At 41.2% G+C, this 57,671-nt stretch carries 50 protein-coding genes and 1 pseudogene (1 of these 51 cut by a window edge); 32 read left to right on the top strand and 19 right to left on the bottom strand.

The annotated features are described in order from the left end of the window. From RXX31_RS02870 to RXX31_RS02835, 8 genes are all read left to right on the top strand, one after another. On the top strand, nucleotides 1-297 hold the end of the coding sequence (locus RXX31_RS02870; protein WP_317587608.1) for a hypothetical protein. Its footprint begins 471 nt before the window's first position; 297 of the gene's 768 nt are visible here — the last part of the coding sequence; its start codon lies off the left edge, out of view; the stop codon is at nucleotides 295-297. 16 nt (nucleotides 298-313) lie between these two features. Beyond that, a complete protein-coding gene (locus RXX31_RS02865; RefSeq protein WP_317587607.1) occupies nucleotides 314-829 on the top strand; it encodes a hypothetical protein in 516 nt (171 codons plus the stop codon). 191 nt (nucleotides 830-1,020) lie between these two features. After that, nucleotides 1,021-1,494 carry a hypothetical protein gene (locus RXX31_RS02860; protein WP_317587606.1) on the top strand — a complete coding sequence of 158 codons (474 nt, stop codon included), beginning with the start codon at nucleotides 1,021-1,023 and terminating at the stop codon, nucleotides 1,492-1,494. Nucleotides 1,495-1,644: 150 nt separating this feature from the next. Continuing rightward, nucleotides 1,645-1,833: a hypothetical protein gene (locus tag RXX31_RS02855; RefSeq protein ID WP_317587605.1), complete on the top strand. Its 189-nt coding sequence runs from the start codon at nucleotides 1,645-1,647 to the stop codon at nucleotides 1,831-1,833. A 122-nt stretch (nucleotides 1,834-1,955) separates the two neighbouring features. Continuing rightward, nucleotides 1,956-2,360 (top strand): translesion error-prone DNA polymerase V autoproteolytic subunit, encoded by a 405-nt coding sequence (locus RXX31_RS02850; protein ID WP_317587604.1) that lies wholly within the window; start codon nucleotides 1,956-1,958, stop codon nucleotides 2,358-2,360. Between the two features lie 3 nt (nucleotides 2,361-2,363). Then, nucleotides 2,364-3,623: a Y-family DNA polymerase gene (locus RXX31_RS02845; RefSeq protein ID WP_317587603.1), complete on the top strand. Its 1,260-nt coding sequence runs from the start codon at nucleotides 2,364-2,366 to the stop codon at nucleotides 3,621-3,623. Nucleotides 3,624-3,684: 61 nt separating this feature from the next. Next, on the top strand, nucleotides 3,685-4,632 hold the full coding sequence (locus RXX31_RS02840) for a hypothetical protein (protein ID WP_317587601.1): 948 nt from the start codon (nucleotides 3,685-3,687) through the stop codon (nucleotides 4,630-4,632). Between the two features lie 380 nt (nucleotides 4,633-5,012). Further along, nucleotides 5,013-6,992, top strand: coding sequence for an ATP-binding protein (locus RXX31_RS02835; RefSeq protein ID WP_317587599.1), 1,980 nt, complete (start codon nucleotides 5,013-5,015; stop codon nucleotides 6,990-6,992). Between the two features lie 71 nt (nucleotides 6,993-7,063). Here the strand turns inward: RXX31_RS02835 and RXX31_RS02830 are convergent, their stop codons facing one another. After that, nucleotides 7,064-7,534, bottom strand: coding sequence for a CreA family protein (locus RXX31_RS02830; protein ID WP_317587597.1), 471 nt, complete (start codon nucleotides 7,532-7,534; stop codon nucleotides 7,064-7,066). Between the two features lie 342 nt (nucleotides 7,535-7,876). On the opposite strand from RXX31_RS02830, the gene RXX31_RS02825 reads away from it, so the two are divergent. The 3 genes from RXX31_RS02825 to RXX31_RS02815 all read left to right on the top strand — a co-directional run bounded on the left by RXX31_RS02825 (nucleotide 7,877) and on the right by RXX31_RS02815 (nucleotide 14,961). Further along, nucleotides 7,877-9,712, top strand: coding sequence for a site-specific DNA-methyltransferase (locus tag RXX31_RS02825; protein ID WP_317587596.1), 1,836 nt, complete (start codon nucleotides 7,877-7,879; stop codon nucleotides 9,710-9,712). Next, entirely contained in the window at nucleotides 9,712-12,645 is a 2,934-nt protein-coding gene (locus RXX31_RS02820) for a type III restriction-modification system endonuclease (RefSeq protein WP_213968409.1), read from the top strand. The genes RXX31_RS02825 and RXX31_RS02820 overlap by 1 nt, the downstream gene beginning before the upstream one ends. Nucleotides 12,646-12,795: 150 nt before the next feature. Next, nucleotides 12,796-14,961 carry an AAA family ATPase gene (locus RXX31_RS02815; protein WP_317587595.1) on the top strand — a complete coding sequence of 722 codons (2,166 nt, stop codon included), beginning with the start codon at nucleotides 12,796-12,798 and terminating at the stop codon, nucleotides 14,959-14,961. An 87-nt stretch (nucleotides 14,962-15,048) separates the two neighbouring features. Here the strand turns inward: RXX31_RS02815 and RXX31_RS02810 are convergent, their stop codons facing one another. The 4 genes and pseudogenes from RXX31_RS02810 to RXX31_RS02795 all read right to left on the bottom strand — a co-directional run. Continuing rightward, nucleotides 15,049-16,080: a nucleotidyl transferase AbiEii/AbiGii toxin family protein gene (locus RXX31_RS02810; protein ID WP_213968408.1), complete on the bottom strand. Its 1,032-nt coding sequence runs from the start codon at nucleotides 16,078-16,080 to the stop codon at nucleotides 15,049-15,051. Between the two features lies 1 nt (nucleotide 16,081). Continuing rightward, nucleotides 16,082-16,705 (bottom strand): AbiEi antitoxin N-terminal domain-containing protein, encoded by a 624-nt coding sequence (locus RXX31_RS02805; protein WP_052719883.1) that lies wholly within the window; start codon nucleotides 16,703-16,705, stop codon nucleotides 16,082-16,084. 124 nt (nucleotides 16,706-16,829) lie between these two features. Further along, nucleotides 16,830-17,987 carry a DUF6035 family protein gene (locus tag RXX31_RS02800; RefSeq protein WP_213968407.1) on the bottom strand — a complete coding sequence of 386 codons (1,158 nt, stop codon included), beginning with the start codon at nucleotides 17,985-17,987 and terminating at the stop codon, nucleotides 16,830-16,832. 265 nt (nucleotides 17,988-18,252) lie between these two features. After that, nucleotides 18,253-18,357: pseudogene (locus RXX31_RS02795) on the bottom strand (lipoprotein); the annotation flags it as partial. Nucleotides 18,358-18,618: 261 nt separating this feature from the next. Here RXX31_RS02795 and RXX31_RS02790 point away from each other — a divergent pair. Both RXX31_RS02790 and RXX31_RS02785 read left to right on the top strand, forming a co-directional pair. After that, the gene (locus RXX31_RS02790; RefSeq protein WP_317587590.1) at nucleotides 18,619-19,128 is read left to right on the top strand and encodes a flavodoxin; all 510 of its coding nucleotides are present in this window, start codon (nucleotides 18,619-18,621) and stop codon (nucleotides 19,126-19,128) included. A 358-nt stretch (nucleotides 19,129-19,486) separates the two neighbouring features. Further along, nucleotides 19,487-20,155, top strand: coding sequence for an HAD-IA family hydrolase (locus RXX31_RS02785; protein ID WP_317587588.1), 669 nt, complete (start codon nucleotides 19,487-19,489; stop codon nucleotides 20,153-20,155). 451 nt (nucleotides 20,156-20,606) lie between these two features. Here the strand turns inward: RXX31_RS02785 and RXX31_RS02780 are convergent, their stop codons facing one another. Further along, nucleotides 20,607-22,037, bottom strand: a complete 1,431-nt coding sequence (locus RXX31_RS02780; RefSeq protein ID WP_317587586.1) for a methyl-accepting chemotaxis protein — start codon at nucleotides 22,035-22,037, stop codon at nucleotides 20,607-20,609. A 566-nt stretch (nucleotides 22,038-22,603) separates the two neighbouring features. Between RXX31_RS02780 and RXX31_RS02775 the strand changes: the two genes are divergently transcribed. Together RXX31_RS02775 and RXX31_RS02770 are read left to right on the top strand one after the other, a co-directional pair. Next, entirely contained in the window at nucleotides 22,604-23,200 is a 597-nt protein-coding gene (locus RXX31_RS02775) for an ACP phosphodiesterase (RefSeq protein WP_317587584.1), read from the top strand. A gap of 67 nt (nucleotides 23,201-23,267) precedes the next feature. Next, nucleotides 23,268-24,518: a DEAD/DEAH box helicase gene (locus RXX31_RS02770; protein ID WP_317587582.1), complete on the top strand. Its 1,251-nt coding sequence runs from the start codon at nucleotides 23,268-23,270 to the stop codon at nucleotides 24,516-24,518. A gap of 54 nt (nucleotides 24,519-24,572) precedes the next feature. Here the strand turns inward: RXX31_RS02770 and RXX31_RS02765 are convergent, their stop codons facing one another. Both RXX31_RS02765 and RXX31_RS02760 read right to left on the bottom strand, forming a co-directional pair. Then, the gene (locus RXX31_RS02765) at nucleotides 24,573-25,361 is read right to left on the bottom strand and encodes an EAL domain-containing protein (protein ID WP_317587580.1); all 789 of its coding nucleotides are present in this window, start codon (nucleotides 25,359-25,361) and stop codon (nucleotides 24,573-24,575) included. A gap of 186 nt (nucleotides 25,362-25,547) precedes the next feature. Then, the gene (locus RXX31_RS02760) at nucleotides 25,548-26,180 is read right to left on the bottom strand and encodes a hypothetical protein (protein WP_317587578.1); all 633 of its coding nucleotides are present in this window, start codon (nucleotides 26,178-26,180) and stop codon (nucleotides 25,548-25,550) included. 208 nt (nucleotides 26,181-26,388) lie between these two features. On the opposite strand from RXX31_RS02760, the gene RXX31_RS02755 reads away from it, so the two are divergent. The 3 genes from RXX31_RS02755 (at nucleotide 26,389) to RXX31_RS02745 (ending at nucleotide 27,907) form a co-directional block, all read left to right on the top strand. After that, nucleotides 26,389-26,631: a DUF2164 domain-containing protein gene (locus RXX31_RS02755; protein ID WP_317587577.1), complete on the top strand. Its 243-nt coding sequence runs from the start codon at nucleotides 26,389-26,391 to the stop codon at nucleotides 26,629-26,631. Nucleotides 26,632-26,801: 170 nt separating this feature from the next. Further along, the gene (locus RXX31_RS02750) at nucleotides 26,802-27,341 is read left to right on the top strand and encodes a cytochrome b (protein WP_317587575.1); all 540 of its coding nucleotides are present in this window, start codon (nucleotides 26,802-26,804) and stop codon (nucleotides 27,339-27,341) included. After that, complete coding sequence (locus RXX31_RS02745; RefSeq protein WP_317587573.1) at nucleotides 27,338-27,907, top strand: YceI family protein; 570 nt, start codon at nucleotides 27,338-27,340, stop codon at nucleotides 27,905-27,907. Before RXX31_RS02750 ends, RXX31_RS02745 begins: the two co-directional genes overlap by 4 nt. 87 nt (nucleotides 27,908-27,994) lie before the next feature. On the opposite strand, the gene focA is transcribed toward RXX31_RS02745, so the two are convergent. Then, on the bottom strand, nucleotides 27,995-29,446 hold the full coding sequence (gene focA, locus RXX31_RS02740) for a formate transporter FocA (protein WP_317587571.1): 1,452 nt from the start codon (nucleotides 29,444-29,446) through the stop codon (nucleotides 27,995-27,997). 257 nt (nucleotides 29,447-29,703) lie between these two features. Here focA and RXX31_RS02735 point away from each other — a divergent pair, with 257 nt between their 5' ends. Together RXX31_RS02735 and RXX31_RS02730 are read left to right on the top strand one after the other, a co-directional pair. Then, nucleotides 29,704-30,609 (top strand): LysR substrate-binding domain-containing protein, encoded by a 906-nt coding sequence (locus RXX31_RS02735; protein ID WP_317587569.1) that lies wholly within the window; start codon nucleotides 29,704-29,706, stop codon nucleotides 30,607-30,609. Between the two features lie 228 nt (nucleotides 30,610-30,837). Then, nucleotides 30,838-31,323, top strand: a complete 486-nt coding sequence (locus RXX31_RS02730; RefSeq protein WP_176292437.1) for a DUF1097 domain-containing protein — start codon at nucleotides 30,838-30,840, stop codon at nucleotides 31,321-31,323. Between the two features lie 124 nt (nucleotides 31,324-31,447). Here RXX31_RS02730 and RXX31_RS02725 read toward each other — a convergent pair whose 3' ends face one another. Next, entirely contained in the window at nucleotides 31,448-33,082 is a 1,635-nt protein-coding gene (locus RXX31_RS02725; RefSeq protein ID WP_317587565.1) for an ATP-dependent endonuclease, read from the bottom strand. Nucleotides 33,083-33,340: 258 nt separating this feature from the next. Between RXX31_RS02725 and RXX31_RS02720 the strand changes: the two genes are divergently transcribed. Continuing rightward, nucleotides 33,341-35,083: a bifunctional UDP-sugar hydrolase/5'-nucleotidase gene (locus tag RXX31_RS02720; RefSeq protein WP_317587563.1), complete on the top strand. Its 1,743-nt coding sequence runs from the start codon at nucleotides 33,341-33,343 to the stop codon at nucleotides 35,081-35,083. 594 nt (nucleotides 35,084-35,677) lie between these two features. Further along, on the top strand, nucleotides 35,678-35,869 hold the full coding sequence (locus RXX31_RS02715; protein WP_317587561.1) for a hypothetical protein: 192 nt from the start codon (nucleotides 35,678-35,680) through the stop codon (nucleotides 35,867-35,869). 158 nt (nucleotides 35,870-36,027) lie between these two features. On the opposite strand, the gene RXX31_RS02710 is transcribed toward RXX31_RS02715, so the two are convergent. The 3 genes from RXX31_RS02710 to RXX31_RS02700 all read right to left on the bottom strand — a co-directional run bounded on the left by RXX31_RS02710 (nucleotide 36,028) and on the right by RXX31_RS02700 (nucleotide 40,561). Beyond that, nucleotides 36,028-36,585: an alkylphosphonate utilization protein gene (locus RXX31_RS02710; protein WP_317587559.1), complete on the bottom strand. Its 558-nt coding sequence runs from the start codon at nucleotides 36,583-36,585 to the stop codon at nucleotides 36,028-36,030. 304 nt (nucleotides 36,586-36,889) lie between these two features. Next, a complete protein-coding gene (locus RXX31_RS02705) occupies nucleotides 36,890-39,298 on the bottom strand; it encodes a VolA/Pla-1 family phospholipase (protein ID WP_317587557.1) in 2,409 nt (802 codons plus the stop codon). Between the two features lie 21 nt (nucleotides 39,299-39,319). After that, a complete protein-coding gene (locus tag RXX31_RS02700) occupies nucleotides 39,320-40,561 on the bottom strand; it encodes a porin (protein ID WP_317587555.1) in 1,242 nt (413 codons plus the stop codon). Nucleotides 40,562-40,922: 361 nt separating this feature from the next. Here RXX31_RS02700 and RXX31_RS02695 point away from each other — a divergent pair, with 361 nt between their 5' ends. Then, nucleotides 40,923-42,005 (top strand): site-2 protease family protein, encoded by a 1,083-nt coding sequence (locus tag RXX31_RS02695; protein ID WP_317587553.1) that lies wholly within the window; start codon nucleotides 40,923-40,925, stop codon nucleotides 42,003-42,005. Nucleotides 42,006-42,087: 82 nt separating this feature from the next. Here RXX31_RS02695 and RXX31_RS02690 read toward each other — a convergent pair whose 3' ends face one another. Then, on the bottom strand, nucleotides 42,088-42,876 hold the full coding sequence (locus RXX31_RS02690; RefSeq protein WP_317587552.1) for a M48 family metallopeptidase: 789 nt from the start codon (nucleotides 42,874-42,876) through the stop codon (nucleotides 42,088-42,090). A gap of 168 nt (nucleotides 42,877-43,044) precedes the next feature. Between RXX31_RS02690 and RXX31_RS02685 the strand changes: the two genes are divergently transcribed. The 5 genes from RXX31_RS02685 (at nucleotide 43,045) to cutA (ending at nucleotide 46,098) form a co-directional block, all read left to right on the top strand. Next, a complete protein-coding gene (locus RXX31_RS02685) occupies nucleotides 43,045-43,473 on the top strand; it encodes a hotdog fold thioesterase (RefSeq protein ID WP_317587550.1) in 429 nt (142 codons plus the stop codon). Between the two features lie 12 nt (nucleotides 43,474-43,485). After that, complete coding sequence (locus tag RXX31_RS02680; RefSeq protein WP_237317901.1) at nucleotides 43,486-43,719, top strand: DUF3389 domain-containing protein; 234 nt, start codon at nucleotides 43,486-43,488, stop codon at nucleotides 43,717-43,719. A gap of 79 nt (nucleotides 43,720-43,798) precedes the next feature. Beyond that, nucleotides 43,799-45,520: an SgrR family transcriptional regulator gene (locus RXX31_RS02675; RefSeq protein ID WP_317587546.1), complete on the top strand. Its 1,722-nt coding sequence runs from the start codon at nucleotides 43,799-43,801 to the stop codon at nucleotides 45,518-45,520. Next, a complete protein-coding gene (locus tag RXX31_RS02670) occupies nucleotides 45,504-45,755 on the top strand; it encodes a hypothetical protein (RefSeq protein WP_264906880.1) in 252 nt (83 codons plus the stop codon). Before RXX31_RS02675 ends, RXX31_RS02670 begins: the two co-directional genes overlap by 17 nt. A 10-nt stretch (nucleotides 45,756-45,765) precedes the next feature. Next, nucleotides 45,766-46,098, top strand: a complete 333-nt coding sequence (cutA, locus tag RXX31_RS02665) for a divalent-cation tolerance protein CutA (RefSeq protein WP_317587545.1) — start codon at nucleotides 45,766-45,768, stop codon at nucleotides 46,096-46,098. On the opposite strand, the gene RXX31_RS02660 is transcribed toward cutA, so the two are convergent. Beyond that, entirely contained in the window at nucleotides 46,060-46,656 is a 597-nt protein-coding gene (locus tag RXX31_RS02660) for a DUF2238 domain-containing protein (protein ID WP_317587544.1), read from the bottom strand. The two genes, cutA and RXX31_RS02660, sit on opposite strands and share 39 nt — an antisense overlap. 262 nt (nucleotides 46,657-46,918) lie before the next feature. Here RXX31_RS02660 and RXX31_RS02655 point away from each other — a divergent pair, with 262 nt between their 5' ends. Continuing rightward, nucleotides 46,919-47,758 (top strand): isopenicillin N synthase family dioxygenase, encoded by an 840-nt coding sequence (locus RXX31_RS02655; protein ID WP_317587542.1) that lies wholly within the window; start codon nucleotides 46,919-46,921, stop codon nucleotides 47,756-47,758. A 71-nt stretch (nucleotides 47,759-47,829) separates the two neighbouring features. Next, nucleotides 47,830-48,444 (top strand): DNA-J related domain-containing protein, encoded by a 615-nt coding sequence (locus RXX31_RS02650; protein WP_317587541.1) that lies wholly within the window; start codon nucleotides 47,830-47,832, stop codon nucleotides 48,442-48,444. A gap of 45 nt (nucleotides 48,445-48,489) precedes the next feature. On the opposite strand, the gene RXX31_RS02645 is transcribed toward RXX31_RS02650, so the two are convergent. The 4 genes from RXX31_RS02645 to RXX31_RS02630 all read right to left on the bottom strand — a co-directional run bounded on the left by RXX31_RS02645 (nucleotide 48,490) and on the right by RXX31_RS02630 (nucleotide 54,324). After that, a complete protein-coding gene (locus RXX31_RS02645) occupies nucleotides 48,490-50,145 on the bottom strand; it encodes an ABC-ATPase domain-containing protein (RefSeq protein WP_317587540.1) in 1,656 nt (551 codons plus the stop codon). Nucleotides 50,146-50,275: 130 nt separating this feature from the next. Beyond that, nucleotides 50,276-52,198 carry a GGDEF and EAL domain-containing protein gene (locus RXX31_RS02640; protein ID WP_317587538.1) on the bottom strand — a complete coding sequence of 641 codons (1,923 nt, stop codon included), beginning with the start codon at nucleotides 52,196-52,198 and terminating at the stop codon, nucleotides 50,276-50,278. 188 nt (nucleotides 52,199-52,386) lie between these two features. Beyond that, on the bottom strand, nucleotides 52,387-53,586 hold the full coding sequence (gene fabV / locus RXX31_RS02635; RefSeq protein WP_317587536.1) for an enoyl-ACP reductase FabV: 1,200 nt from the start codon (nucleotides 53,584-53,586) through the stop codon (nucleotides 52,387-52,389). A 135-nt stretch (nucleotides 53,587-53,721) separates the two neighbouring features. Beyond that, entirely contained in the window at nucleotides 53,722-54,324 is a 603-nt protein-coding gene (locus RXX31_RS02630; RefSeq protein ID WP_317587534.1) for an arylesterase, read from the bottom strand. Here RXX31_RS02630 and RXX31_RS02625 point away from each other — a divergent pair. Then, entirely contained in the window at nucleotides 54,323-55,015 is a 693-nt protein-coding gene (locus tag RXX31_RS02625) for an ABC transporter ATP-binding protein (protein ID WP_317587533.1), read from the top strand. The genes RXX31_RS02630 and RXX31_RS02625 overlap by 2 nt on opposite strands. Next, nucleotides 55,015-57,471, top strand: a complete 2,457-nt coding sequence (locus tag RXX31_RS02620; RefSeq protein ID WP_317587532.1) for an ABC transporter permease — start codon at nucleotides 55,015-55,017, stop codon at nucleotides 57,469-57,471. Before RXX31_RS02625 ends, RXX31_RS02620 begins: the two co-directional genes overlap by 1 nt. The last annotated feature ends 200 nt before the right edge of the window (nucleotides 57,472-57,671 follow it).

Here is a 57,671-nt window from a genome sequence, read left to right as displayed (position 1 = left end):
AAAACAATAGACCGTGGCGACATCATTGAACTATCAAACAAGATTAAAAAAGAAAGTGATAAAGCTGTCTCAAAAAGACAGCGTTGTAATCGTATCCAAAAAATAAAAGCAGCATTTCAAACATTAGCCGCTCTTGGATACTTAGAGCAGTTTGCTTATCACGTTGTCAGAAAGTTCAAGCTAACATTCAAATCATTGACTAAATCATTTGAATACAAGCCATTTTCACGCAAAAAAGAGCCGTGGGAAGACGTGGACTTTGACGCGATATTCAAAGAACGTGGTATAGCAATTTAAACTTAAGGAGATAATTATGAGCGAACAAAAAAAAGATTTAAGACCTGTAATCCTTTGGATTAAAAGTTTCCCTGTATTCACGGAATCAAAGCCAGTGGCTTGTTCACAAATTTTAAAGCAGCTTTTCGAAGAGAATAGCAAGCGTTCTGAGCCGTTCACGACGACTGAAATACGAAAAGGTAGCTTCATTGCATCTACGAAAGATCTGAGAATCTTAAAAGCTACTGTAAGTGGTGAATATGACGTTTTCCATGATCTATATGGTAATCGCATTGAGACTTACCCAATTCGTGAAGACTTGCTTGAAAAAGTTCAGGAAGGGATTGTTGCAGTTAAAGCAGAGATGAAAGCGCGTAGAGCTGAAAAAGCAGAAGCGAGAAAAGCAGCTAAACAAGCCAAATCACAGATGAAAGAGCAAAAGCCAGCACAAATTGCTGTTAAGAAGAAAAAAACTCTTGGTGCGTCAAAAGATAAAAAGCCTGTTGAAGTTTTGGTGATGAAGAAGAAACGCAAAGTTTTGTCTTTAAAATAATCAGAACTTTGATGTTGTATTTTTAACTTTTCGGAAAAATTGCAAGTTTTGCAAAAAAAACTATTTGTGTATTTTTAGCCAATATTCGATTGTTAGTTAAATTATTTTTAAATGATTTAACTATTGTCTCTTGCAACTTTTGAGATTCATGTTATTTAAATATATATCATTAGGAAATAAGGAGAACTGATATGAAATTTGAATATGAAGGTAAAGAATACACTTTTGAGATAATTGACGAAAATTATGTAGCAGGTGAAGAGTATGATAGAAGCTCTACATATGTTAACTACATAACGAGAGAGCCTGAAGTTAAAACACTGCGAAACGACTTATATTGTGTTTCTTACAAAGAAAAAGAAACTGGTCTAATCGTTCATGCAAATTATGGACTTATATTAGACATTACTGATCGTGAACTTATAACCATTGGCAATGATCCATTCACTGGTTGCTTTGACAAAAATGAATATGAAATTAACGCTGATTCAACATTTGATTATAGTGACTGTACATATACTGATGATGAAGACTTTGATGAAGATGATTTTGAAGATGCATTCAGAATTGAAGCTGAAAGACACATTTATGAACAACTTCAACAAAAAATCGAAAACAAAGAAATAGCAGAAATTCAAATGGTTGTTGAACCAGAAAACATTTAAAACAAAGGGAAGCAAATGCTTCTCTTTTCTCTCTCTTTTCGTATAAGTTGACTAAAATTTTTTGACCAAAAAATATACTTGTTTTAGTGTCTTTTTAGTTTATTAATCAGTGATATAATCGCTGTCATAGTATGCAATTCATTACAAAAGATGAAATCACAAGAAGAACTGGACGAAAAACTTGTTGGCTTAGTTCACTCCTTAGAAGAACTTTCACAAGCTATCTCTCGCGCAAGTGCAGTGGATGACGTAGAAGAGTTGGCTAAGTTGCTCGAAAAGCGCACTGAGCTTGAAGCTGAGTGTAAGAAAATTGAGAGAAAACGATACGAATTGAGTTGAAAGAAAGGGAAGCATTGCTTCTCTTTTTTGTTTGTGCAATGACCGATCAGTTCTGTGGGATATTGATCTATTCATAGAGCTGAATCATACTACTGTATATACATACAGTAACGTGATTTTATATGAAAGTAATCCCACTTTTTGCTTCCGCTGGCATAACAGGCTTTGAGAGTCCAGCCGCTGAGTATAACCAGTTAGATTTGTCTCTCGATGAGTTGTTGGTCGAACGTCCTTCGAGCACGTTCCTTGGATTCGCACAAGGCGAATCGATGATTGACGTTGGCATATTCGATGGTGATTTGTTGATTGTTGACCGTTTTCCAGTTGCGAAACACAACGATGTCATAGTAGCTAACTTGAATGGTGAATTTATCTGCAAAATCATAGATATGCACAATCGTCAGCTTCTATCAGCTAACCCTAAATACGGCACAGTAACTATCACTGACGCAGACACTTTCACGATAGAAGGTGTTGTTGTCAGTTCTATCAGATTGTTCAAGAAAAGCTTTCTATTGAGCGCATAAGCCATGTTTGCCTTAGTCGATGCTAACTCTTTCTATTGCAGTGCTGAAACTGTCTTTCGACCTGATCTGAGAGACAAGCCGATCATCGTTCTTTCGAACAATGACGGTTGCATTGTTGCTGCGAATCGTAGAGCAAAAGAGCTTGGTGTGCCTAAGTTTTCTCCATACTTTAAGATTAAAGCTGAGTGTGAAGCGAAGGGTGTGATTGCTTTTAGCTCGAATTACGAACTGTATTCAGATTTGAGCGCAAAAATGATGAGTGTTATTGGTCGGTTTGCGCCTGAGCAGTTTGTTTATTCGATAGATGAGAGTTTTCTATCATTTCAAAGAACATTTCCAGCCATTCCATGCTTACGCAAGCATGGTGAAGCTCTGCGTAAAGCTGTATGGAAAGAGACACGGCTTCCAGTGTGCGTAGGCTTTGGCACAACGTTAACACTTGCAAAAATGGCAAATCATTTAGCGAAAAAGATTAGAAGTTTCAATGGTGTTTGTGTCTTGGATGATCAAGCAAAAACGTTAGAACTACTGAAAAATGTAGATGTTGGTGATGTTTGGGGCATTGGCAGACGTTTATCTAAACGAATGCAGTTCATGGGTATCAACACAGCGAATGACTTAGCTAAATATCCAGTGGGTTTGTTGCGTAAAGACTTTAACGTTGAAGTTGAACGGACTGCAAGAGAATTGAACGGTCAGATCTGTAAAGGGTGGGATCTGGTCAAAGCCAACAAACAGCAAATTTACTCAACTCGATCAGTTGGGGAACGCATAACTGATGTTGAAAGTTTACGGCAAGCACTGGTTAAACATGCTGGAATCGCTTCACGAAAATTGAGAGAACAAAATTCTCTAACGAAAGTGATGCTTTGTTTTGCTGCGTCTTCACCTTATGACGAAAAGCCAGCGTCTTTTAAGACTATCCATAGATTCAGTTTTCCGACATCTGACGTTACTCATCTATCACAAGTTGCGTCGAATGCCGCTGATGAACTGTTTCGAGAAGGTGTTCGTTTCTACAAAATTGGAGTAGGGCTTTTAGATTTGTCTGATGGGACAATGCAGCAATTGGATATGCTTAATGAGAATCCGTCTAATGATAAGCTCAACGCTGTTTTTGACAGTTTAAACAATAAATATGGCACTGATACAGTCTTCATCGCGGCACAAGGCATCAAGCAAGAGTGGAGTATGAAACGACAGTTGCTATCTAAGCAGTACACAACAAAATGGTCTGATTTACCGAAAATTAGTTGTAGATAGATTGTTCTTTGAGATCGGTCCTGATAATTTAAAATCATCGAAAATATTTTGTTGGTGTGCTATGAAATACGATATTTTTAAAACTAAATATCAAACTGTTCTGTCTGATAAAAAAACGGTCAAGATGCTAAAACAAATGATCGGGCATGTTCCGACTTTTGAAGAGTTTTTAGTTGAAGATTCATACTTAGCAAATCAGTTAGATGATGTTCTTGGAATAAATACAAATGCAGAAGAACTTTTTTATGAACAAAGTCGAAAACTTGTTTTTGTAAATAAATCTATCGTAGAAATGCTGAATCGTGCAAAGTTCACATCAAATATAAATGCAACGATTAGACCGCCCAAAGGATTTGAAACGTTTGCACTTTGCTTTGAAAAAGATACTTACGTTAAAGTAAATGGTCATAACATCAAGCTCTATCCATGCCAGATCACGGTATTGTCAGAAGAAGAAATGTATCAGAAGGTTCATGTGCCGTTTGGTGAACTGACAGGTTTGAAGATTCAGAGAAACCCTGAAATTAATATATCTATTACTGTGAGTTACAAAATTAAAGACGTAACTTACAGAAGCTGTGTTGATGTGTCTGAAATAATTTCGAAATTAGATGATGGTGTGAAAGAATCATCTGAACTATCTACAATTGTTGATCAACGATTAAATGATATTGAGCAACTAACGACAAATACTTTGATGAAAACCGCTGTTCAACTTTTGATTTTTAATTCTGCAACTGACAATAAATATTTAGTTAATGGATTTCCTCATCAAGCAAAGTTTAGAATGCCAGAACGTACTACAAGAGATTATTGGAGCGCGTCATATTTTGATTATGAACCATCGAACAAAATCTCAGAACATATTCGAAGTGCGCATTTCAGAAACTTACAGCACGATAAATTCTATCGTGGTGAATTTGAGAATGTTCAGAAAGGTAGCCGTTGGGTATTAGTTAAAGAAAGTTTTGTTGGAAAATCTAAAACGTATGTTCAGTTAGACTCGTAGATAGACATAAATAAAAGGTTTTAACCAGAATGGGGTGAAGATTTCTTCATCCTTTTTCTTTGTGCAAAGAATAAACAAAGTCAGTGTAGTAGTAGCCTGTTTGTATGAAGAATCTGTTGTCTGATTGGCTAACTTAGATACGTTGAACTTCGACTATTAGGAGTTAGGACAGTCAAATTGTTAGTGACTAATTTGTTAACAAAAAGTCAGTCTACAATGTACAAATAATTCAAGAACACTGAAGCCACTAATCTTAGTTACTTTTAGTATGAGTAATCAGCTATGAATAAGATAGGTGTATCAAAACAGACGTTGTATGGCTGAGTTTTGATTTGGATTGATGTATTGTATAGCCAATGAACCTTTTGAAGTGTGTACCGATGAGCAATCAAAACATAATTGACGTTGAAGTTGAAAATGATTTCATTAACAGAACCTTAACAGGCAAGGCAGTGCAAGCTTTGGTCGAGTTAGTCTGGAATGCTTTCGATGCAGATGCCGAAAACGTCTACCTTAAAATCAATCACAGTGAGCTGGGTATTGAGTCGATTACGATAACTGATGATGGGACAGGTATTGAGCAATCTAAATTCAAAGACTATTTTAAAAGCTTAGGTGTATCATGGAAAAAAACAGAACTCCGCTCAAAATCTGGACGTTATTTACATGGTAAGTTAGGTCAAGGGCGATTTAAATCCTTTATTGTAGGTAGATATGTTGAGTGGCAAACGACAATATCATCTAATGATAGATATGAAAAATATACAATTAGTGGACTTGCAGATAACCCAAAACAATTTAGATACACAGACTCTGAATTTTTAGATAAGGGAACAACTGGCACGATTGTCACGATACGAGAAATCCAATGTAGCTCTTCAGACCTAACAATTCCAAGAATAAAAGAAGAGTTTTCAACTGTATTCGCTAATTATCTAAATAAATACCCAAGTTTAAAGTTGCATATAGAAGATGAGATTTTAGATCCGTCTTCACTGATATCATATCAAGATAAATTTGAGTTAGAACCGATAGAATTTGATGGCGAACGGTATGATTACACACTTAATATCATCGAATGGGATTTTCATTGCAAGAATGAAATCCATTTTTGTAATGTTAGTGGCTTACCAATCTTACCTTGTAATGAAAAACCTATCGGAACCAAAGGTTTTAACTATACAGCATATTTAAGATCAGACCACATTTCAGTTTTGTCAGATAAGGGGTTGTTAGACTTTGATAGTTTAGAACCATCTTTAAACTCTGCTATTGAAAATTGTATTAGCAAACTAAATTCATATTTTCAAAAACGAAAGCTTGAAAAAAGTGTAAGTAAAATTGACAGATGGAAAAAAGAAGAAATCTATCCGTATAAAAATAGATCGTATTCACCCATCGAGCAAGCCGAAAAAGATATGTTCGATATCTTAGCTGTTAATATCAGCGACTCGATCCCAAGCTTCGAGAAAAGTGACAAAACTATTAAGAAATTTCAACTTCAATTGTTGAAGCAAGTTGTAAATACACAACCAAGTGACCTACAAGATATTTTAAAAGAAGTCCTCAAACTATCGAAAAAGAAACAAAAAGAACTATCTGAATTAATTAAAGATGTTAGCCTAAACTCTATTATAAATATGTCAAAAGTAGTTTCTGATAGAATAGCATTTATAACTGGTCTTGAAGAGATTTTATACAACAAAGAGACTAAGGCAATACTAAAAGAGAGAACACAGCTACATAAAATATTAGCAGAAAACACTTGGGTATTTGGTGATGCATTCAACATGACAGTCAACGATCAGTCGTTAACCAAAGTATTAGAAAAACACTTAAAGTCTACAAACAGCGATCTGATCATTGATAAGCCCGTAAAGAGAGTTGATGGACGTAGTGGTATTGTAGATTTGATGTTAACACGTGCTTTACCAACTAATCATAGCGATCAGGTTGAACACTTGGTTGTGGAGTTAAAAGCACCGAAAGTCAAAGTGGGGGCTGCGGAATTAAACCAAGTTAAGTCATATGCATGGGCTGTAGCTGCTGATGAAAGGTTTGAGAATCTGGATTCTCGATGGACATTCGTCGTTATCTCAAACGAATTAGATGCATTTGTTCAACAAGACTTAAAGAATGACAAGACTGGAAGTGGTATAGCTTATGACGTAGATAATATCCGTGTTTTGGTTAAAACGTGGTCCCAGATTATCGCTGAATGTAAGCACCGACTAAAATTTATGAAAGATGAACTCAATTTAAATGTATCCGCAACAGATGGGTTAAAATACATCAAAGAGCATTACTCAGAATACACTGAAGGTGTTGAAGTGAGTGAGGACGACTTAGTCATGTCATAAGTGATTTTAAATGACATATGAGTTAGTAGAACATTGAAGCCACTCGATAGAGTGGCTTCTTTCATATATGCCTAATTTACCACTTTAGTTGGCTCGACATAAGCTTTTGTTCCAAAAAGCGGCACAGTAGAAAGGCTGTGTTTAAAGCTTCCATCAGTCTCTTTCGTCGTGTAAGACAAGTAGAGTAGAGTTTGATTTTCAGGGTCGTAGATTCGACGCACTTTCATTGTTTTAAAGAAGATACTCTTCGACTTTTTAAACACCACTTCACCCGATTTGCTCTTGTCGATTTTAGCGATCATTTCAGGCGTAATCTCGCCTGTTTGACGACACGCAATAGAACTATCGCTTGGGTCTGCAAAGCTTAGATCAGCTTCGATAGACGCGATATGACAAGTTACACCTGTCACTTCTTCATCTACTAAACTCGAAATGGAAATGTCTTTTAGAGTGAACCACCCAAGACCTACATCGCCAACCTCGTTATCAGAACAACCGACCAAAGCAGTTGCCATCAATGCACTTAAAAGCACTTTTTTCATTCGTAAATCCTTGTTACTAACGGTTTTGGAAAGTGTAACACGTATCATTTGGTGTAAGTTCATTTTCACAGAATAGCTGTTTGTCAAAACTGAACTGAACTTTCAACAACAGCTATTTCGCTTGAGTTTTGTTCAGCTATGAGTGAAACCTAATACTTTGATAAATCCAATGAAAATCAGGCTCATATATAGTAGTATTAGGCGCAAAATCGATACAAATCGCTACGGTACTTCATAATGGCATCTGAGACTCTTTTCTCAAACAAAGAAACCACAAACAGCAAACAAATCGCAATTCTGAAGAAGCATTTTCCACAATGTTTTGATAAGAACGGTAGCTTCATGCAAGACCGCATGATGGAAGTTATTGAATCGAATGAAGTTGAACTCTCGAAAGAGAGTTATTCTTTGAATTGGCTCGGTAAGTCATATGCGAAACTTATGTCGAATCTACCACCTAAAAAGCTGATGGGGGTTGATGCTGAACATAATAGCCAACCAGATAACAAGTCGAGTAAACACCTTTTATTCAAAGGGGATAACTTAGAAGTACTGAAACATCTGGTGAACACCTACGGTGAAGAAGTACACATGATCTACATAGATCCTCCGTACAACACAGGTAAAGATGGTTTTGCATACAACGATGATCGTAAGTTCACAAAAGAGCAGCTAAGTGAGCTTGCAGGTATTGACCTTGATGAAGCAGAAAGGATTCTAAAGTATACGGTTAAAGGAGATAGTAGTCATAGTGCATGGTTAACCTTCATGTATCCAAGATTACACATTGCTCGTGAATTGCTACGTGATGATGGTGTGATATTCATTTCACTTGACGACAATGAGTTAGCGCAACTCCGTGTACTTTGCGATGAAGTTTTTGGTGAACAAAATTTCTTAGGTAATGTTATTTGGAAGAACGTTACTGATAACAACCCGACAAACATAGCTACTGAGCATGAATATATTGTCGCTTATGCGAAAAGCCGTAGCCATATTGCGCAAGTTTGGAAAAGTAGAATTTCTGATGTCAAAGACAATCTGATTGAGCTTGGTGAGAAATTGATCGCGGAGTATGACGATGAAAAGAAATTGCAGGCTGCATATTCAAAATGGTTTAAAGACAACAAGTTTCAACTTGGTCCGCTTGACCGATATAAGCTAATCGACAAAGGCGGTATCTACATCAATAGCCAGAGCGTACACAACCCAGGCAAAGAAGGATACCGTTACGATGTTATACATCCAGAAACGAAAAAACCTTGCAAACAACCGTTGATGGGCTACCGATTTAAAGAATCGACAATGCAAAAGCTGATAGACCAAGACAAAATTATCTATGGCAAAGACCATAATAAGATAATCGAGTTAAAGCTATATCTTTCTGAGTTTCAGGAAAAATTCTCCAGTGTATTGGAGTTAGATGGTCGTATTGGTGCAAATGAGTTGCGTTCCCTATTCCCTGAAATGAAACAAGCTTTTACTAACCCTAAATCAACCCAACTTATTGAAATGTTGATTTCGTATGTTTGTGAAGGTGAGGGTATTATCTGTGATTTCTTTGCAGGTTCTGGCACAACTGCACATGCAGTTATGAACCTGAACCATAAAGAAAACCAAAACTATAGATTCATTACTGTACAGCTCGATGAACCAGCAAAAGAAAAATCAGAAGCTCTATCAGCAGGTTATGAAACAATATTCGACGTAACCAAAGAACGACTCATACGAGCCAGTGCTCAAAACGGAAACCAAGGCTTTAAAATCTACTCACTTGTAGAAGATTTTCGTGTGCAGGATGAAGAGATCGAGTTTGCATTAGAAAACTTAACGATGTTTGATGATGTGGTTTTGAACAAAGAGCAATATGATACCTTGTTAACTACATGGCGTTTGCATGATGGTAGTGATCTCGCTGATGAAGTTATTGACGTAGAATTTGATGGTTATGTCGCTCATCTGTGTGATAACAGGCTCTATATGTTGGAATCTGGTATTACATCTGAAGGGATAAAAGCTTTAATCCTGAAACTGGATACTGATGAATCGTTTAGCCCTAACAAAGTTGTTTTTTATGGCGCTAACTTTGACAGTGGTAAGCAAAGAGAACTTAAAGATGCTCTAAAAAACCACTCAAATAAAAAATCTATTGAAATTGATGTAATGGTGCGCAACTGATGTCAAAAGGATTTTCATTTGAAAAAAATCTTCCCCATCAGCAAGTAGGGGTGGATTCTGTTATCAGCTTTTTCAATGGCGCAGATGTGAGCTATGTAAGTGATTATCGAATCAAGTATCGCTCGAATCCGATTATCAAGGTTGATCGTGATTTACTAAAATCGAATATTGAAAATATTCAGCGGAAGAACTCTATCTCGCATGATCCAATGTTTTACGACTTGGATAGCAACGTAATCGACATAAAGATGGAAACAGGTACAGGTAAAACATACACCTATACAAAAACCATCTTTGAACTGAATAAGTCTTTTGACATCAATAAATTTGTTATTGTTGTTCCAACTCTTTCAATCAAGGCTGGTACAGTAAACTTTCTTAGAAGTTCAGCTTTGAAAGAGCATTTCAGGGATGACTATGACCGAGAAATCAAAACATATGTCGTAGATAGTAAGAAGAATGCTGGCAAAAAGGGCAAAAGAAACTACATGCCGCAAGCCATCCATGACTTTGTTGAAGCAGATAATGTAAACCGAAAACACATTCATGTTTTGATCATTAATACTGGCATGGTCAACTCGAAAAAATCTATGAATGAACCTTATGACAAAGGTTTACTTGATAACTTATACGATACTCCAGCAGAAGCTATCAGCGCGATTAATCCTTTTATTATCATTGATGAGCCTCATAAGTTCCCCAAGGGCAACGCAACTTGGAAGAATATCAAATCATATAAGCCTCAGTATATCATTCAATACGGTGCAACTTTTGGCAACGATGAATACGATAATCTACTGTACGATCTTGATGCTATCCAAGCCTTCAACCAAGGGCTTGTTAAAAACGTTGACGTATATATAGAGAAAGGTACAGGTGAAGAGGTAGCTTCGGTTAAACTCACCAAAGTTGAAGGAAAAGTCGCCACCTTTAAGCTTACTGAACGTAACAAAGTAAAATCATTGCCGTTTAGTAAGGGTGATTCTTTGGTCGCTTTACACGCAGAATTAAGAGGTCTAAGTGTAGAACTCATTGATGCAACTCAGAAAACTGTGATTCTGAGTAATGGGATCGAGATGAAGGCAGGTAATCAACTCAACCCATACGCTTACTCTTCTATTTTAGAAGACGATATGATGCGTAAGGCTATTAAGCGACATTTCGAAGTAGAAAGAGAATTATTGACGCAAACACCAAGAATTAAGCCTCTTGCTTTGTTCTTTATTGATGATATCGAAGGTTATCGCGACGGTAATGATAGCAGTGGTACTTTGAAGAAAAAGTTTGAAGATTGGGTTGTTTTTGAAGCTAAAGAACAACTAAAAACAGTTAAGGATGAGTTTTATCGAACATACCTTGAACAGACTATCAATGATGTAAGTAGTGTTCATGGTGGATATTTCTCAAAAGATAACACTGGTGCTGATGAAAAAATCGAAGAAGAAATCAACGAAATTCTTCATGATAAAGAGAAACTGCTTTCGTTGGATAACCCAAGACGCTTCATCTTCTCCAAATGGACACTAAGAGAAGGTTGGGATAATCCTAACGTATTCAGCATATGTAAACTCAGAACAAGCGGTAGCAAAACATCCAAACTACAAGAAGTTGGTCGTGGCCTACGACTTCCTGTAAATGAGTTTATGAGTCGTGTTAAGGATCGAACATTTGCACTTAATTACTTTGTTGACTTTACAGAGCAAAACTTTGTTTCCTTGTTAAAAGGTGAAATTAATAGTGCATCTCAACGGGAACCAATTCCAACAGAGTTTGACGCAAGCTTAATGGATCGCATTAAAGCTGCATATCCAGAACTGTCAAATTTCAATATCATGAGCAACTTGATTAACAAGGGTATCATGGATGAAAACCAACAGTTTTTGAAGGATGACTCTTTTGAATTGTTAAAAGAAGAGTACTCAGGAGCGTTCCAGAAAGGTCTTATGGAAGGGAAGGTGCGAGAGGCATCTAAGACCAAAAGAACATCTAAAATGCGTATTGGCATGTTTGATGAGCTTAAAGAGTTGTGGGAGCGAATCAATACTAAGGCGATACTGCAGTATAAGATTGATAGTGAAGATCATTTCCTTGGATTGTTTGAAAGCTATTTGAGAGAGTATTCCGACGAGTTCAAAAAATCTGGCTTTCGTACAGTAGTGGAAGAAGTCCGTATTAAGAACAATATGGCTCAATCAACTCAAACAACTACTGAAAACCTTGTTTTGTTTAGTAACATCTCCTACGCACAATTTCTTGAAGAGTTGTCTGAGATTTCTTTCATCAAACGTTCTACACTGCATAAGGCATTCATTGCAGTAAAAGACCTGTTCGATATTCGTGACTACCTAAACAACAACACGATAAGAAAGATCAATAGTGACTTTAATGATTATTTGCTAAGTAATTCATTTAACAAATTTAGTATTGGTTACAACATTATCTCAAGTAAGTCCTATCCAACCAAATTCACGGATTCATTAGGTAATCCAGTTGATGAAGTTAGCTCTGCAGACTTGGGTGTGCATCATGATATGTTGAATACTCCTTTGAATGGGTATTTGTTCGAGGATGTATTCTATGATTCTGAGTTAGAACGACTGAATATTGTTGAAGATAATGTTGTTGGTGTGACTGTTTTTACTAAGATTCCTAAAAACTCAATCAAAATACCAGTAGCTGGCGGTGGAACATATTCGCCTGACTTTGCTTACGTTATCAAAACGAAGCAAGGAGAGTTCCTAAACTTTATCATTGAGTCTAAGAACCTATCTGGTAAGAAGCAACTGCGACAGGAAGAGAAGCAAAAGATTGCTCATGCTGAGAAGTTGTTCGAGAAAATTGCAGAAGATTTAGGTGGAGATATCAAGATTGAGTTTAAGACGCAGTTCAAAGATGAAAAAATTATCGAAATAATCGAGCCACATCTTAGTTAATACTGAAACCCCAATAACAGCGTTATTGGGGTTTATTTTTATCAGCAGTGGAGACTCTGACATTGTTGAAAGAAGATGTATTGAGCTGTCTCTGTGGGTTAAATTGGTATTACTAATGGATTGATTATATACAGTTGGCTATGGCATGGAGTGAGCAAGTTGATATCACAAATTAATTTTGAAAGCGTTGCGAGCTATAGAGGTAAAACATCGCTCAATACAGACAAGAAAGTGAACATAATCTATGGCTTAAACGGTTCGGGGAAAAGCACATTCTCTAACTACTTTTACAAACCAAGTGACGAAAAATACCACAAATGTTCGCATACTGATGATGGCTCAAAAATTCTTGTTTATAATCAGGATTTTATAAGGGATAACTTTTACACAGAAGACACAATAAATGGAATCTTCAGTCTTTCAAAAGAGAATAAAGAAGCCAAAGAAAAGATTGAACAAATAGCGAAGGAGCTTGATCAAAAAATCATCGATAGTGAAAAGTATCGCGATCAGATCCAGAAGCAAAAAGATGATATATCTAAAGCCAAAGAAAAAGCACAAAAGGTCGTTTGGGATATCAAGAAAAACTACTCTGGTGGTGATCGAGTTCTTGAGTTTTGTCTCTCAGGTTTAATGGGTAAGAAAGAAACACTATTTGAGCATTTAGCTTCTATACCTTTAGCTTCCGTGAAGCCTAAGAAAACGATTGACCAGCTTAAAGAAGACGTTGCCGCTATAAATGGCGATAAAGCTACCACTCATTCCGTTTTACCCAAAATCACTTTATCTGAACTATCAGTAGAAGATATAGAACTACTGAACGAGGTCATTGTAGGTAATGAAGATAGTGCTGTTGCAAAGCTAATCACAGAGTTAAACAACTCTGATTGGGTAAGTGATGGGCTTCAATATCTCGACAACATCGAGGATGATACATGTCCTTTTTGCCAATCCAAAACGATTACAGCCGATTTAATAAAGCAGATTAGAGATTACTTTGATGAATCTTATGAAGAAAGTAAAACAAAAATCAGCAACATCCTCATCAAATACAAAAAAATAGTCGATTCCTTTCCTGACTTAGAAACATACAAAAATACTCCATTTGCAGCCGATAAGTTGGCTGAGATGACAGAATCACATTCGTCAATACATGAAATACTAAACTCGAACTTACGGAAGATTGAACAAAAAGAACACACTCCAAGTATTAAGGTTGAGTTGGAAGGCTTTAGTGCGCATTTAACATCATTCAACCAGTATGTAGAACATGTAAACCAAAGCATTGGTGCTCATAATCAAAGAATTGCCAATTCAAGTAATGAATTACAGAAAATTAAAAATGAGTTCTGGCAGATTGTTCGTTGGGAGTACGATCAGACGATCAAGAGCTTTGATACCATCGAAAGCGATGGTGATGCAGAAATTAAAAAACTAACGGCAAGTAAAAATACTGTAGATTCTGAGATTGTAAGTCTGGAAGAAGATCGAGTTAAGTATCAGAAACAAACGATAAGTATCGAAGAATCAATAATTAATATCAACAAAGGTCTATCTGATATTGGCATAACTGACTTTTATATTGAGAGTTGTGGAGATGAACTGTATCGCCTTGTAAGGTCTGGTTCTGAAGGTTCAATCTTTTTATCGTTGTCAGAAGGTGAAAAGATGATTATAAGCTTTTTGTACTTCAGAGAACTGTTTCGTGGCAAACAAACAGCAGATGAAGCTCATGTTAAGAAAATTGCTGTGATTGACGATCCAGTATCAAGCCTTTCTCATATATTTGTCTATAACATCGGTCAGCTCATCAAAAATGACTTCTTCAATTCAAAAAACTTGGAACAAGTTTTTGTGCTCACGCATAGCTTGTATTTCTTCTATGAGCTGGTGGACGCAAATCACAAACGAAGAAAAGCAAATCAATCGTTATTCAGATTATCTAAGAATATGAAAGGCACGACTATCGACACCATGAATTACGAAGAAGTGCAGAATGACTATCAATCGTACTGGTCTGTGATAAATGACGAAAATCAACCACCTGCATTGATTGCAAACTGTATGCGCAACGTGGTGGAGTATTTCTTCAACTTCGTTCAAAAGTCAGATCTAAGCAACGTGATGCAAAAACCTGAGCTTCAAGAAGTCAAATATCAAGCGTTCATTAGATACATAAACCGTGAATCACATTCACTTGGACAGAATATCTTTGACTTCAAAGAGTTTGATTATGGGGCGTTTAGAGATGGACTTAAGTTCATTTTCGAAGATACAGGTTACAGTGATCACTACCAAAAAATGTCTCAGATATAAATATGATAAATAGCCACTCAGTCGAGTGGCTATATTGTAGATAAGAATAAGCTAAAGGTAGGTAGTTAAAATTTCTTCTATGGTAGATCAAGCGTAGAAGCTACCATTTGCCTTAGCTTCAATCGACTTAACATTATCTATTAAATCTTCGAATGAATAGGGCAGTTCAGCTTTAGGGAACATATCTGCCATGCTTTCCCAATCCTGTTTATACTTATCCGTCATGTCTTGATTCTGAGGGACAAGCATTAACGGTCCCTTCAAAGCTGATGAGCATGAATCAGCGTGCCATTTGTAGTAGACATCACAAAAGTTAACCACAACTTCGAACAAAGCTCTATTTGTACACCATTCTGGAAATTTCGAATCTATTTCGACAATATCATAAAGATGTCGAGCATGTTTATCAGCTAAGGACTCTTTCACATGGTTCGTGTGTATTGCGAACATCTTTTCTAAAATTGTTCTTTCAGGAGACAAGGTTAAAACATCAAAACCATCATCTAAAAGATCTGGTATAGCCTCGCCCAACATATGATTAATTTCAATCAATTTGTCAGGGTGATTATCAGAACGCCCACCAGTTTCGAGCAAAACTCTTTGTTGAGCAGAACTTCCATATTCATCCTCGTTTAGAGCTTTAGGATAGTATATGGCGATGTTGAGTGGTGCATCAGATTCAATCTCAACTTTGACTCCTGTATCCAGAGCTTGTAAATGTTCAGTAAGTTGGTCAATGAGCTGTTGCTTTATTAACTCTTCAGCTTTTGTATCGATTGCTATAGCTGCGGTTTGTCTGGCTTTCCTACTGGTTACTTCCTCTAAATCAATAGGTTCACACTCAAGGAGGTTTAAAGAAAAAGATAGGTCTATATCTTCAGACATTCTATTGATTAGGCTGTAGCCTTTAGAAAGACTCGTTCCACCTTTAAAGAGAAATGGCTTATCACATTTCTCAGAAAAAGTAGGTGCAATCTTTGTGTAGAGAATGTTTAAAGTCTGTGTAACCCAATAATCTTTTTCGATTATATATGCAGGAAGGTTACTTACATGTTGCCCTTCTGCAACCAATAATGCTTCACGCTTCTCAGAAGCAGATAGCTCTAAATATTTGCTCAATTTAATGTCCTAATTCATTTTTTGCCCAATTCATAGATGGCGGAAGAGCTTGTAAGAATTTTTCTCTAACATCACTGCTCAACGTTTTGTTAAAACGTGAAATGTACTTACTTCTATAATCGGAGAACCTATCCTTGCCAATGTAATGTAATGCACTCCAAAAAATAAAAGCCTGTTTTTTCTGAGCTTTATCACTGACTTTTAGGTGCTTCGAAAAATGATCAAGTGCTTTACTATATTCAATTTTGATATTGACGGACTTAAGATCTGCTCTGACACGCTCTGTCATTAAATAACTCCTGACCATTGGGAGTTGCGTAGATAAGCCTAAAGCGTTTACTGCAGCAGCCCCTGACACTACATATTCAGCCTGTTTTTTTCTGCTGAGTGCTTTGATGAGTTCTTGTGTATCAACAGGCAGAGTACCAAAACGGCTCTTTTGGGGCTTGTAATAGACTCCACGAGATAGACGTTTGACTAATTTCATCTCAACGCAGCGACTGAATGCAGTGACTGCCGCTCGGTTTGATTCAAGGCTTGAACTTTTCATGAAATCATCAAGCGTAAAAACACGACCATATCGCTGATGCATTATATAACTGGTCACTTGCTGAGATACTGACATAAAAACCTCCTCAATAACTTAGATAAGTATACTGATTTTGTGACCTATTGACACCTATGACACACCATAAAATGTAACGTATTGACACTAAGATATCTGTATATGCGGATTAACACATTGGAAACTAAGCAAGTTCATGACCACATCTTCCACAAACCGTAAGTCTACCAACTTTCTTCGGCTTTCCTATGTTCATACATTTTCTGCAAATCAAGGCTCCACCCAATGATTTGGTAGAAGAGGGCATTTGGGACAGATGTTTACTTCTATGAGCCTTCTCTTTGTAATGATTTGGAGTTTGAAAGTGAGAGTATGATCGTGCAAGTTTATCAAGTCGTTTCTGTTCTTCTCGTTCTTGTCTCAGTGCTTCTTGTTTTGCTCTCTCTCTTTCTTCTTGTTCGAGTTGTTGCCTGCGCTTTTCGTCGTTTATATTGTTGATGACTTCTGCTCTTAGAGCATCAGTATCAACAAAATATGTTTTCTTATTTAACTCATCAAAGTTGAGCATTGAGAAGTCAACGAGTTCATGAACCCACTTATGAGCAATGTTTAAGTCTTCGGTCATAAATGGTTGACGGTAATAGCATTTTAAAACAAGTTTTCCGTTCAAATCTGATTCATGCTTTGCTTCGTTATCCAATACAAAAACATTGGCTTTGTTGGCATAAGCGATATCAAGAGTCGTAAACTTCTCAGCGTCAAAATCAAGGAATACCCACGTAATATAGGCATCATTTTCCTTGTAAAACTGCTCACGACTAATAATGACATCGAGAAAGGTTGTTGATACTTGAAGCTCAAAAACAACCTCACGCGAGTCTTTGAGCAACGTTGCTGAGATATCAGGTCTGCGCCAGCGTTTGGCTATGCCAGTTGGATGTTTTTCTCTGAACGTCTTTTCAACATGAACAGTATTGTGAAACATACTATCCGCTCTAAGGTATTGGGCTAAGGTTTCTTTACCTTCCCGATGAAGCCGACCTTCCTTTTGACCGTTGTACTTCATGGCGAGGATCTCCTCGGCTGTAAGGTTTGTTGTGGTCTTAATGGGGCAATCTTCAGAGTCTTTTACATGAGCAAAGTATTTAGTTCTTTGCGGTGTGCCTTTCAACAGTACAGGTTGAAAACAGACATTACACAGGACAACAGGGGAGGTTTTTCGATTTTTAGCAATCTCTGTTCGTAACTCAAACAGTATCTTTTCGTCAGTAGTATCTAAAAACTCATTAGCATCAATAACTTTACTTTCTTCTGTCATAAAAACAGATGTCATATTTCTCATTTGCTTGAACCTACAAACCTTTCTTAGATGTATTATGCACAAACTTGATACTGTTTAAATACACACGTATCACGTTTGTGTTGACTTGACGCTCATAACCAATGCAAAAGAGAAGTTAAGTAGACATTTGTTTCGTTAGAAAATGGGGAAGTGTACTGACCAGTATTAGTGAAGTTCTTGAGTGTATTCAGAATGATAGGGCTTAATAATTGTTCATTTTCAATGTGTAATATTTGCTCGTTTAAAATGGTTGTGTAATACTATGTAAATCATTCATGGTGAACATGCCTAGCGATACATCACCAACTTCATCACTACCACACCCAGCAAGTAGGGTAACTAAGCTTAAAGCAAGTATGCGTTTTTTCATTATTTGAGCCTTTATGAGAAAAGTTTGTCGATTTAATCTATCAGACGTTAGCAAGTAAAACAAAATTTGGCGTTACCTCAGGACTTTAGCTAGGTTTGTTATAGGCTTCATGCTAAGGTACGGCCTCAAAACGAAGCTACGCGATACCTCTTTCAAGTGTAGAGTGACGCCACACGGGTTTGTTGTGTCGATGCAAGACGCGATTTGCTCTCGTTTTTGACTTGCTACTACTTTGTAGCCTGTGATTGTTAAGGTATGTAAATGAATGAAATACAGTTAGCCAGCATTGAGCGCAAGAACGCGTGGCTGCATGATCTGGTCGAAGTCGAGTTTCCTACACCCGAAAGTTTGAAAGGGCGAGACATCTACTTTCAAACGCTAAAACAGCAACAATACCAAACCGTTGATAAAGACGCGTTGCTGACCAGCGAGGCAGAGTGCAAAACTGACGATATCTTCCTCGTAGATTTCCATCGATTGACCATCATGTTTTCAATCCTTCAATCGCAGCGCTGGGATAAGCAATATGATCAAGAGATGATCGTTGAATACCTGACCCAAATCATTTTGACGCCTGATTTTGAACTGTATGTCGGCTTTGAAGACGGCAAGCCGGTTGGTGCGGCGATTGTGAGTCAATTTGAAGGTAACACGCTCATTTCAGACGTCGCGGTTTCTGACTCAATAGCGAAAAGCCAATTCGAATCTGATCTTGCTAAAAGATTAGATAGCGAAGAAAAGCTAAGTGAGACGATCATTCTCGAGTGTTAATTCCTTCAATACCACTTCTATAACGCAGCAATCGACACTTCGCTGATAGGCCAATCGCTCTTTACAACCAAGCGTATCAGGGGGGCAAATTATGCGAGATTCTGCGTCTGCGACTTCTTAGCCTTTCTTCTCGATGTGTAGATAGATTGCTGCCCTTATACGAGCATCTTATTGAAAAATTCACATTTCTAATGGTAATTATCTGTAAATCGGTGATCTTGATTTAAAAACAGATAATTGTTCGAACTCAATTTTGCTAAATGCCGTGTTCATCGTTTAATCAAACCTAAACTCAAATATTATTGCTCTACATAATAAAAAGTTCAGCGATAGCGTTTAAGGCGTTTGGGGAAAGATAATGGCGATTAACAAAGTTAAATGCGTGATTTTTGATTGTGATGGAACACTGGTTGATAGCGAGCGTTTATGTTGTCAGGCCTTAGTCCATGTATTCAACCAGCATGGTGCTGAGTTAACAATGGATGAATGTGTGTCTCACTTCAGAGGAGGCAAACTCGTCGATATTCTTCTGGATGCTAAAGCATTAATGAACGTTAATGTTCCGATTGATGTACTCGAGCCTGAGTATCGTCAAGAACTTCAAAAGCTTTTCGTGCGCCATTTACAGCCGATGGATGGTGCTAAACGGCTGCTCAACTTTTTTGATTCTCATAATATTGAATATTGTGTCGCATCCAATGGCCCGAAAGACAAGATAGAATATGCACTAGAGCTAACGGGGCTAATGGATTCTTTTAAAGGCAAGGTGTTTTCCGCGTTTGAGGCTAATAGTTGGAAGCCCGAGCCAGACCTGCTCGTGTATTGTGCAATGAATATGGGGTTCTTGCCCGATGATTGTCTTTACATCGATGATACACCTAAAGGCGTGGAGGCTGGAATAAATGCCGGAATTAAAACCGTTCATCTATTCAATGGTGAAGACATAAACCGTGTTGACGATGAACGCGTGATCAAAATCCAGCATTTGGATGAACTTAAAGAGCAGCTGTTGGGCTGCTCTGTATAGCGTAAAAGTCAACACTCCCGAAACATTTAGTGGCACACCTGGCTTAAGCTATGGATGTGTTTGATTCTAGTTTGTAAGTAGGGAGTTTGATGTAAACATTGAATTGAAGAGAAGTTTTTGGTGTGAAAACCACAAGCCGCACAAGTGAATTTCTCCCCGTCTGAAGATATTAAATATTCATCACATTGGCATAGGGGACAGTTAAGGTTTTCATTATCTTTTGTTTCTTTGTAATTATTCATATTATTTTCCAGCAGCAAATGGCATCGGCAAGTTCAAGCATAGCGGAACACAATCTGGTTGAACATTCTTTCGTCAGGTACAAAGATAACTTTCGATTCACTTCAAATATTTCAATTAAGTCTACTGTTTGTAAAGAACGGGTTAATAGAATTTAAACAAAATAAAGCGGCTCAAATTCACTGGGCTCAATTTACGAGCCCAGGCAAAGTTACTTGGTTCGATAACGGAGGAGGACTTCTCCCAGCTCTACGGACGCTTTGGTTAAACTTGCGACTCCAATCGTTGATTGTTCGGCCACTTCTCTGATTGTGCTGGATTGCGTACGAATGTCTGTCAGTTCCGAAGCAATATCGTTGGCGACAGCACTTTGCTCTTCAGCGGAAGTCGAGATTTGAATACTCATGTCCATTAAAGAACGTGCAGACTCGGCAATTGAAGAAATATCGTGACCAATTTCATCAATTAATTGGCTACTGGTTTGAGCCTGTTTTACTGTGCGGTCTGTTATAGAAGCAATGTTTTGGCTTTCAGTTTGTAACTTCTCAATCATAGCCTGAATTTCAACGGTAGCTTGCTGAGTTCGGCTTGCAAGCGTACGTACTTCATCCGCGACCACCGCAAAACCACGGCCTTGTTCACCTGCTCGAGCCGCTTCTATCGCAGCGTTTAGAGCGAGTAGGTTGGTTTGCTCCGAAATCGCATTAATGGTGGTTATTACGTCGTTAATTTGTGTTGTGTTGTCATTTAGATGCATAACCGAATTGGCCGCTTGCTCGATGTAGCCAGATAAAGTTTCTATTTCACCAATGACATTTTGAACGCGTCCACGGCTCAGCTCAATTTTATGCGCATCCTGGTCTGATTGTGTGGTCGCTTGTTGCGAGATGCTAGAAACCTCCTTAGCTGAAGCCGTCATCTCTTCCATTGCTGTCGCGACAGAATCGAGAGTTTGATACTGGTGAGCGATTTGGGTTTCGCTTAAGTGCATGTCTTTTTCGAAAGAAGAGGACGTCTCACTTAATGTGTGGGCATTATTTTTAACACTGTTTACCAGTTCAGTCAGAGTGTCCATGGATTGGTCGAGAGCACAGCCAATGGTACCGAATTCATCGCGGCCTGGATGAAACCCTAGTCGAGACGTTAAGTCACCTTCGCCAATTTTTTGCGTGGTGGTGTATAGCACCCAAAGAGCACCGCCAATGAAAGTGGCCACCCAGTAGCAAAATAAAGCGAATGGCAGGATCCAAATCAAGCTAAGCAGCAGCGAGGTTAGGGCATTGGACTTGGCTTGTTGATACTCTGTGCTCAGGTTATCGGTTAGTTTAACCACTTCACCTCGGTCGGTACTCGCATAGACGGCGATGGTTCCGTCTTTAAACAGATTTTGTTGCTGACTATTGGCTTTTGTTATTCCCTCAATCTGATAAATATCAGTTGGTTTAGCGTCAATAATCCCCGACAGCTTTGCCTGTCCTGAAACGATCGATTGATGTTCAAACTGGCTGATTTCGTTGTAGTAACGGTTTCCTGCAACCGAAGTTAGAGCCAGTAGAAACAGTAGGAAGATAACCCATACTTTGTCATTGATAGACATCTTAATAAAGAGCCGGTCTATGGTTCTAAACTCAACTTCTCTCATTTAACACTCCGTTTGAGATGTAAGGTATTTGATCTCTTATATCGTCAGGATTAAAGAAAACATGAGACTCAAATCATTAAAATATGTAACAGGTATGACTAATAAATATATTTATGTGACATTTGTCACTTTTAAAGGGCTAGTGCAACGGTTAGATTCAAACAGAACGTTCTTGTAAAGTTGTATGGCGTCTTTAATCGGTAGTGATGTGCAATCGATTGCTATCGATGTTGTTCGTAGGAATGCAAATCTTTACTTTTCGCTGTCATGAATATGTCATATAAAGATTATAAAAAGGAGTCACTGATACTTGAGCGGAAAGATAAAGTGTCAGTACGAAGAGGCAAGTAAGCTTCAACATAAAACAAAGGAGGTCACAATGAGCGACCAATATCAAAACGATGAAAATCTAGAGTTACTCGATGCGCTTGAAATTGGCATCATTTTGTCAGATTACATCGGCCCAGAAACCGAATCCGAATAGGCTTCACTTATTCTCAACGCTTTACTTAAGCCGTTATACTAAGTTCATGTCAAATCAAACCTAACGGCAAACATGGCGTCTAATGAATTTTCTTGCCCATCTACACATCGCAGATCACTGCAACAGTCATTTATTGGGGAATTTGCTTGGAGACTTCGTAAAAGGAGATCCAAGCAAGCAGTATCAAGCGGATATTTCTAATGGTATCAAGCTCCATCGTTTCGTAGACCGTATAACGGACCATCACCCTGTCGTTGAAGAGTGCAAGCCTCATTTTAAGGGGGTAGCCCGGCGTTTCGCTCCCATTGCTCTGGATATGTTTTGGGACCACTGTTTAGCGAAACATTGGTATATCTTTCATCACAACTCGTTGGATCAGTTTGTGAGCGATGCTTATCAACGGGTCAACAGAAACGTGGGCGATGACCTTCCAGAGCGTTTTTTACTCTTGCATAGCAGAATGTGGAGTGGCGGATGGCTTCAGTCTTATCAGGAATTTGAAAATATCGAATTTGCTCTGCATCGGATGTCACAAAGAAGTCCAAGAATGTCAGACCTTACGACGACCTTTGCCGTTCTAGATCAAGAGTATGAACTCCTGGAAGCAAAGTTTCCGGCTCTTTACAGCGATGTTCTTCAACAAGCACTTGAATTCCATCTGCAATTAATCAATGCATAGAGTGTAAAGGTAGTATGGTCTGGAGTGCTCTGGTAAACTCTGCGCTCCAAAAATTATGAGGTTTATCATGTCCGTTACTTTTGCTGACCTTGGCATTGAACAAAATCTGGTGGAAACCCTGAGCACGTTAAATATCGTGACCCCAACACCGGTGCAAGAAAAGTCGATTCCCCATGTACTGGAAGGGAAAAATCTGCTGGCTGCCGCACAAACGGGGACGGGTAAAACGGCTGCTTTTGGCTTGCCGATTATTCAAAGTGTACAGCAAGCAAAACTTAACGGAACGCCAAAAGCCTTGATTCTGGTGCCTACGCGCGAGTTAGCGCAACAAGTCTTCGAAAGCCTGTCTCAATACGCGTCACAAACGGCATTACATATTGTCTGCGTATACGGTGGTACCAGTATTGGTGTTCAAAAGAGAAAGCTCGAGGATGGCGCGGACATTCTGATTGCGACCCCTGGTCGCTTGTTGGATCATTTGTTTAACGGCAATGTAAACATCTCAAAGACGAGTACGCTTGTGCTCGATGAAGCCGATCGAATGTTAGACATGGGATTTTGGCCGGATCTACAACGAATCTTACGTCGTATGCCGGAAGATAAACAGACCATGCTATTTTCCGCTACTTTTGAAAAGCGGATTAAAACCATTGCTTACAAACTCATGGACTCACCGGTTGAAGTTGAAGTCACCCCGCCAAATACAACCGCAGAAACGGTTAAACAGATGGTCTATCCCGTCGATAAGAAGCGCAAGCGTGAGTTGCTCGCTTACTTAATTGGTTCGAAAAACTGGCAACAAGTGCTCGTGTTTACCAAAACAAAGCAGGGTAGTGATGAACTTGCGAAAGAATTAAAGCTTGATGGTATAAAGGCTGTGTCGATTAATGGCGATAAATCGCAAGGCGCACGTCAACGAGCATTAGATGAATTTAAACAAGGTAAAGTGCGTGCCTTGATTGCGACTGACGTTGCAGCCCGAGGGTTGGATATTCAGGAGCTTGAGCAAGTGGTTAACTTTGACATGCCATTTAAAGCGGAAGACTACGTACACCGGATCGGTCGTACAGGCCGTGCGGGTAACTCTGGACTTGCTGTCTCCCTGATGAGCCGGGATGAAGAGTATTTACTGCATGCGATTGAGAATTTACTGGACCAGCGCTTACCTCAAGAGTGGTTAGCGGGCTTTGAGCCAAGTCTCATTGAAGAAGTAGAACCTGAGCGTAACGGTGGTGGTCGTAAGAGTCGCTCAGCAGAAAAACGCAAACTTAAAGCGAAGTTAGCTATTCACAAGAATCGTGGTAAAAACCGTCGTTAACCTAGGTTTACCTATTTACTTCAGCAACTTGTTTCTAAAGTGAACTAAAGCCAATCAGGCTGTTTTGGCTTGCTCACAAACTTCTAACGTTTGTGGAAGAGCAAGAAAATAACCTTGGTACATATCGAATCCGAGTTTCCTCATTAAATTAAGTTGATGCTCGGTTTCAATTCCTTCAATAACGGTTTTCGCACGCAAATTTTTTGCGAGTAAAACAGCACTCGTCAGTGAAGAAAGCTCACCATTCTCGTAATTAACCAGTAACGAACGATCCATCTTAATAATGTATGGCTGAACAGACTCTACTCGCTTTATTGTCGAAGCGTTAACACCGAAATCGTCTATAGCCAGCTTAAAGCCACATTTGCTGAGTTGTTGTGTTGATTGATAAAAGAAAGACTCATCGCTCGCGTCCAACTCGATTAACTCCAAGACAATTTGTTCTGTTTTTAATTCGCACTGACTGATGGTTTGCTTGAGTAGCTGGCTAAAAGACATGTCCTGCAACATGAGCTCTGCGGCTTTAGGGAGCACATTGAGGAACAGCTTTTTGTGGCGGTAACGAGACTGACCAAAGTTTTTTATATGAATCAAGCGGCTTAAACGCTCTACATTAATTTGGTCTGACACTGAAATGCTTTCTGAGTGGAAGAAATCGTCCGGTCGGATCATTGCGCCATCGCTATCGGTGATTCTGACCAGCGCTTCCAGACCAACAATGGAATGATCTTTTTTATAAATGGGTTGAAATACACTTCTCAGTGTTAATGTTTCATATTCTGCGATGTACTGTCCATCTACCTGTTTAGAAATGCAGCGAGTTAGCTGCGAGATACTCATCATTATTACTATCACAACCTAAATTAATGCTTATCATCGATGCGACTACATCAAATTTTTTTGATTAAAAAGAATCTAAGCTCCTGCTGCCTGATGAGGAAAGATTCTTAATTAGTGTTAACTAAATTTATCGATCTCACTCAAATAAATATATGTTTTAATTGATAAAATACGAATTTCAATTTAAAACTACCATTGCAGTACCGCGTACAGCTGCAGGTATTTGCGAACCAGTTGCTGCTTGTTTGAACGGCGCAATGGGTGACCAAATTTTATATAACATGGGTTGATATCAAACCGCGAATTAAGGGACTGTGTCAGCTGTGACTCACTGGTGTACAGAGTAATACCTTGCTCGGTGTATTCGTTTATCGGGTCTGGCAACTCGCCCATCCACCAATGCAAAAGTTCTCTGCTGGTTTTACTTCTACTTATCCAGTGGTCACAAACAAGAAAAAGCAGATCGTTAGGTTGTAGTGCGTAACCATATTCACTTTGCCATTCGGTGATTGAGGATAGCATCTTTTCTCGACAAGGCTTACCAGCACTGACCATGTGATAACTCAAAACCCAAACGGTGCCAATCTCTGAAGTAATGCGATAATGGTGGGGAAGATCAGGAGCATTAAGTACTTCAAGTGATTTAATGACGCTGCTGTGGCCGAAGTGACGAAGCGTGTGCTCCATCCGCCTTGAGAACGCGAGACCTAAGTGGTGTTCGCTCATTCCTTGGTTGTGAACCGCAGGGTAATGCTTTTCACAGATCTTGAGGCAGTCTTCCTGAAAATCATTAACACTTTGTATGACTAAGTCGAGTAGCAAAGAATACCCCTTAACGGTTATCAAAACGATCAGCAAAAGTTAGCATAGTATTTTTAGCATAGACTAAGTTGAATCGGCAACTTCTTGATCTAAACATCAAAATTGGCAATTCTACGTATCAAACTCTTTGATAATTCCAATAATCGTCGGGTAGATCGGGTTATCGTGAAATCGATAGTTAAACGATAGACACTTAAAAGGATAGCGAATGATTAAATTAGACAGAGCGCAAAAAGAAACACTAGCCACGGCGATTCAAGACTATATGGAAGATGAGTTAAGTATTGAGATTGGTCAGTTTGACTGCGAATTTCTCATTGATTTTATCACTGAAAAGTTAGGAGCGGTGTACTACAACAAAGGGGTTGAAGATGCAAAATCAGTGCTTGAACGACGTATGTTGGAGGTTTCTGACGAGCTATACGAGATAGAACAAGTCGTAAAAATCTAGGATTTACGATTTCTTACATTTAAGTTGTTCAAGAATTTCGAACGGGTTGGTAGAAGAGGTGTTATTGGCTAGATGTAAATATTGGTAAATAATCTGTTTCATATACAGTGAATCAGTTAATGTGTTGTTTCTTATTCAATATCAACACAGATAAACTCTTGGAAATTGAGATGGATACATCCGTAAAAAACTACAACTTTCTTTCCCGCGTCTTACACTGGTTATCCGCCATCTGTATCGTTGTCTTATTTGCGGTCGGTTTATGGATGGTTGATTTAGGTTACTACAGTGAATGGTATCGTACAGCGCCTCATTACCACCGTTCTATAGGTATCTTGCTTGCGATCGTGACCTTACTCAGGATCGTTTGGAAGCACATGAGTGCATCCCCAAAGCCTGAAGGTAAGCCTTATGAAATCGTGGCTGCTAAGCTTGCGCACAGCGTTATGTATTTATTACTTATCACTATTTTTGCTTCAGGCTATCTCATTTCAACCTCAGATGGTCGTGGCATCGAAGTATTTGACTGGTTTACCGTACCTGGCGCAGGGGAGCTATTCCCACAACAGTCAGATATCGCGGGAGAAATTCACTTTTACGCAGCATGGGCGGTGATTCTCATTGCTGGTTTACATGCCTTAGCTGCACTCAAACACCATTTTATCGATAAAGACAACACATTAAGAAAAATGTTAGGAGCTTCAAAATGAAAAAGTCACTCTTTGCTACAGGACTAGCGATCGCTATGGCACTTCCGTTTGGTGCGCAAGCTGCAGATTATGTTATCGATACAAAAGGAGCGCATGCTTCTGTTAACTTTAAAGTCAGCCACCTTGGTTACAGCTTCATCAAAGGTCGTTTTAATACATTTTCTGGTGACTTTTCTTTTGATGAAAACAACATTGCTGACTCTAAAGTGAACGTTGTTGTTGATACAACAAGCTTAGATTCAAACCATGCAGAGCGTGATAAGCACATCCGTAGTGGCGACTTCATCGATGCAGGTAAATTTGGTCAAGCGACTTTTACTAGTACAAAAGTAACGGATAAAGGTGATGGTAAACTAGACGTGACAGGTGACCTGACACTGCACGGTGTAACTAAACCTATCACTATTGAAGCTGAATTCGTTGGTGCAGGTAGCGACCCATGGGGTGGTGAGCGTGCTGGTTTCGTTGGTACGACTCGTCTAGAGCTAGCAGATTTTGATATCCCTGTCATGGGTTCATCAAGCTACGTTGATATGGAACTTCATATCGAAGGTGTTAAGAAGTAATTGACTTCTAGACTCACATAAAATGAAAGCGCTCTTCAAACGACGAGCGCTTTTTTTGTGCCAACTAACTGAGTTAGTGTTTTATTGTTATGCGGTTTCTAATTTATCTTGTTCTACTAAATTTAAGCGTTCACCGTAGACTGGACGTAATGCATTCAGTATTTCATTACGTGTCACTACGCCGACCAAAAGACCATTCTCTAATACCGGAAGTACTTGTGGTTTACTTACGTTCATACTCTTGGCACGCTCTTCAAGTGAAAGTGATGTTAAACGTGTAGCGATGCCCATACTGCTTGTTGGGAAGAGTTTTTCTTTATCAATACACATGAACTCCACCACGTCGACTAGTCGGTCGCCAGCATCAATAGCAACGATGTCGCGGCTCATTAAATCAACCACTTTCTGGCCTTTCACCGGAATATAATCCTCACACCAAAGATCCACCATGACATCGTGTGCTGAAATGAAACCAACTAAGCGGTTATGTACGTCAACGACAGGAGCACTTGTTAATTGATTATCCAGTAAGGTATCAATTGCACTTACAACAGGAGTTTCTGCGCTGATCGTCACAGGGGCAGGGTTCATTACGTCCTTAACAAAAGAGCTGTTTTTCATGTTGGATTCCTTAACTGACATGAGTGGTGTGGTTTTAGTGATAGTTTCAATGTTGGCGGCTTTTAGTTCAGGTCGGCGGAAAATACACCAGTTTGATAAGCCAACTAATACGGCGCCGCCGACAATATTTCCGAGAGTAACTGGGATTAAGTTTGCTGTGACAAAATGAAATACATTGAGATCAGCGTACTGAGATGCAGGGACACCGATAGAGACCCAAAATGACTCTGGAGCAAAATTTGCGATGACAATGCCAAGTGGAACCATGAACATATTGGCAACACAGTGTTCAAAGCCACTACTGACAAACATTGCGACAGGTAAAATGGTCATTACTGCTTTTGTCATTGCATTCGCAGAGCTAAAAGTCAGCCAGATTGCAAGACAGACCAAAAGGTTACACAGAATACCGAGTGCAAATGCCTGAATTAACGTGTGATGAAGTTTGTGCTGTGCAATGTTCAGTGCATTCAAACCCCACTGTCCACCATCCATCTGGTATAAGCCCGCAGCAGTAACCAGTGCCAGCAAAAACATTGCTCCTATAAAGTTACCTACATAGACCTTGCCCCAGATAGAGAGCATTTTTGCAAAAGTTATCTGCTTGTTTGCCCAGGAAATGCTTGAAAGCACAGAACTGGTAAACAGTTCACCACCACAGATAACAATAAGAATCAGACCCATACTGAAAGCTAATCCGCCTGCAAGACGACTCAGTCCCCAACCAGCACCTGCACTGCCTGTTGTTACCGTGATATAGAACAAGAAAGCCAAACCGATAAATGCACCAGCCATAGCGGCAAGACTGAGCGTCATCGAGCTCGTCTTTTGTGCTTTACTCAGTGCAAACTTCTCTGCTTCAACCATCATTTCTTTCGGAGAAAAATACTGGTGATTGCCAGAGTTGATCACCGCCATACTGACTCCTTAGTTGTTGATGCCATAAAAACTCCTTGATTTATAAACTCAAAACTATTGTTGTTGTATTTAGAACTGCGGTATTCCTGAACCGCACAATCAGGCTAATAGGAATTTTCCGACATAGAAAATTGATATTGTTTAGGAGTATCATCAATTACATTGATAACTGATCAAAGATGAGTAAAATGAATGCCGTTGCTTATGTATTTAATCAGGTGAGGGTATGGGAATACTCGCTCGTAAAGGAGGACACGTTGCGCTATTCATTAAAGCAGTTAGCGGTTTTTAATGCGGTTGCCGAATTGGGAAGTGTCAGCCAGGCTGCAGATAAGCTGGCTTTGACACAATCGGCGACAAGTATGTCACTCTCGCAGTTGGAGAAAATGCTTGGTCGGCCATTATTTGAAAGGCAGGGCAAACAGATGGCGTTAACGCATTGGGGAATGTGGTTGAGGCCAAAAGCAAAACGCTTGTTACAAGATGCTTTACAGATTGAAATGGGCTTTTATGAGCAACATTTATTAAGCGGCGAGGTTCGTCTTTGCGCAAGTCAAACGCCAGCGGAACACTTAGTCCCTGATCTTATCAGTATTATTGATAATGATTTTCCTGAGATGCGGATATCTTTGGATGTAAAAAGTACCAAAGGTGTTCTCGAGGGAGTATTGGATTACAAGTATGACTTAGGCATCATTGAAGGCCGTTGTGATGACAATCGCTTACATCAGGAAGTATGGTGTCGTGACCATCTTACCGTGGTGGCGGCTTCACATCACCCTTTTGCAAAAAATCAAACCGTCAGTTTAGCTCAGTTAGAGCAAGCGAAATGGGTATTGCGTGAAGATGGTTCAGGGACACGTAAAACCTTTGATAGCTCGATCAATAAACTCATCGAGGATCTCGATGTTTGGCGTGAATACGAACATGTGCCCGTACTTCGTAGCTTGGTTGCGAATGGGCAGTATTTGACGTGCTTGCCTTATTTGGATGTTGAACGTTATATCCAAGCAGGTCTGCTGGTTGCTTTAGATGTCCCAGAACTCAAAATGGAGCGTACGCTTTCCTTTATCTGGCGAGCTGATATGGCAGAAAACCCACTAGTAGACTGCATCAGGCGTGAAGGCTTACGTATGATGAAAGGGAAACCGACAGTTCTATAGCACTTGCTAATATTAGATAAATGGCAACGTTTAGTTATTTACTAAATCTGTTGATTTATCGTTTACGTCAAGCTTTAGGTGTAATGCATGAAAAACTTGGTGGTATCTTTGTGATCAATATCACCGATAAGCTAGGGGAATACTTCTAGTATCGGTTCTTGATTTCAATGTTTGAAGCCAGTGATCAAACCGCTAAGGTCTGACACTAGCGAAGCAGGTACGAATACCATGACGACACTTTTAGCGATTTCTATTACTACTGGGATTTTGTCTGGCGTTTGGGGATGGATAGCTATCTCCTTAGGCCTCCTATCTTGGGCGGGATTTTTAGGTTGTACGAGTTACTTTGCCTCCCCGACAAGTGGCCTGAAAGGATTGGCAACCAGCCTGATCACTAATTTAACAGGCGTGTTTTGGGCGATGGTCATTATCTATGGTTCAACCTACGTAGGGTTAGAAATCCTTGGCTACGTAATAACAGCTATCGTGGCTTTCTTTATGTGTATTCAAGCTAAGCAAGCCTGGTTGTCTTACATACCTGGTACGTTTATTGGTTCCTGTGCGACCTTTGCAGCCGATGGTAACTGGCAACTTGTCGTGCCATCGCTGGTGTTAGGTGGTGTATTTGGTTACCTGATGAAAGCGACTGGTCTTTGGTTACACTCGAAATCAAATGCTACTTCTACCTCTTCGCTCGCAGAGCAAGTGCAGTAGTGACCCCCGATCTAATTGGTATCCACTGAGTATTGAAGAACAATTCTTATCAATACTATTTATCAAAGTTATTGATGTTTGATACAAGCACACTGTCATTGTGTGCTTTTTTTTGTTTTTCGTATTAGGTATTGCCACTTGCCATGGTGACAATCCTTTTTAGGGTCCAACGCAAGAGTACAGGTATGCACTCCACGCCATTTTCTTCACAATGTGAAACTATCGCCAAGGCTAAGTCTGGCTTCGCATGCTTCTTCAGAACCCGGTTTACCACTTTTTTGGCGGGGATTTGATGATCGTGAGGAACCTTTATCATGTCCTTAAAGAAAATTTCAAATCCGTGATTGTATAGAAAGTGTTCGATGTCTCGATCAGGCAATTCAGTTAAGCGGTGACGCTCTTGATCATGGTCTAATTGTGAGCGAACCGTATGTGCGTATTTTTTACCGGCTGCATCACCATCTGTCACTACGTGCCAGTCGATACCAAACTCTTTTGCGACTTTAATTATTGAACGCAAGCCCGATTGAGCAAACTCTACAATCTGAACGCCTTCGGCAGCTAAATCATAACCACATTGACGTGCAAGTTCATTAAACAGCCAGACTTCTGTTTCACCTTCTACTAAAAGCCAACAGCGCGCGAAAAGCGCACCTGCACGATGAAAGCGAATGTGGAACCCAATGCGTCTTAGTTCGTCTCGCCCGAATTTGGATGGATTGAGACTTTGAGTAATGGTTCGATCAGAAAGGCGGTACAAACGTCGTATGGAATAGAGTGGAACGGAACCGAGTAAACTCCCACTGTTAGTGGTAAGGATCTTTTGCATCGGCAATAGCTGTAGCAAGGACCACGCTCTTGCTAAATGGGTAGGATGTAAGCGGCCTTCAGGGTCTTCAATGATTAAGATTGGCCTTGCACAACGCCTCAGTTCTGTCGGTCCTTTTGCTTGCAGGTAGGTGTTGAGCAAGCCCATTAGCAGTAACCGAGAGTGTTTATCCTTAGTTTCCCTTAAGTATTGGCTCAAGCCTTTATCAGAAGGATGGCTGCTATAAAACAGACCATCTCGCGGTTTTCTTGGATTATCTCTGGTAGTACTTCGAAACGCGAAATAGTGGTCGACCAGCGTTTGCATAGAAGAGAGGCTACTACGAATTTCCCCCTTGTTGACTTGCCCAGGCATAGCTAATAGTCGTCGGCATGTATTGTCTATCCGCTTTTCAATCCGTGAATTTTTATTGTCACCGTTGACATGAGATGGATGAGGGAAGCGACGAGAGTCTCGTAAGCGAATGACCGGATGTAGTGTCATCAACTCCATAGCAATTTTCTCAGGGTGATGAATCTGTATTGTCTTCCCTTCTTGATTAAGAAACGTATACTTCGTCGTAATATCATGTTCGATCCGAGAACCACTGATCCGGTAGTAGATAACACGTTCACCGTTGTCTTTGGTGCACCAGACAGGTTTAATTCGACGGTACCGACCCGCTTTTACCTCTTGCTTATCTTGTGCTTTAAAGCAAAGGATAATCTCGATGTGCTGGGATTGAGGGTGAGAGATTGCGTAATCAACGTGGAAGTCTGTCAGTTCAAACTCGAAGAGTTTACCGTCTGTTGGTAATGCAATGGATAGGGCATCAAGCAATGAAGACTTACCCCATGTATTTTCACCAATGAGCGTGGTGAGTTCATCAAAAGAGAGTGAAAGGCGTTTGATGCCTCTAAACCCGGAGATTTCGATGCGTTCTAGTCTCATCTCAATCCTCCTCGCAATTATTTGAATTATAGAGAGTTATCTTGCTTTCTTTAAGAATATATGAATTCTTAGATCTTGCTATAAGCTCAGTTCACAAATTTAAGAGAGCCTGTGTAGGATGTGGAGCGGTGAACGCGTAGACGGGCTATTCACCGATGTAGGATCACGCAAATATGAAATGGCGATTCGCTGTTTCATAAAATTCATGATTCTGTCATCATTCACTTCTTATTATTATAAGGAATGAAAAGAGAGAAGATGAAAATGAATAAAAATCATAAGCCAGTAAGAATCAAACTGGCACACATCAATGACACTCATTCCTACTTTGAGCCAACGTCATTACAGCTAAAACTAAAAATTAATAAAGAAGTTACTCTCGAACCTTATGTAAGTGCAGGTGGTTTTTCTCGAATCGCGACACGGGTTGAGCAACTCCGTGATGATGCGAAGCGCCAAGGGCATGGAATGCTGTTTCTACATGCTGGTGATTGTTTCCAAGGCACTTTGTACTTTTCTCTGTTTAAAGGCAAAGCCAATGCTGATCTACTCAATGCGTTACAGATCGACGCTATGGCATTGGGCAACCATGAACTAGACATGGGTAATGAACCTGTCGCGCAGTTCTGTCAGCGCACTAATTTTCCTTTACTTGCGGGTAACTGGGATTTATCTAACGAACTCACCTCAAAATCGCATCGAGTCAGTGATTGTGGCAATGTATTGAGTTATCAGCATCAAACGCAAAGTGCCGAATACATGGTGAAAGAGTTTGATGGTGTACCGGTCGCTATTTTTGGTCTTTCTATAGATAAAATGAGTGATATTGCGAACCCTGATGCGGACACGCCTTTCATGGCGGCAATAGACACAGCCAAAGCAACGGTCGAGCAAATCCAAGCTGCCGGGATAAATAATATTATCCTACTTAGCCACTTAGGATACGAAGGTGACTTAGAACTGGCGGAAAAAGTCGACGGAATTGGTATCATCGTTGGTGGCCACAGTCACCGACTCCAGGGGGACTTTTCATCGATAGGATTAGGCAAAGACGACCAATACGGTGTGAACGTGAACGGGACTTATGTGGTGCAAGCCGGCTACCATGCGTTGACGATAGGGCATTGTGTTCTCGAGTTTGATGAACAGGGCAAAGCAACAATACTAAGTGGTCAAAATGAACTGCTACTTGGCCGTCGTATATTCTGGGATTCCTCACTAAACCAACAGCTTGACCAAGGCGTGTTTGAGACAGCGTGTGACTTTATTCATGGTCAGCCAAATGTTGTTGTGTGTAAAAAGCACCCAGAGACTCAGGCGATCTTAACGGATAAGTACATACCGCGCGTGCGTGCACTTCAATCACAAGTTATCGCTCATGTCGAAAGTAAAAAGCGCCATGTACGTATCCCAGATGAATTCGGCGGAAGTGAGCTTGCTTCTGCGGTAGCACATTCATTCCTGTACAGCTTAAATCAGCGTGGACATGAAATTCAGTTTGCTATTCATAACGCTGGTGGTGTTAGAACGTCATTAAACCCTGGTAGCCTTACGGTTGCCGATGTTGCCGGACGTTTATTGCCATTTGCCGTTCCTATTGGTTTTTATAACGTGAAGGGAAGTGTGATTCGCCGAGCTTTAGAAGGCGCAATTAACAATGCGTTGAACAATGGTGTCGAAGGCACTGGCTCGGGCAGTTACCCTTACACATACAACCTGAACTTTGAGTACAAAGCTCATCTCCCTAAAGGTAAACGCATCACCGTATTAGAAATCTTCAATGAGAATAGCTGGATTCAGGTTGAAGATGACGTTTGGTACCGTGGGACGTCATCCGCCTACACCATGAAAGGTAAAGAAGGTTATGAAGCCTTATTGGATATGGAAGGTGAAGGAAGTGTCAGTAACCTGTCAATGGCGGACTGTTTTATCGAACTGCTCACTGACGATCCTGACTGTTTAAACCTAAATCACAAAATTTACTCTCAGCAGCGCCGTTAGCTATATTTGGTGTCAATTTTGCTTACCTTCCCATGTTAAGTATGGTGAAGGTAGAAAAATGTGGAATAAAGACTGGAGTGTTGTCGCGGTTGTTGTTGCTTGGGTTGCCGTATGGTCAGTACTCGTCAATATTGTGCCCGTGTAGGGTTTTTAACTTGAGCAAATAACGAAACCCTGTGCACGGCATTCTTAAAATGGTTACGATTTGGTCTGTCACATTGTTAACTTTTATGACGGGATCAGTCGCTGACACTTCAAGTCTATACAGCAAAGCGTTCACAGTATTTACGGTTAATATTACTAATCAAAAATATTGACGTATTTGATATTTAAATTTGATGTTGAATATTTTTTGGTTAATAAGATGTTGCCAGGTTGGGTTGAGATATGAGGTAAATTAAAGTTATTCAAGCAATCTTAGTCTATTTTGAATAAATATTCGCCTGGTGAGTATGAGTATATCCCGAGCTTGTTATAGGTTTGTTTTATTAGAAAAATTAATCCGAAAGGGTAGTTTTTGTCACTTTTTAAAATGAAACGATGTGACTAATATACACCCAACAAAACCTATTACTGCTTTAAAGAGAGGCAATCATGGCACAAGCAATGCAAATGACAAATGTAGCTTTACCAACCTCTATGGATAAGAAAACCTATACGGTAAATTTCAAAGGATTGCTAACTCACTTACTCGACATTCTTTTTGTAGATAACTCAACACCGCGTGGTTACTATGCAGAAGACTTGTCAGCTCATATTCAGAAAGATATCGGTATGTATCGTTAATCTGAAGACAGTAATGAACAAAGCCAGCTTATTCGCTGGCTTTTTTGTATTTCTTTGATGGTCACCACTAGGGCGGTATAGCTAGCCATAGCTAAGGTGAGCTGAAACAAAAATAGGGTTCCGACTGGAACCCTGTTTTGAGATAAAAGTAATGTCTATTACTTCTTGCGACAGTACTCAGCGATCACATACATAGACTGACCACCGTTTGCCTTACCTGAAACCAATTTTGGATCATCGCCAAGACTGATACCACGGATAACCGTACCTTGCTTAATCACTTGGTTTGTACCTTTAACAGGTAGATCTTTGATTACTGTTACGTCGTCACCTTTTTTAAGCTCGGTGCCGTTACAATCAAGGGTTTTGTCGTCGTCAGACATACCCTTCATCGCCCAAGTCATTTGCTCTTCTTCCATGTACATCATGTCCAGAGCATCCTGAGCCCAGCTTTCAGTGTTTAGGCGAGTCAGTTGGCGCCATGCCGTTACTTGTACTGCTGGAACCTGGCTCCACATGCTGTCATTTAGGCAACGCCAGTGGTTAATGTCTTTAGGTTCTTCGATCTCGCTCAGACATTTGTCACAAACCATAATAGCGGTATCAACTGTTACGTTACCGTGTGGCGGAACAGCGTAAGCAGTTAATGGAGATTCAGATGAACATAGTTCACATTTTGACTCGCAGCGTGCAAGCAAAGTAGATTCGATAGACATAAGGACTCACCTTAGTAATGTTATTTTGTGGCGGTATTATCCACTTTATCCTGATAAATAAAAGGGTGTTAGGGAATTTAGGTTTGGTTTTTACAATATTGCAACTTGATTAATGTAAATATGTAAAACATTTAGTAATAAAATTGATGTCGGAAGATAAAAGCTCATTGTAACTATAAACAGGCATGAATCTTTTAGTGCTCCTGCTATGCATCCATGCAAATGCCCCCAATAATTGAAGATCAACTATTGAGGGCATAACAATAAGACTTAGGGTTTTAGTCTTAGATTTTATATCTGATGTTTATTTCAGAACTGACGTGTTAGAGACACCGGATAACACATTATCCATTAGGAAATCGGTGTTCTCGGTTTGCATTTCGATGTGGTGGTCGAGGTCAGCCAAGGTACCACTTGGTGAAGCAAACGTACTGTGTGTCGCCGTAGAGTTGAACTGAACGAAGCTTGCAGTCGGGGACACGGTTGTATTTGAACGGTTTACTGGCGTTAAGCCAAGTTTCTCTGCTAATGGTTCAGTGCCTGCGAATGGTGCGTTAGCCACGCTATTGGGTACCACTGAATCACCATCCGTTTCTGTCATAAAGAATGGCGTTGATAGCGTACCCGAAGACATCAAATCACTTGTATTAGTGAATGGGTCAACTGTATCGAGCGTTGTCTGTGCTGCGTAGATGAACTGAGAGAACCCTGAGCTTAGCGCAGCAAGCTGCTCTGCAGAGGCTAACCCTTCAAATGTTTCATAACAGGTTTTGGTATCTAATTCGGCACATTGTACGTCAGCATATGACTTATAATCCGTTGAAGCAGAATATGCCACGCTATGCTTTATCTGAGAACCGAATCTCTCAGAACCCAGTAACAAGTTACCAATTTGGCCACCCGAGTTTTGGATAGAAGCCGCGCTAAATGAGTAGAGTGCATCTGCAGTTGGGCTACCTAGCGAATTATTGGCTGCTGCAACCGCCGATGTACCAACGATACCTCCAAGAGAATGACCCAACATCTTAACCTGTGAGCCTGACATTGGGTTGAAGCCCTGAAGAGGTCCAGTTGCTAAAAGACCACCTTGTGCAGATACGACTAAGCTCGCACGAAGGCCTAAAACATCCAGTACACTTTGACGTAAATTGTCACGAGCTACCGCTAAGTTAGATAGGTTCAAATAAGCAAGAACGTTCGCATTCGCAGAGCGTTGTTCATCAAGACTGCGTGTGCCGTGCATAGGCAAATCGATAGCAATAACGGCTAAGCCCGCTTTAACCATGTTGTAGGCAAACGCATAGGCGGTTTCTTTTGAAGACGTGATGCCATGTTGATAGATCACAACGTCTGTTGCAACACCTGACTGCGGTGTGAATAGAAGAAACTCTACATCTTCAACAGACTTAACTGCTGGGACAGGAGAATAACGCGTAATAATACGTTCACTGTCTAATTGGCTACCATCGTTTAGATACAGGGTAGAGCCAACCAATTTCAACTGTTCAGTAGGGTCACTCGCCAGTTTTGTTACATCCACTGGGTTCTCTGCGAATACACCGGTAGAAAGCTGCTGAACCATATTCGCTTGTTCGTTTGGATCGGCTAGCGCTGCACTAAGTTTTGCAAGGCTTGGCATTGCAGAAACCATTGGTTGCATGTTCCAGTCTGCACCTTTCTCAAGGTAGTAAGGGAGTTTTACCGAGCCTTGAGTCACATTCACGCTAGCGCCAGATGCGTTGTAGAGACCTTTTATCGCAGTCTTCGCTGTGTCTAAGTCACTAACGTATTGATTGAAATCCTGGTCATTATCAAGAGCCGTTACAAAATCCTCGGTCGTCCCAAAGGTCATGGTATAAGCGGCCGCGAGGTCAACGGAATTATCATTAGAATCTGCTTTATACACGTTATTCAGCGTGTTTGCGCCAGTAGCGAAGCCGGTTGCCGTTACGCCTTTAACTGCGGCTAGTGTGTCACCCACAGATTGAGTACTAAACCAAGATGAATAGACGATATCATCAGGGTTAACACTTGCTAGGCCAAAAATACCTTCAACTGCCGTTGTCACTGCTTGAACAGAAGCTAAGTCGCCGGTTTCGTATACGACTTCCTTACTTTTCGCGATAGCGTAGTTTGAAGACGTACCGATAGGGTCACCATTAACATCGGTTATGTCTTGCGTTAGGGCAAAAATGTACTCACTCGATTCGTCCAGCGCATCCATAAACTGGATGTAGAGCGAATTTCCATTAGTTTGTACAACATAATCCGTGCCGAGTGTAAGAACTTCTTCGATCGGATTGCTGGTGCCATCCCAATCTGTTAGGCGCGTATTGATTTTGATGACTTTTACACCCGACGTCACCATGCCGGAGGAAAAACCATCCCCGTCGAAGTTTAATACGATAGGCATTGATGTAGACCAACCATCCATAGTGTTCATAGCGGCTCTTGGGTTGGTTAATGCGTTATCGCCTTCAGTCGGCAGCCCTAAAGTCCCATCAGTTGAATCCATAAGTAGATAGGATGGGGCAGGAACCACAGCATTAGCACCTTGAAGGGTAAATTGTATTGATGTTTGGCGATCAAGTAATGCCTGAACAGCCGGTTCAAATCCTATTTGTTCCGATGTGCCTCGACTAACTGATTCGTCACCACAACCAACAAGTAGGATGGCAGAACAAAGCAAAGATAATTTAAAAGTATGTTTCATTGGTTTACTCCGTTAAACCTACTAGTTGAAGGTGTAGTTCATTTGTACTGAACTAATGTACGCAGCGCCCTCTGCTTCGAACGTAAGTTCTTGACCAGACGCGTTAGTTTCGGTGAAAGAATTATCGTCAAATTGAATTAAAGCGAAACCAGCATCAAAAGTCAGGTTGTCGCTCCACGCGTAAGTTAAGCCAGCGGTGTACCAGTAGCGGTCGGTATCTGGGATACTTAATGTTGGCTTGCCTGCTTGCTCGTCATAAGCAACACCCGCTCGGAACGTCCAATTTTTGTTCAGTGTGTAGGTGGCACCAAGTGCATAGCGGTTATTATCATCGTATTTTTCTGGTTTGGAAAAACATACGCCGTCGTTACATTGATCACTGGTCGCGCGCAGCTCAGTAAATTGACTCCAGGTAGTATGCATCCAGCTGTAATGAAACGCCCATTGTTCATTGACTTGATGAAAGCCCGAGACCTCAAAGATAGACGGAAGCTCCATCTTGATGCGTCCGTCAACTTTGGCTGCCGTAGCAATACCGGAATCGTAACTACGGAATTCTCCCTCTTCAAAATCAAGGTCTATTGCTGAACGATAGCCAATACCGAAGCGGTGGTTCTCGTTAACTTCATAAAGCGCACCCAGATTCCAACCCCAAGCGAATGTCTCATCTTCCATGCCAATAAGTTTGTCAGATTTCTCGCTTCCTGGTCCAAATAGAGGCGCTAATGACCCTTTATGGCGTGTTAACTCTGCTTCGGCGTACACCAGACTAACACCGCCAGCGATGCTTAATGAGTCATTGATACGGTATGCGAGGTTTGGGTTAATACTTACAGACATTAACGAGGTGTGGCCAGCTAGATCACCTGCGGAGATGTCATCCGGGTAGTCTGTAGCAACCCCATAAGTAGAAAACATACCGATGCCCCAAGCAAACTTTTCGTTGATGGGACTGACATAATATGCAGCCGGTACAGCGGCTACAGGTGCAATATCATTAGAGTGTTCATCATAGAAAGTGTCATAAATGTCTACTTCAGGATCTACAACGGCTATAGCGCCTGAAAATTGAGCTTGTTTAAAACGTGTCATCGCAGCCGGATTTCGTGCGAGAACACTGGCATTGTCTGCGACAGCCGCTTCGCCTGAAAATGCTCGACCAAGACCAGATGCTGAATGTTCAACAACCTGAAAGCCCGCTGATTGGGCATTACACGCAAACAATATCGAAATTGTAAGCAGAGAGCAGCGCTTCTTGTTCATCCTTGACCCTCCTAGGGTGTCTTTATCTAGACCGTAGTCCTTTTATTTGTTGTGTAGTGTTAAGACCCATTGTTTTGTTATGGAATATATGCACAATGTAAATGCAATGTTAAACGTATGTTTAATTAATTGTCAAAGACTGAGGTGAGTTTGTCTTTAAATTTTGATGCATAGGTCAAACGTTGAACGGTAAGGTTATGTATTAACTTTATATTTTTTTTGCCAATGGTTAGACCAGAATTATTTCGTAACACTAATGGATAAATGGTGTTCAACTTGCTCACATTTAGGCTTTATGCAAGCCATATAACCTCTGTTAAACTTGGTATTTTGAAACTTGAAGTCACTAGGCTAGAGCACGTTGGAATTACTACATATTGAATTTTTAGGGCGTCCACTCAGATTGGAAGGATCAATGGCAGGGTGGCAGCAGTTGTATTGGGACAACACATTAGTCTCGCAAATTGATGCCAACGGACACGAGTCTGAGCAAAGTAAACATCAATTTAAACTTATGGCCGGTGATGAGGTTTTACGATGTGAGCTAGATTGTACTGTTCAATGGCAGCCTTTTAGTCTGTCATTTAGCGTGATAATGAATGATAAATTAGTGACAAGTGGTTCTCGCAATGAGAAGGACATCGAACGTCAGACCCCTCAAGTTAAGCCACCAAGTGAAAAGCGTTTAAGTTTAATTGGTATCGTATCATTAGGCATGAAGGCGCTAAAAAGTGCAAAAGTCATTAAAGTTGCATTAGCTTCTGCTAGTCTGGCAGCGTACTCATGGTTGTTCTCAATCGAATTTGCTCTCGCGCTGATTGCCTGTCTTGTGTTCCACGAGTGGGGACACATAAAAGCGATGAAGTATTTTGGCATGAAGACGAAAGGTATCTATTTGATTCCCTTTTTAGGTGGTCTCGCTTTAAGTGATGAGAAGATCAACACTCGCTGGCAAGACGTGGTTATCTCTATCATGGGACCGTTTTTTGGCTTAGTGTTGAGTACTGTATTTACCATTCTGTATTGGGTGACTGGCGAAATGATGTTCGCGGGTCTGGCGGTATTTAACGCGCTGTTAAACCTATTCAATCTATTGCCAATTTTGCCTTTAGATGGTGGGCATGTTCTTAAAAGTATCACATTCTCCATGAACACCTGGATTGGGTTAGCCGGAAGCATAGTGACAGCGATCCTTGGTATTACACTTAGCTATTCATTTGGCTTAACGCTGCTTGGCTTTCTTTTGATAATGGGAATGCTGGAGGTCGTAATGGAATGGCGAACCCGTCACCACAGCCATTTATTACCGCTAACACGCTATGGGCAATTGTTCTCTTTTGCCTGGTATGTCGCATCCGTTGGTGGTTTCGTGGCTATTATTTGGTATTTCGCGAGTCTGGGGGATAGCTTACTCAGCTTACCGATGCAGATTTTAGGAACTTAACCTCCTAACTCTTAATGTTAAAAAAGCTCCAAAAATGGAGCTTTTTTATTTTGCCTATAAGTATGCTTTCTAGGGGCGATATTTAGCCACAGTTCGGCGCTTTAACATTGTAATTTGGCAGCTTTCTTATCGTCGCTTGAAGCTCTTTAATACGCGTACTGTGCGAAGGGTGAGTAGAGAAAAACTCAGGTGGTTGAGCGCCACCCGATGCTGCACTCATATTTTTCCATAGATCGATGCTCTGGTTTGGATCGAAACCGGCTTTTGCCATGTAATCGAGGCCAACAATATCCGCTTCGGACTCCTGAGTGCGCCCGTATGGTAAAATGACACCGTATTGGACACCAGCACCTAAAGCCGCCATGGTCATCTCTTGATACTGACTATATTCTGAAGCGCCAATAACAATGTTCGCAAGCGACAGCCCTGTATTAGCTAACTGGCTCTGAGAAAGACGTTCATTACTATGGTCAGCAAGAACGTGGGCAACTTCGTGGCCAATCACTGTCGCGAGTTGATCTTGTTTTTTCGCGACACCAAGAAGTCCGGTATAGACGCCAATTTTTCCGCCGGGCAGAGCAAAGGCGTTAACCTGCTTACTATCAAATACGACGACTTCCCAGTTCTGGAATTCTGGTTGTGATGGAATGACATCGGTCACGTGTTTAGCTACACACTGAACATATGCATTCACCTTTTTATCTTTACTGATTGGAATGTCTTTCTTCATTTGGTCGAAAGATTTCGCTCCGAGAGACGACATCTCTTGGTCAGAAAACATTAAAAGTTGGTTACGACCAGTAGGAGAGGCACTACAAGCGGTTAAACCTGCGGCGGCCAAAAGAGCAGAAGCTTTAATCCATACCTTCATATTTGGTTCCACGTATTAATTTCTATTTCGTTCAACAGTATATACGTAATTATCGCTTATTAAAGAGCATCTCGCCCATAGAGTAATCTCTTGAAGTTTTTACTCGATACCGACTATGCTATGCCATTCCTAATCCACGATTATTGATATTAAAAATAAGAGCAGAAAATGAGCATTTGGAAAAAGCCAATCAGTGTAGAGATACTTAACGCAACGTCAAAAAACACCATGATGGAGCACCTACAAATTGAATATACCGAATTCACAGACGATTCTATTAGTGCAACCATGCCGGTGTGTAGTTTTACCCATCAACCATTAGGGTTGCTACATGGTGGAGCCTCTGTTGTGCTAGCAGAAACCCTTGGTTCAGTTGCCGCAAACTTCTGTGTGAGTGAAGGAAGCTATTGCGTTGGTTTGGATATCAATGCTAACCATGTCAGAGCGATGCGCAGTGGTTACGTTGTTGGTACGGCGAAGCCATTGCATTTGGGTGTGTCAACTCAGGTTTGGCAGATCAATATTACCGATGAGCGTGAACGTTTAGTCTGTACCAGCCGTTTGACTATCGCTGTGAAACAGCAAAAATCGAAGTGAGTGTAGACTAGGATGGTCATTGAATTCTCATTGGGTAAAATCATCGCGACCCAGCGCGAAGTTGTCATTAAATTAACTGGCGCTTCGATGGTCACGCTACAGGCTCAGACCGATGCGATTCAACTTCTCGGCAGAGGGGCTAATGTCGTTTTGTGTCATGGTGCGGAATGTAAATGGTCTATAAAGTTGGATAACGAAGCGCAATTAACTGAGCTTTCACATGAAATTGGTTTGGATATTCAATAAATCACCCATCTAAATTTGCACTTTTTCATAAAAATGAGGAAACTTGTCATATTGATTTCTAAATATGATTTTCCTCTTTATGAGTAGTCCGCGCTTACGTGTTCAGTTTGAAACACTATTTGAAAAATTCTCTGGAAACGATACAGAAGTTCAGCTTGAAGATATTACCGAAACGCTCTTTTGTACTCGACGTAATGCTCGTATTGTCCTCAATAAGCTAGAAGAACAGGGGTGGATTGAGTGGCATCCTGCCGCCGGTCGAGGAAAGCTCTCTAAGCTGGTGTTTAAGCGTAACCGCAGTGATGTCAGTGAAAATCTGGCAAGACGTTATCTGGATGAAGGGAAGATCGGACAGGCACTGGAAGCGTTAGATAACGATGCGACCAGGCTTACTCAGGTGATTCAAGGTTATTTGGGGCTGCAACATCGTCAAGGCGAGCAGGTGATTCGCTTGCCGTATTATCGTCCACTGGCCATGCTCAATCCACAAAAGCCAATGCGTCGTTCAGAACAACACATTGCCAGACAAGTTTTTAGTGGCCTGACTCGGCTTGATGAAAATGAACTGCTTAAGCCCGATTTGGCTCATACCTGGGAATCGTTAAGTGATACACACTGGCGTTTCTACTTGCGCCGTGGTGTACGATTTCATAATGGTGAACTCCTCACGACCGAGTGTGTACTGGAAAGCATTCGTGCGCTCAGTGGGTTAAACCTATTTGCGCATATAGCGAAAGTATCATCACCACTGCCTTGGACTGTCGATATTGAGCTAATGCGCCCAGACCGCTATTTGCCACTAGCGTTAAGTGAGTCTCAAGCTAAAGTTCTGCTACCCAAGGCACAGCGTTCTGATGAGTTTGATATAAAACCAATCGGGACGGGGCCTTTTCAGGTCAAAGTGAACGATGATAAACGCCTTATTCTCACCGCGTTTGACGGCTATTTCGGCTTACGACCTTTGCTGGATCAAGTTGAAGTTTGGGTGATTGATGAAGCCTACTCATCCATGGTTTACCCAAGCCTTTCTAAGCCTCAGATGGACAAGCATGCATCAACCGATGAGGTGGAATTAGATCCTGGTTGTACCTTTTTGTTACTGAATAAAAATACCGGTATAGCGAAAGACCCAAGATGGGCCGAATTCTTTAGTCAGGTATTAAACAGCCACCAGATATATTGTCACGTACCACAAGATAAAGTCATAGAGCTTGGTGTCTTACAAGCGTTTGGGATTAAGCCGGGCTGGATTGATTTGCGGCCAACACAAGCGGGTGCTGTACCTCAGCAGGGAAAAGTGATTTCCATCGCGTACCAGAAGAAACACCCAATGTTTCCTGTTATCGCTAAAGCTATTAAGAGTCTCTTAAAACCTCATGGTGTCGACGTTGAGTTCATTCGATATGATAGTCAGCCACCAGAGCCGTCCACTATTGATATTTGGATTAAGGCGATGGGCATCGCAACAAATCGCGATGATGCGCTTGCAGGTTGGTTACTGGACTATAGTGATATCGAGTCGTTCAGTTCAAGTTACGATTTTTCCGACTGGTCAGCATTAGTCGATCAATGGCGGGCTGGCGTATATCAAGAGTTTCCTGCTCGCGAACTCGGTAAACAGTTAGTCAAAAGTCACCAGGTTGTGCCGATGTTTCATTGCTGGTTGGGCGTAAATAAAGACCATAGCGGGGCTTTACAAAACGCGAAGTGCAACGCTTTAGGTTGGTTTGATTTTAGTAACGTATGGGTTAAACCGGATATCCCCCAAAAAACTACAGATAACGATGGCAAAACCAAATAAAAAACAACCGACGAAAACCGTCGAGATTTATTGCGCAAAATGCAAAACCCAGCTGTTTAAATACCGTAAAGGTGGTAAAGGCGCGCTGGTGAAATGTTTTAAAGAGCGGATTGTCGAGGACTTCACGCAAACGCCTTGTATCTGCCCGGGTTGTCAGCAAGAGTTTGCAAGAGACACATTGGTAAGAGGCACACCAGCATATAAAATGATTGGTGGCAAAGTGACAATGAAGTAGGGAGTAAGTAATGTCCGTAGAACATGATTTCTGCATCGTTTTAAGCACCACAGCCAACGAACAGAACCGGGATCAAATCATAAAAGGTCTGTTAGAAGCTGAGTTGGCTGCGTGCATTCAAACGATGCCAATCGAAAGTCATTATGTATGGAAAGGCGAAATTTGTACCGATACCGAATGGCTGTTAGTGATAAAAACTCGGCGTGAATTATACGAACTCGTTGAAGAAAAGATTGAGAACTTGCACGAGTATGAAGTCGCCCAGATCGTACAAGTTCCTATTGTTGACGGTTTTAATCCGTATTTAGAGTGGCTTCGTGAGTCGACGCTGAGTCGACATTAAGATCAAGGCGACGAGCGCACCTACCGTATCACATAGGATGTCTTTCTGGGCATCCCATATATCGCCTTGTGAGCCCAAAAATGCGATACCCTCATCACCACCAGCGATAGCGGCATACCACCATTCAATGATTTCGTAACCTGCTGCCAAAGACATAATGGCAAATAACGCAAACCAGCAGGAAAACTTAATATTGATCTTCTTTTTGTAGATTAAATATTCTGCGATTGGGTAGGCATATAGTCCGATAGAGAAGTGAGCAACACGATCAAAATTGTTTCTTTCTGATCCTATTAAGTTGTTAAACCAGTCAAAAGGGACTTCCGCAAAGGTATATTTTGCGCCAATTGTATGGATACATAACCAGATAAACATTAACACATAAGCCGTGTTACTAAATTGGTATCGAATAGATATAATCCATATTGCTATCAGGATACCAATTGCAGGGAAAATCTCCGCAAACCAAACTGTCCGTGAGTTGGGCTCCAATGCTGAAAACAAAAACACGATGGCATAAATAATCGTTAGACCCAACAATGTAGAAGTACTTTTCATAAGTTTATTCGATCCTTCACTTGGTTTTTTACGACAACTCGAACGAATGGAGTATTGATTAACCTACCGATCTAATGATTACATTTAATTGAACGCTGTGCAATTGTTTGTTTTCGCCCAATATTAATAACGATAACTGTTGGATAGTTTACAGAGCGCGCAACAATGAATCGATTGAGCGTGCACATTTCATTTAAGTTTGATTTACAACATATCCGTCCATAGAATTCTTTGTTCAATCTAATAAAAAAGAAGTAAAGTCATGAAACTGGAAACTGTCGATTACCTTGCTGATGATGCCGCTCAGCAGTTTGTTGCATCGCTGCGCGAAACCGGGTTTGGTGTGCTAAAGAACCATCCTATCCCTCAAGAGTTGGTGGAATCAATTTATAATAACTGGCAGGCGTTTTTTAACTCTGAACAAAAAAATGATTTCCATTTTAACGTTGATACACAAGATGGGTATTTTCCGCCCTCTGTTTCAGAGGTAGCAAAAGGACACACGGTTAAGGATATTAAAGAGTACTTTCATGTTTATCCTTGGGGTCAGATACCAGAGCAATTGAAAGGTGAAATTCTGGAGTACTACCAGCGTGCAGATTCATTTGCCCAAGAACTTTTGGGTTGGGTTGAGCAGTATGCACCTAAAGAGGTTCAGGATAAGTTTTCAATCGCATTGTCAGAGATGATCAATAACAGTGAGAAAACCTTGCTTAGAGTATTGCATTACCCACCGATGACTGGGGAAGAAGAGCCGGGGGCAATTCGGGCTGCAGCACATGAAGATATTAACTTGCTCACCGTATTGCCAGCTGCAAACGAGCCGGGTCTGCAAGTTAAAAGCAAAGAAGGTGAGTGGATCGATGTGCCATGTGATTTCGGTAACTTGATCATTAATATTGGTGACATGCTTCAAGAAGCATCGGGGGGATATTTTCCATCAACCACGCACCGCGTCATTAACCCAACGGGTGGTCGTCAGGATAAGTCTCGTATTTCATTACCGCTGTTTTTACACCCAAAAGCTGACGTTGTGCTTTCAGAACGTTACACTGCACATAGCTACTTGATGGAGCGTTTACGCGAACTTGGCGTCATTTAAAACGATATTAATTAATGAGTACTAAGGCTGGTGGCTTACTGCTATTGGCCTTTTTATTTAGGGAAGGAAAGATGGCAATACGAAGCGACATGCGTCAATACTCTGATATAGAGAATCCGTTGTTGTGGCCAATATTCGAGATCCTTAGAGAACACCCTTCAGTCTGGAAAGTACACACATTAGCCAGTCAATTAAGTGTGATAGGGTGTCTCCACCAACTTGATAAATCTCAAGATAAGGATTTGTTTAAAAAGAATTTCCTTATCATGAATGCGTTATATCAACTGCAAGAAATACTGTATCCAGAACAATGGCTAACTGTCCAGGCGATGAATATTGAGCTTACCAGTACAGCCAATGTCTCACAGACCTCTATAGATCAGATTGATCCGTTGCGCGATTACTACCTTAACTGGGAGTATTACGAAGCAAATGAGGACGAAGTGCGCGGCTTACTCAATGAGTTTTGGCACTCTTATCAACGATATATTGGCGGAAACTCTGCCACTGAGTTAGACAGGGCCAGGGCACTCAATGTATTTGAGTTAGATAGCTCTGCAACGCGTGCAGATATCAGAAAACAGTGGCGTAAACTCGCCTTTCGCTGGCATCCTGATCGTGAGAGTGGAAACGCTGAACGTTTTAAAGCTATATGTGAGGCTTGGAACGTACTTAGAGTCGAGTAACAAAGGCAGCATAAATTGGCTGCCTTTGTTTTACGGTGCAGTCGGTTAGTGCGATGGTTTGAATTGTGATTTACGCATGCGGTTTAAAGCGGCCATAACATCTAATGTTCGAGGTTTCGCTAAGTCACCTTGTTTTGGCAGCGATGCATGCCAGTCGGCTGATAACATTTCTTCGATTTCTTTGGCGGGATTGCTACACCAGCCAGGAAGTTGTGCTAACTGGAACCACAGCCAGCCAATCGTATTTACTTCGTCTGCGGACTCTAACTGCTCCAGTGCGCTTAAATCGGTAAACTCTTTGCCGAAGCGGAGTGAATCTTTGCCTTTAGCATTGATACGGAACTTACCATCAGTCAGTATGTTCATTAATGCCACGCGGTTTAACGCTCGCGGGCGGAACGTTTTTAACGCTTCTTCCGATTCGTTGTGACGCTGAGTTGGGTGCTGAGCGATAACCTGTTTCGCTTTCTCAGTTACGTCGACAGCTTGGTAGTCATGCATCTGAATGACAGTATCAGCGACATCAAGGTAGTCTCCAGAGCCGCCCATCACGATTATCGTTGAAATATCGAGTTCGTCTCTAAGTTGGCCGATGCGATCAACAAGTGGTGTAATCGGCTCATCGCCTTTTGCAACCAACGCTTGCATGCGCTCATCACGAATCATAAAGTTTGTTGCCGAGGTATCTTCATCGATAAGCAGAGAGGTTGCTCCCGCTTCGATGGACTCTTGCAGCCATGCGGCTTGAGATGTTGAGCCTGAAGCATCTTGGGTCGTAAAATCAGCGGTATCTTTACCCATTGGCAGATGGTTAATGTAGTTCGACAGATTTAAGTGATGAACACAGCGTCCATCTTCAGCGCGAATCTTCATTGATTTATTGTCAGTGACAACATACTCACGACCATCTTCTGGAATGTGATCATAAATTGAGCGTTCAATGGCATTCAATAATGTTGATTTACCATGGAAGCCGCCACCTACAATCAGTGAGATACCTTTTGGAATGCCCAAGCCGGTAACATAACCTTTATTTGGCGCATGTAATGTGACTTGCAGCGACTCTGGCGCTTTAAATTCAACCGCATCTTTCATTGGCAAATCGCAGTTACCTGCAATACGAGGAAGGATGCTGCCGTTCGCAATAAACGCGACTAAATTATGTGCTTCTAATTGATCTCTAAGCGCGTCTTGATCTTCCACCACCTGACAGTGCTTCATTAATGCTTCTTTATCCAACTCACGTTCGAGCGTTGCACGTCGAATAAACTTCGGTAAGTGGAAGGTCAGAATGTTGTTGGCTTTTTTACCAAGCACCGAGCGGCCTTCAGCTGGAAGATTAACGCGAAAACGTAACTCAATCCCTTCTTCTGTAAACAGAACGGAGGTATTGTCGAGAACTGTTTGGCCGTTCAAAGCGATGGAAACCGAGTTTTCTTGTTTAGCAAAAAGATCAAAACTGCGCGCGATAAAATCTCTAGCTGCTCGTTGAAATGCCGGTGATTCATTTCTCAGCCACTCAAGACCTGTTAAAGACCATTGACGAGTTGCGCGCAAACGAGACGCTGAAGCATACGGGTCACCCTGTACGTGGTCGATAAACAAAGTGAAATCAGTAAAGTCATATTGACCTTTGATCTGCTGGTAAGCACGGTAGTTCTGCTTTTCAATTTTCTTAAGCGTGGCAGTTAACTGATCCATGAAAATATTGGCCTTTTTATTAGAAGCGGGCGGCGATTATAGGAATCACCGCCAGTAGAGTAAAGCAGTATACCGAAGTGACGGCAATATAAAGGGAACAGTAACTCGTAATGGAAAATTCTTAATCAATTTATTTAGGCACAAACTCAGATGGAAAGGTGTGTTGTTCATCTAATGGACGCTGATTGAGCAAGCCTTGCTCAAATTCGTTACAAGGCATGGGCTTACCATAGAGAAACCCTTGTACGATGTCGCAGCCTTCTTCAATTAAAAACTGCTCTTGGTGCGTGGACTCAACACCTTCTACGACCACTTGCAGATCCAATTTTTTGGCAATGTGAATAATGGAACGAATAATGGCTCGGTCATTTTCTGATTTTTCCATTTGTTGAACAAAGCTTTTATCCACTTTTATTGCGTGGAAAGGGTATTTCTTCAAATAGCTAAAAGAGGCAAACCCAGTACCAAAATCATCAAGTGATAACGTCAGACCTAACTGATGTAATTTGTTGAGTGTCGTAACCGCTATCGTTTCATCTGCGATTAAAGCACTTTCGGTCACTTCTAGTTCGATAAAATGGGCAGGGAGATGAAAGGCTTCAAGTAGATGTTCTACCTGCTCAGCAAAATTAACGTTCTGCAACTGGATAGGAGAAACGTTAACCGCGATTTTGAAATCGTCCGTTAACTCTGACCATTGTTTGGCTTTTGCTATAGCGGTGCGAAGAACAAATAGTCCGACTTCAAATATCAGACCGTTTTGTTCGGCCATACGGATCAAAGGTTCATTAGATACATCACCTAACACTGGATGCCGCCAACGTAGCAACGCTTCAGCTCCAATCCATTTGTGACTAGAGGGGTCAACTTTTGGCTGAAAGTAGAGCATGAGGTCATCATTACGTACGGCTTGTAACAGGTAACCTTCCAACTGGCTATGGTTGTTCAGTTCGTTTGAGTGACTCTCGTTAAAATATCGGTATGCTTCGCCGGACTCTTTACATAGCAGCATCGCGTAGCAGGCATTCTGCAGAAGCTGTTTAGCGTTGCTATTTCGGTGAGCCTTGACCACGCCGATGTAGGAATGCAGATGTACTTCAGTCCCGTCATTGTAGAAGTGCCCAACGCTTACATTGTTAATTTCTTCAAGTAATTGGTCGAGATTGATATCGACGTCATCCCCCGCAATCAAAAGAACTAAATCATTGGAACTTGGCCGGCCAGTGATAAAACTGGATACACGGTTGACGAGACGAGAGTGAAATTCTTTGAGTATTTCATCAAACGCTTCAAAGCCATACCTGGTTTGTATACTTCTAGCGTTGCTAAACCCGATATTGATAACGATGATCGACTGTAGATCATCTTCGAGCGATTTAAGTGACTTTTCGACCACATCCTCCAACGCCGACCGATTTAAGAAGCCTGTTCCTTGGTCATGCGTTTTTTGATAGCTAACTTGTTTTTCTGCTGCTTTACGCCGGCCAATTTCTTTGGTCAGGGAGTAGCTAAGCTGCGCGAGGTCTGTGGTTCTATTCTCCACGCGATTTTGTAACTCGTGGTTCAACCGTAATAGCTTGTGCTGCTGAAATACAACGGCGAGCTGAGCCTCAATAGAGTCCTTGAAGGAGCTTAAAAGTTGAAGATAGGTTTCTCCAAAGGTATTGGGCTTAGAATCAAGCATACAGAGGGTACCGAATACTTCACCATTAGGCCACAACAGGGGAAGACCAGAATAGGAAATCATCCCGAGCTTTAAATCAGGGTTGTTGCTCCAAGCATCTTCTTCTGGTGCGTTGGAGACGATAAGCCCTTGTTGGTTATTGATTACGTATTCGCAATATAGACCAGTACCGAGCGATTCTTTGTCTCCGGGCTTGTAAGGGTTGCCTTGCGTATGACTTGAAGTATTGACTTCAAGGTAGTCCTGATGAGCTCGCATAATGAGTGTAGTTGGGACTTCACCGATTTGAGCCAACAGGTTCACGATCTCTTGCCAACTTTTTTGCATGGAGTCAGGGATATTATAATCTAATGTTTGTATTCTCCCCATAGCATCGTCCTTTAACGTAGTTTCACATCCTGTGAATTGAAGCCAATTGTACGGTTTTGTTTTTATATCATTAGTTGTACATATTAAGTATAGGGGCGGGTCAGTACGAAACAAAAAAAAGTCCTGATAATGAATCAGGACGATTAATAGTTACGTGTTGTCTCAGATGTGAAACATGGAGTTGACACTTAAGGTTTAAGTAACTTCAGGTCTTCGATTGAAATGTCTTGTGAATAATCGATGTCTTCATGGTTGAACCCATTCAGTTTCATGAATTCATCTTTAAAACCCTGATAGTCACCAATTTGCATGAAGTTATCGCCGTTCATTTGTTCAACAAGCTGTTTTACTTCTTGTTGTACTTGCGGGGCTAATTCAAGATCGTCAATTCTGATCAGTCTCTCTCCATCAACTGGGACGGGTGTGTGACTAAAAAGCTTGGTGGTGAACAAGCGTTGCATCTGTTCTATGCATCTCTCGTGCGTGCCTTTTTCTTTCATCACACGATAAAGAGCAAGCAGATAAGGCGACATTGCCGGTATAAAAACACTCGCTTTTGTTACCAGTGCTTTGCACACCGAAGCATAAGCGCCACCACCAAAGTTAGCTAGCTTCAGGTTTAAAGCATGACTGGTCTGGTGCAGATCGACTTTCGCACGTCCTAATGTCCCATCTAAATAAATAGGGTGTGTGAGTTCTGGCCCCATGTAGGAGAAAGCAATAGTCTGACAGCCTTCAGCAAGCGATTCTGCATTGATTAGTGCATCAATCCAGCTTTCCCAGTCTTCGCCACCCATTACCTTGATGGTTTCCTCTGCTTCTTGCTCTGTTGCTGGTTGCAGAGTGGTCTCAACCCACTGGTCATTCTCCAACATGATGGAAGCGCCAGTGACAGGCTCACCAATAGGTTTAATGACACTACGCCAAAACTCGTCACTGTTAGGTTTTGGACGAACGCCAGTTGCCAGACTGTAAATCACCAAGTCGACTTCGCCTTCGAAATAAGTTTCTATAGCTTCAATGACTTCGTTGCGTACAGAGTCTGAAAATGCATCGCCTACGATATTGATAGCCGTGCGGCCAGCATTGTTTGCCTCTTGTTTGAAAAAGACATTGTTATACCAGCCAGCGCTACCTACGCCTTTCTCTGATGGGCCGTGTTCAAACGAGACGCCGATGGTATCAGCTTCTGCACCACCGAAAGTAAGGGCAATGCGAGCCGATAGCCCGAAACCAGAGGAGGCACCAATAATCAAAACCCGTTTAGGACCGTTTTGGATTTGCGGTGCTTGTTTTACGTAATCTATTTGCTCTTTTATTGATGCATGACACCCGTATGGGTGTGCAGAACGAGCAACAACACCTTGAATTAAAGGTTCTATTCGCATGTTGTTATCTAACCTCGATGAATGAAATCTTGTTGAGCATAACCTAAAGTTAAATAACACTTATTGAGCTAGACCATTAAAAGTAGGGTATGTTGACCTTTCGAGCGAAAATTCACCGCGAAAGATAAACAAATCCTAGAGATGTTTAATCAATTCTTGAGCTACAAAATCAGCGATCCACGGCTGAGCCTCGGGTTTTGGGTGCAAACCATCGTCCATCATCCAATCCGGCTTTGTCACTACGTGCTCAAGAAAAAATGGCATTAACCGAACTTGCTGGTGTTCCGCCAATTTTGGATAAATATCGTAAAACATGTCACTGTATCGTTGACCATAGTTAGGCGGTACACGGATTTGCATCATGACGACTTCCGCTCCAAAATCTTTGATCATAGTAATCATTTTGGAAAGATTTGACGTAATAAGATTAGGAGGGAAGCCACGAAGGCCATCATTAGCACCCAATTCGATTAATACGATGGAGGGGGAATGTTGTTCCAGAAGTTGCGGCAAGCGGGCCAGGCCGTTACCTGTGGTATCGCCAGAAATGCTGCCATTAATAACTGTTACATTTTGGCCATGTTCTAACAAAACGTCAGGGAGTAAGCTAGGCCAACTTTTCTCAATCGGCATATTGTAACCAGCACTCAGGCTGTCACCCAAAACAAGCAGTTTTTCGTTCGCCAAGGCCGTAACGGAAAAACAGAAAAAGAGAACTAAGGAAAGTAATCGAATCATGCAAACACCTGTACTCAAAGCACCTATTGTTCAAGCGAATTTAGTTTCTAAACAAGTCTCTACTAATAACGAACGATTAACAATCCTTAAAAATGTAAATATTGACATCAGAAAAGGGGAAAAAATAGCGATCGTCGGAACCTCAGGTGCAGGTAAATCAACGCTAATGACATTGTTAGCCGGTCTGGATACGCCAACATCCGGAGAAATTACTCTGCTGGGAAACGAACTTTCCAAGCTAGACGATGAAGCGCGCGCAAAAATTCGGGCTGATTCGTTAGGCTTTGTTTTTCAGAGTTTCTTATTGATCCCTAGTCTGACAGCGCTGCATAACGTGACTCTGCCATGTTTACTTCGTGGTGATGCAGAAGATGAGTCTAGAGCGTCAGAACTACTCAAAGCGGTTGGATTAGAGAAACGTCTTGACCATTTACCTAGTCAGCTTTCTGGCGGTGAGCAGCAGCGCGTTGCGCTTGCTCGTGCATTTATGACGCAGCCGGAGCTCCTGTTTGCGGATGAGCCTACAGGCAACCTTGATCACCAGACGGCCGACAAAGTGATTGAGCTGTTATTTGATCTCAACGAACAGCATGGCACCACGCTTATCTTGGTGACGCACGATAGTCATTTAGCCGATCGATGTGATCGTATTTATCGCATGGAGGCGGGTGAGCTTAAGGAGGCAGTATAATGTCTGCAGTATCTTCAAGCGACCAAAGCTCAACAGAGCAGAACGTCACACAGAAACACTCTTCAACCAAAAGTTTAATTCGTTGGAGTTTAGGGGAAATAAAACAAGGCAGTCTTTGGCCTATAAGCGTGGCACTTGTTCTTGTTATTGCCAGTATCTTTGCTCTTTCTGCTTTGGCCTCAAGGATGGAGCAGGTTATAGTCAAACAGGGGAAAGATGCGTTAACCGCCGATGCGGTATTTGTGTCTGCCAATCCTCTCACAGAGTCGATTTTAAGCTCGACTGAAACGCTCGAAACGTCACAAATGACACGGTTTCCAACCATGGCGTTTAGTGATAACGGCATGCAATTGATATCCGTACGTGCGGTCGATGAGCAATATCCATTAATGGGTGACTTAGTTCTAGATAACAACCCTTCAGGACGTTTAAAAGCGGGAGAGCTCTGGCTTGATGAACGCATCATGGCCCAGTTGAATGTCGTAAAGGGTGACAGTGTCACTATTGGTGATGCGGAATTTACCGTTTCAGGCGCTGTTTTGATGGAGCCAGGTTTAAGTTTTAATCCATTTCAGCAAATGCCTTCCGCGTACATCCATCAACGTGATGTCGCGAAAACGGGCGCGATACAAGTCGGTAGTCGAGTACAATATCGTCTGTTTATTAAAGCGGACGATAGCACACTCAAAAAACTACAAAACACCACTGAATTATCACCAAGTGATCGATGGCGAACTCAGGACAGCTCCAACCGCAGTAACGAAATATTCGAGAGAACAACGCAGTATTTATCACTTACTGTCGCGATTGTGATCATCATGGCTGCCACCACATTGGTGCTTACCTGCCAGAACTACGTAAATAGCCGGACGCAAACCATCGCTATGTTAAAGAGTCTTGGCGCTAGCCGACGTTGGATCGAAAAATGGCTATTGATTCAAGTAGCTATTTTACTGGTTAGTGCCAGTGTTGTCGGTCTTTTATTGGGAAGCGGACTGGAGTACCTGTTACGTATTCCATTGAAAGATTTGCTACCCGATCCACTACCTAGTTACGGCGTCACACCATTTCTGGTTGCTTTCATATCAGCAGTACTGATCACTGTACCAGCACTGGGGATTCCGCTGTTAGGACTAATTAGAACACCCGCTTTAGAGGTGCTTCAGCAAGGTAAAGCACAGCGCTCCTGGAAAACGATGCTGTTAGTATTAGTGCCGGTTATCCCTTTATTAGCATTGTACGCAAACAACACATTGGTGTGGATCGTTCTCATCGGTATTGCGGCACTGTTTATCGTTCTCGCTTTGGTGAGTGTTTCGCTGACTAAGTTGTTTGCAAGGTTTTCAACACGACCAGCAATGAAACTAGCTCTGAGCCGAATCAACCGAACACCAGTTACCAGTGGGCTACAGTTTGGTGCGCTGGCGTTATCGCTGATGCTGTTATCTATCATCTGGTTGGTTCGCAGCGATATCTTGGCGGACTGGGAAAGAACGCTTCCCGCTGATGCACCCAATGTGTTTGCTTTAAACATCGCTGAATATGAACTCCCAACGTATTTGGAAACGCTAGATAAAAATGGCGTTACGCGGTCACAAGCCTTTCCTGTTATCCGAGGACGTTTAGCCGAAATTAACGGCCAAAATGTCAAAGATCGTGAGTATGAGGAAGAAGAGCCTGGTGCGATCAGGCGCGAACTCAACCTGACTTGGGGAGATAGCCTGCCAGAATACAATGAAGTAACTGCAGGGAAATGGACGAACAAGGAGAGCGTTTCAGTAGAAGCTGGGGTAGCAAATGAGCTTGGCATTGAATTAGGCGACAAATTACGCTTTGTTATCAACAGCCAGAATTTTGATGTTACTGTAGATACGATACGTCATGTCGAATGGAGAGATATGAAGCCTAACTTTTTCTTCATATTCTCTTCCGATGTGATGGAAAGTATGCCTGGTTCATACCTCATCAGCTATCGAATTACTGAAGAGAAGCAAGAGCTGTTAACATCGATGTCCCGTTCACATCCTACGGTATCGGTGTTGGATATCCGTACGATGGGGGAAAAGATTCAAGCATTGATCCAGCAAATCGTATCTGCGATTACGATACTGGCCTTACTGGGCGTCGTAGCGGGTCTGCTATTGATCTTTACCTTGTTGCGTTTGAGTTTATCACAGCGTCAGCAGGAAATTCGTCTGTATAGAACGTTAGGATCGAGCAAAAAACGCATCAGTACCACGTTGTGGGCTGAATATGGGATAATGGCGTTAATCGCAAGTAGTGTGGCTGTCTTCGCGGCAGAGCTTTGTGTTGCCGCAGTGATGACGTATGGACTTGAACTTAATACCCAGATACACCCTGAACTGTGGATAGCTTTACCGCTTGCGACCTTCGTGACGTTAGCATTGGTTGTCATGAGCTTACTGAAAAGATTGCTAACGCCAATAAACACTTAATTGTTCAATCTCTAATACAGTGATAACTCATCCATGACAGTTTTATTGTAGTTATCCACAAAAACAGTGGATAACTTTTGGGATAACTGAAGAGTGCAAAAAGTAGGGTATTTCGACAGGCTTTGCGCCGTGGGTGTTGTGGTAAATATCTTATTCACACCGGCTAAAAAATTGCTTTTACAAAGAACGCAGTCAAGTAC

The sequence above is a fragment of the Vibrio sp. EA2 genome, from assembly GCF_033042495.1.
Lineage (GTDB): Bacteria > Pseudomonadota > Gammaproteobacteria > Enterobacterales > Vibrionaceae > Vibrio.
Note: the sequence above shows the minus strand (reverse complement) of the source record. Positions and strands in the feature narration are given on the sequence as shown.

What these genes read in the sequence shown, in the direction of transcription:
- RXX31_RS02650 (WP_317587541.1), top strand. Translation starts at nt 47,830, where the DNA reads ATGGCAATACGAAGCGACATGCGTCAATACTCTGATATAGAGAATCCG.
- RXX31_RS02620 (WP_317587532.1), top strand. Translation starts at nt 55,015, where the DNA reads ATGTCTGCAGTATCTTCAAGCGACCAAAGCTCAACAGAGCAGAACGTC.
- RXX31_RS02840 (WP_317587601.1), top strand. Translation starts at nt 3,685, where the DNA reads ATGAAATACGATATTTTTAAAACTAAATATCAAACTGTTCTGTCTGAT.
- RXX31_RS02710 (WP_317587559.1), bottom strand. Translation starts at nt 36,585, where the DNA reads ATGTCTATCGAATCTACTTTGCTTGCACGCTGCGAGTCAAAATGTGAA.
- RXX31_RS02725 (WP_317587565.1), bottom strand. Translation starts at nt 33,082, where the DNA reads ATGAGACTAGAACGCATCGAAATCTCCGGGTTTAGAGGCATCAAACGC.
- RXX31_RS02855 (WP_317587605.1), top strand. Translation starts at nt 1,645, where the DNA reads ATGAAATCACAAGAAGAACTGGACGAAAAACTTGTTGGCTTAGTTCAC.
- focA (WP_317587571.1), bottom strand. Translation starts at nt 29,446, where the DNA reads ATGGCGGTGATCAACTCTGGCAATCACCAGTATTTTTCTCCGAAAGAA.
- RXX31_RS02640 (WP_317587538.1), bottom strand. Translation starts at nt 52,198, where the DNA reads ATGGGGAGAATACAAACATTAGATTATAATATCCCTGACTCCATGCAA.
- RXX31_RS02675 (WP_317587546.1), top strand. Translation starts at nt 43,799, where the DNA reads ATGAGTAGTCCGCGCTTACGTGTTCAGTTTGAAACACTATTTGAAAAA.
- RXX31_RS02660 (WP_317587544.1), bottom strand. Translation starts at nt 46,656, where the DNA reads ATGAAAAGTACTTCTACATTGTTGGGTCTAACGATTATTTATGCCATC.
- RXX31_RS02780 (WP_317587586.1), bottom strand. Translation starts at nt 22,037, where the DNA reads ATGAGAGAAGTTGAGTTTAGAACCATAGACCGGCTCTTTATTAAGATG.
- RXX31_RS02820 (WP_213968409.1), top strand. Translation starts at nt 9,712, where the DNA reads ATGTCAAAAGGATTTTCATTTGAAAAAAATCTTCCCCATCAGCAAGTA.
- RXX31_RS02680 (WP_237317901.1), top strand. Translation starts at nt 43,486, where the DNA reads ATGGTCATTGAATTCTCATTGGGTAAAATCATCGCGACCCAGCGCGAA.
- RXX31_RS02770 (WP_317587582.1), top strand. Translation starts at nt 23,268, where the DNA reads ATGTCCGTTACTTTTGCTGACCTTGGCATTGAACAAAATCTGGTGGAA.
- RXX31_RS02625 (WP_317587533.1), top strand. Translation starts at nt 54,323, where the DNA reads ATGCAAACACCTGTACTCAAAGCACCTATTGTTCAAGCGAATTTAGTT.
- RXX31_RS02835 (WP_317587599.1), top strand. Translation starts at nt 5,013, where the DNA reads ATGAGCAATCAAAACATAATTGACGTTGAAGTTGAAAATGATTTCATT.
- RXX31_RS02805 (WP_052719883.1), bottom strand. Translation starts at nt 16,705, where the DNA reads ATGTCAGTATCTCAGCAAGTGACCAGTTATATAATGCATCAGCGATAT.
- RXX31_RS02655 (WP_317587542.1), top strand. Translation starts at nt 46,919, where the DNA reads ATGAAACTGGAAACTGTCGATTACCTTGCTGATGATGCCGCTCAGCAG.
- RXX31_RS02785 (WP_317587588.1), top strand. Translation starts at nt 19,487, where the DNA reads ATGGCGATTAACAAAGTTAAATGCGTGATTTTTGATTGTGATGGAACA.
- RXX31_RS02730 (WP_176292437.1), top strand. Translation starts at nt 30,838, where the DNA reads ATGACGACACTTTTAGCGATTTCTATTACTACTGGGATTTTGTCTGGC.
- RXX31_RS02700 (WP_317587555.1), bottom strand. Translation starts at nt 40,561, where the DNA reads ATGAACAAGAAGCGCTGCTCTCTGCTTACAATTTCGATATTGTTTGCG.
- RXX31_RS02850 (WP_317587604.1), top strand. Translation starts at nt 1,956, where the DNA reads ATGAAAGTAATCCCACTTTTTGCTTCCGCTGGCATAACAGGCTTTGAG.
- RXX31_RS02765 (WP_317587580.1), bottom strand. Translation starts at nt 25,361, where the DNA reads ATGATGAGTATCTCGCAGCTAACTCGCTGCATTTCTAAACAGGTAGAT.
- RXX31_RS02860 (WP_317587606.1), top strand. Translation starts at nt 1,021, where the DNA reads ATGAAATTTGAATATGAAGGTAAAGAATACACTTTTGAGATAATTGAC.
- RXX31_RS02775 (WP_317587584.1), top strand. Translation starts at nt 22,604, where the DNA reads ATGAATTTTCTTGCCCATCTACACATCGCAGATCACTGCAACAGTCAT.
- RXX31_RS02755 (WP_317587577.1), top strand. Translation starts at nt 26,389, where the DNA reads ATGATTAAATTAGACAGAGCGCAAAAAGAAACACTAGCCACGGCGATT.
- RXX31_RS02630 (WP_317587534.1), bottom strand. Translation starts at nt 54,324, where the DNA reads ATGATTCGATTACTTTCCTTAGTTCTCTTTTTCTGTTTTTCCGTTACG.
- RXX31_RS02705 (WP_317587557.1), bottom strand. Translation starts at nt 39,298, where the DNA reads ATGAAACATACTTTTAAATTATCTTTGCTTTGTTCTGCCATCCTACTT.
- RXX31_RS02670 (WP_264906880.1), top strand. Translation starts at nt 45,504, where the DNA reads ATGGCAAAACCAAATAAAAAACAACCGACGAAAACCGTCGAGATTTAT.
- RXX31_RS02645 (WP_317587540.1), bottom strand. Translation starts at nt 50,145, where the DNA reads ATGGATCAGTTAACTGCCACGCTTAAGAAAATTGAAAAGCAGAACTAC.
- RXX31_RS02790 (WP_317587590.1), top strand. Translation starts at nt 18,619, where the DNA reads ATGAATGAAATACAGTTAGCCAGCATTGAGCGCAAGAACGCGTGGCTG.
- RXX31_RS02800 (WP_213968407.1), bottom strand. Translation starts at nt 17,987, where the DNA reads ATGAGAAATATGACATCTGTTTTTATGACAGAAGAAAGTAAAGTTATT.
- RXX31_RS02865 (WP_317587607.1), top strand. Translation starts at nt 314, where the DNA reads ATGAGCGAACAAAAAAAAGATTTAAGACCTGTAATCCTTTGGATTAAA.
- RXX31_RS02825 (WP_317587596.1), top strand. Translation starts at nt 7,877, where the DNA reads ATGCAAGACCGCATGATGGAAGTTATTGAATCGAATGAAGTTGAACTC.
- RXX31_RS02720 (WP_317587563.1), top strand. Translation starts at nt 33,341, where the DNA reads ATGAAAATGAATAAAAATCATAAGCCAGTAAGAATCAAACTGGCACAC.
- cutA (WP_317587545.1), top strand. Translation starts at nt 45,766, where the DNA reads ATGTCCGTAGAACATGATTTCTGCATCGTTTTAAGCACCACAGCCAAC.
- RXX31_RS02750 (WP_317587575.1), top strand. Translation starts at nt 26,802, where the DNA reads ATGGATACATCCGTAAAAAACTACAACTTTCTTTCCCGCGTCTTACAC.
- RXX31_RS02845 (WP_317587603.1), top strand. Translation starts at nt 2,364, where the DNA reads ATGTTTGCCTTAGTCGATGCTAACTCTTTCTATTGCAGTGCTGAAACT.
- fabV (WP_317587536.1), bottom strand. Translation starts at nt 53,586, where the DNA reads ATGCGAATAGAACCTTTAATTCAAGGTGTTGTTGCTCGTTCTGCACAC.
- RXX31_RS02690 (WP_317587552.1), bottom strand. Translation starts at nt 42,876, where the DNA reads ATGAAGGTATGGATTAAAGCTTCTGCTCTTTTGGCCGCCGCAGGTTTA.
- RXX31_RS02685 (WP_317587550.1), top strand. Translation starts at nt 43,045, where the DNA reads ATGAGCATTTGGAAAAAGCCAATCAGTGTAGAGATACTTAACGCAACG.
- RXX31_RS02745 (WP_317587573.1), top strand. Translation starts at nt 27,338, where the DNA reads ATGAAAAAGTCACTCTTTGCTACAGGACTAGCGATCGCTATGGCACTT.
- RXX31_RS02715 (WP_317587561.1), top strand. Translation starts at nt 35,678, where the DNA reads ATGGCACAAGCAATGCAAATGACAAATGTAGCTTTACCAACCTCTATG.
- RXX31_RS02830 (WP_317587597.1), bottom strand. Translation starts at nt 7,534, where the DNA reads ATGAAAAAAGTGCTTTTAAGTGCATTGATGGCAACTGCTTTGGTCGGT.